At 65.7% G+C, this 54,872-nt stretch carries 57 protein-coding genes and 2 tRNA genes (1 of these 59 running past the window's edge); 23 read left to right on the forward strand and 36 right to left on the reverse strand.

Going from position 1 to position 54,872, the window contains the following annotated elements:
• Positions 1-140: 140 nt before the first annotated feature.
• The 5 genes from FHW83_RS25005 to FHW83_RS25025 all read right to left on the reverse strand — a co-directional run bounded on the left by FHW83_RS25005 (position 141) and on the right by FHW83_RS25025 (position 3,583).
• A tRNA-Ser gene (locus FHW83_RS25005) sits at positions 141-230 on the reverse strand.
• Between the two features lie 33 nt (positions 231-263).
• Positions 264-353 (reverse strand) — tRNA-Ser (locus FHW83_RS25010).
• A gap of 67 nt (positions 354-420) precedes the next feature.
• Positions 421-1,710, reverse strand: coding sequence for a serine--tRNA ligase (serS, locus tag FHW83_RS25015; protein ID WP_176649085.1), 1,290 nt, complete (start codon positions 1,708-1,710; stop codon positions 421-423).
• 91 nt (positions 1,711-1,801) lie between these two features.
• The gene (locus tag FHW83_RS25020) at positions 1,802-2,008 is read right to left on the reverse strand and encodes a hypothetical protein (protein ID WP_176649086.1); all 207 of its coding nucleotides are present in this window, start codon (positions 2,006-2,008) and stop codon (positions 1,802-1,804) included.
• A gap of 129 nt (positions 2,009-2,137) precedes the next feature.
• Positions 2,138-3,583, reverse strand: a complete 1,446-nt coding sequence (locus tag FHW83_RS25025) for a PLP-dependent aminotransferase family protein (protein ID WP_176649087.1) — start codon at positions 3,581-3,583, stop codon at positions 2,138-2,140.
• A 165-nt stretch (positions 3,584-3,748) separates the two neighbouring features.
• Between FHW83_RS25025 and FHW83_RS25030 the strand changes: the two genes are divergently transcribed.
• The gene (locus tag FHW83_RS25030; RefSeq protein WP_176649088.1) at positions 3,749-4,048 is read left to right on the forward strand and encodes a DUF2917 domain-containing protein; all 300 of its coding nucleotides are present in this window, start codon (positions 3,749-3,751) and stop codon (positions 4,046-4,048) included.
• A 66-nt stretch (positions 4,049-4,114) separates the two neighbouring features.
• On the forward strand, positions 4,115-4,534 hold the full coding sequence (locus FHW83_RS25035) for a hypothetical protein (RefSeq protein WP_176649089.1): 420 nt from the start codon (positions 4,115-4,117) through the stop codon (positions 4,532-4,534).
• 10 nt (positions 4,535-4,544) lie between these two features.
• On the opposite strand, the gene FHW83_RS25040 is transcribed toward FHW83_RS25035, so the two are convergent.
• The 5 genes from FHW83_RS25040 to FHW83_RS25060 form a co-directional block, all read right to left on the reverse strand.
• Positions 4,545-5,372 (reverse strand): alpha/beta fold hydrolase, encoded by an 828-nt coding sequence (locus tag FHW83_RS25040; protein ID WP_176649090.1) that lies wholly within the window; start codon positions 5,370-5,372, stop codon positions 4,545-4,547.
• A 53-nt stretch (positions 5,373-5,425) separates the two neighbouring features.
• Positions 5,426-6,730 carry a replication-associated recombination protein A gene (locus FHW83_RS25045; protein ID WP_176649091.1) on the reverse strand — a complete coding sequence of 435 codons (1,305 nt, stop codon included), beginning with the start codon at positions 6,728-6,730 and terminating at the stop codon, positions 5,426-5,428.
• A 113-nt stretch (positions 6,731-6,843) separates the two neighbouring features.
• On the reverse strand, positions 6,844-7,476 hold the full coding sequence (lolA, locus tag FHW83_RS25050) for an outer membrane lipoprotein chaperone LolA (RefSeq protein ID WP_176649092.1): 633 nt from the start codon (positions 7,474-7,476) through the stop codon (positions 6,844-6,846).
• Positions 7,477-7,485: 9 nt separating this feature from the next.
• Entirely contained in the window at positions 7,486-9,885 is a 2,400-nt protein-coding gene (locus tag FHW83_RS25055) for a DNA translocase FtsK (RefSeq protein WP_176649093.1), read from the reverse strand.
• Between the two features lie 28 nt (positions 9,886-9,913).
• Positions 9,914-10,099, reverse strand: a complete 186-nt coding sequence (locus FHW83_RS25060; RefSeq protein WP_176649094.1) for a hypothetical protein — start codon at positions 10,097-10,099, stop codon at positions 9,914-9,916.
• Here FHW83_RS25060 and trxB point away from each other — a divergent pair.
• The 4 genes from trxB (at position 10,098) to FHW83_RS31405 (ending at position 12,683) form a co-directional block, all read left to right on the forward strand.
• Positions 10,098-11,051 (forward strand): thioredoxin-disulfide reductase, encoded by a 954-nt coding sequence (gene trxB / locus FHW83_RS25065; protein WP_176649095.1) that lies wholly within the window; start codon positions 10,098-10,100, stop codon positions 11,049-11,051. The two genes, FHW83_RS25060 and trxB, sit on opposite strands and share 2 nt — an antisense overlap.
• Positions 11,052-11,056: 5 nt before the next feature.
• A complete protein-coding gene (locus tag FHW83_RS25070; protein ID WP_176649096.1) occupies positions 11,057-11,719 on the forward strand; it encodes a Smr/MutS family protein in 663 nt (220 codons plus the stop codon).
• Positions 11,720-11,784: 65 nt separating this feature from the next.
• Positions 11,785-12,420: a trimeric intracellular cation channel family protein gene (locus FHW83_RS25075; RefSeq protein WP_176649097.1), complete on the forward strand. Its 636-nt coding sequence runs from the start codon at positions 11,785-11,787 to the stop codon at positions 12,418-12,420.
• Positions 12,421-12,464: 44 nt separating this feature from the next.
• A complete protein-coding gene (locus tag FHW83_RS31405) occupies positions 12,465-12,683 on the forward strand; it encodes a Fic family protein (protein WP_373997267.1) in 219 nt (72 codons plus the stop codon).
• Positions 12,684-12,695: 12 nt separating this feature from the next.
• Here FHW83_RS31405 and FHW83_RS25080 read toward each other — a convergent pair whose 3' ends face one another.
• The 5 genes from FHW83_RS25080 to FHW83_RS25100 all read right to left on the reverse strand — a co-directional run bounded on the left by FHW83_RS25080 (position 12,696) and on the right by FHW83_RS25100 (position 20,697).
• The gene (locus tag FHW83_RS25080) at positions 12,696-14,123 is read right to left on the reverse strand and encodes a sulfatase (protein WP_229224356.1); all 1,428 of its coding nucleotides are present in this window, start codon (positions 14,121-14,123) and stop codon (positions 12,696-12,698) included.
• A gap of 14 nt (positions 14,124-14,137) precedes the next feature.
• On the reverse strand, positions 14,138-16,525 hold the full coding sequence (locus tag FHW83_RS25085; protein ID WP_176649098.1) for a TonB-dependent receptor: 2,388 nt from the start codon (positions 16,523-16,525) through the stop codon (positions 14,138-14,140).
• A 92-nt stretch (positions 16,526-16,617) separates the two neighbouring features.
• On the reverse strand, positions 16,618-18,045 hold the full coding sequence (locus FHW83_RS25090) for an aryl-sulfate sulfotransferase (RefSeq protein WP_176649099.1): 1,428 nt from the start codon (positions 18,043-18,045) through the stop codon (positions 16,618-16,620).
• Positions 18,046-18,203: 158 nt separating this feature from the next.
• Positions 18,204-18,542, reverse strand: a complete 339-nt coding sequence (locus FHW83_RS25095; RefSeq protein WP_019922031.1) for a P-II family nitrogen regulator — start codon at positions 18,540-18,542, stop codon at positions 18,204-18,206.
• Between the two features lie 100 nt (positions 18,543-18,642).
• Entirely contained in the window at positions 18,643-20,697 is a 2,055-nt protein-coding gene (locus FHW83_RS25100; RefSeq protein WP_176649100.1) for an NAD(+) synthase, read from the reverse strand.
• Positions 20,698-20,789: 92 nt separating this feature from the next.
• Between FHW83_RS25100 and FHW83_RS25105 the strand changes: the two genes are divergently transcribed.
• The gene (locus FHW83_RS25105; RefSeq protein WP_176649101.1) at positions 20,790-21,917 is read left to right on the forward strand and encodes a GNAT family N-acetyltransferase; all 1,128 of its coding nucleotides are present in this window, start codon (positions 20,790-20,792) and stop codon (positions 21,915-21,917) included.
• A 106-nt stretch (positions 21,918-22,023) separates the two neighbouring features.
• Entirely contained in the window at positions 22,024-22,617 is a 594-nt protein-coding gene (locus FHW83_RS25110; protein WP_176649102.1) for a Crp/Fnr family transcriptional regulator, read from the forward strand.
• Between the two features lie 139 nt (positions 22,618-22,756).
• Here FHW83_RS25110 and ppa read toward each other — a convergent pair whose 3' ends face one another.
• Positions 22,757-23,296: an inorganic diphosphatase gene (gene ppa, locus FHW83_RS25115; protein WP_176649103.1), complete on the reverse strand. Its 540-nt coding sequence runs from the start codon at positions 23,294-23,296 to the stop codon at positions 22,757-22,759.
• Positions 23,297-23,421: 125 nt separating this feature from the next.
• On the opposite strand from ppa, the gene FHW83_RS25120 reads away from it, so the two are divergent.
• Positions 23,422-24,483, forward strand: coding sequence for an MBL fold metallo-hydrolase (locus FHW83_RS25120; RefSeq protein WP_176649104.1), 1,062 nt, complete (start codon positions 23,422-23,424; stop codon positions 24,481-24,483).
• On the opposite strand, the gene FHW83_RS25125 is transcribed toward FHW83_RS25120, so the two are convergent.
• Genes FHW83_RS25125 through hemC form a run of 4 tightly spaced genes read right to left on the reverse strand, consistent with a single transcriptional unit; the run spans position 24,480 to position 28,642 of the window.
• Entirely contained in the window at positions 24,480-25,676 is a 1,197-nt protein-coding gene (locus FHW83_RS25125; protein WP_176649105.1) for a heme biosynthesis protein HemY, read from the reverse strand. The genes FHW83_RS25120 and FHW83_RS25125 overlap by 4 nt on opposite strands.
• A 2-nt stretch (positions 25,677-25,678) precedes the next feature.
• On the reverse strand, positions 25,679-26,848 hold the full coding sequence (locus FHW83_RS25130) for a uroporphyrinogen-III C-methyltransferase (protein WP_176649106.1): 1,170 nt from the start codon (positions 26,846-26,848) through the stop codon (positions 25,679-25,681).
• Positions 26,845-27,624: a uroporphyrinogen-III synthase gene (locus tag FHW83_RS25135; protein WP_176649107.1), complete on the reverse strand. Its 780-nt coding sequence runs from the start codon at positions 27,622-27,624 to the stop codon at positions 26,845-26,847. Before FHW83_RS25135 ends, FHW83_RS25130 begins: the two co-directional genes overlap by 4 nt.
• A gap of 7 nt (positions 27,625-27,631) precedes the next feature.
• Positions 27,632-28,642 (reverse strand): hydroxymethylbilane synthase, encoded by a 1,011-nt coding sequence (hemC, locus tag FHW83_RS25140; RefSeq protein WP_176649198.1) that lies wholly within the window; start codon positions 28,640-28,642, stop codon positions 27,632-27,634.
• Positions 28,643-28,804: 162 nt separating this feature from the next.
• Between hemC and ppc the strand changes: the two genes are divergently transcribed.
• Positions 28,805-31,615 (forward strand): phosphoenolpyruvate carboxylase, encoded by a 2,811-nt coding sequence (ppc, locus tag FHW83_RS25145; RefSeq protein WP_176649108.1) that lies wholly within the window; start codon positions 28,805-28,807, stop codon positions 31,613-31,615.
• 89 nt (positions 31,616-31,704) lie between these two features.
• Positions 31,705-32,712, forward strand: a complete 1,008-nt coding sequence (locus FHW83_RS25150) for a PAS domain-containing protein (protein ID WP_176649109.1) — start codon at positions 31,705-31,707, stop codon at positions 32,710-32,712.
• Here the strand turns inward: FHW83_RS25150 and FHW83_RS25155 are convergent.
• The 3 genes from FHW83_RS25155 to rpoD form a co-directional block, all read right to left on the reverse strand.
• On the reverse strand, positions 32,702-33,076 hold the full coding sequence (locus tag FHW83_RS25155; protein ID WP_176649110.1) for a GFA family protein: 375 nt from the start codon (positions 33,074-33,076) through the stop codon (positions 32,702-32,704). The two genes, FHW83_RS25150 and FHW83_RS25155, sit on opposite strands and share 11 nt — an antisense overlap.
• Before the next feature lie 39 nt (positions 33,077-33,115).
• Entirely contained in the window at positions 33,116-34,336 is a 1,221-nt protein-coding gene (locus FHW83_RS25160) for a glycosyl hydrolase family 8 (RefSeq protein WP_176649111.1), read from the reverse strand.
• Between the two features lie 93 nt (positions 34,337-34,429).
• Entirely contained in the window at positions 34,430-36,895 is a 2,466-nt protein-coding gene (rpoD, locus tag FHW83_RS25165; protein WP_176649112.1) for an RNA polymerase sigma factor RpoD, read from the reverse strand.
• Between the two features lie 406 nt (positions 36,896-37,301).
• Here rpoD and FHW83_RS25170 point away from each other — a divergent pair, with 406 nt between their 5' ends.
• The 4 genes from FHW83_RS25170 to FHW83_RS25185 all read left to right on the forward strand — a co-directional run bounded on the left by FHW83_RS25170 (position 37,302) and on the right by FHW83_RS25185 (position 40,468).
• Positions 37,302-37,781, forward strand: a complete 480-nt coding sequence (locus FHW83_RS25170; RefSeq protein ID WP_176649113.1) for a ProQ/FINO family protein — start codon at positions 37,302-37,304, stop codon at positions 37,779-37,781.
• Positions 37,782-37,854: 73 nt separating this feature from the next.
• Positions 37,855-38,439: a 3'-5' exonuclease gene (locus FHW83_RS25175; protein WP_176649199.1), complete on the forward strand. Its 585-nt coding sequence runs from the start codon at positions 37,855-37,857 to the stop codon at positions 38,437-38,439.
• 38 nt (positions 38,440-38,477) lie between these two features.
• Positions 38,478-39,194, forward strand: coding sequence for a c-type cytochrome (locus tag FHW83_RS25180; protein WP_176649114.1), 717 nt, complete (start codon positions 38,478-38,480; stop codon positions 39,192-39,194).
• Positions 39,191-40,468: a cytochrome c gene (locus FHW83_RS25185; RefSeq protein WP_176649115.1), complete on the forward strand. Its 1,278-nt coding sequence runs from the start codon at positions 39,191-39,193 to the stop codon at positions 40,466-40,468. The genes FHW83_RS25180 and FHW83_RS25185 overlap by 4 nt, the downstream gene beginning before the upstream one ends.
• 3 nt (positions 40,469-40,471) lie before the next feature.
• Here the strand turns inward: FHW83_RS25185 and FHW83_RS25190 are convergent, their stop codons facing one another.
• Positions 40,472-41,590, reverse strand: coding sequence for a type IV pilus twitching motility protein PilT (locus FHW83_RS25190; RefSeq protein ID WP_176649116.1), 1,119 nt, complete (start codon positions 41,588-41,590; stop codon positions 40,472-40,474).
• 65 nt (positions 41,591-41,655) lie between these two features.
• The gene (locus FHW83_RS25195; protein WP_176649117.1) at positions 41,656-42,300 is read right to left on the reverse strand and encodes an SAM-dependent methyltransferase; all 645 of its coding nucleotides are present in this window, start codon (positions 42,298-42,300) and stop codon (positions 41,656-41,658) included.
• Positions 42,301-42,438: 138 nt separating this feature from the next.
• On the opposite strand from FHW83_RS25195, the gene FHW83_RS25200 reads away from it, so the two are divergent.
• Together FHW83_RS25200 and FHW83_RS25205 are read left to right on the forward strand one after the other, a co-directional pair.
• The gene (locus FHW83_RS25200) at positions 42,439-43,215 is read left to right on the forward strand and encodes a head GIN domain-containing protein (protein WP_229224357.1); all 777 of its coding nucleotides are present in this window, start codon (positions 42,439-42,441) and stop codon (positions 43,213-43,215) included.
• A gap of 66 nt (positions 43,216-43,281) precedes the next feature.
• A complete protein-coding gene (locus FHW83_RS25205) occupies positions 43,282-44,727 on the forward strand; it encodes an NAD-dependent succinate-semialdehyde dehydrogenase (protein WP_176649118.1) in 1,446 nt (481 codons plus the stop codon).
• Positions 44,728-44,733: 6 nt separating this feature from the next.
• Here the strand turns inward: FHW83_RS25205 and FHW83_RS25210 are convergent, their stop codons facing one another.
• Positions 44,734-45,540: an Rpn family recombination-promoting nuclease/putative transposase gene (locus FHW83_RS25210; RefSeq protein WP_176649119.1), complete on the reverse strand. Its 807-nt coding sequence runs from the start codon at positions 45,538-45,540 to the stop codon at positions 44,734-44,736.
• An 8-nt stretch (positions 45,541-45,548) separates the two neighbouring features.
• Here FHW83_RS25210 and FHW83_RS31410 point away from each other — a divergent pair, with 8 nt between their 5' ends.
• The gene (locus tag FHW83_RS31410) at positions 45,549-45,626 is read left to right on the forward strand and encodes a hypothetical protein (RefSeq protein WP_176649201.1); all 78 of its coding nucleotides are present in this window, start codon (positions 45,549-45,551) and stop codon (positions 45,624-45,626) included.
• 13 nt (positions 45,627-45,639) lie between these two features.
• Positions 45,640-46,902: an amidohydrolase family protein gene (locus tag FHW83_RS25220; RefSeq protein ID WP_229224358.1), complete on the forward strand. Its 1,263-nt coding sequence runs from the start codon at positions 45,640-45,642 to the stop codon at positions 46,900-46,902.
• Here the strand turns inward: FHW83_RS25220 and FHW83_RS25225 are convergent, their stop codons facing one another.
• The 3 genes from FHW83_RS25225 to purU are packed head-to-tail and all read right to left on the reverse strand — an operon-like array spanning position 46,903 to position 48,540.
• Positions 46,903-47,097, reverse strand: coding sequence for a DUF1775 domain-containing protein (locus FHW83_RS25225; protein WP_176649120.1), 195 nt, complete (start codon positions 47,095-47,097; stop codon positions 46,903-46,905). It abuts the gene before it with no gap.
• Positions 47,098-47,116: 19 nt separating this feature from the next.
• On the reverse strand, positions 47,117-47,659 hold the full coding sequence (locus tag FHW83_RS25230; RefSeq protein WP_176649121.1) for a YaeQ family protein: 543 nt from the start codon (positions 47,657-47,659) through the stop codon (positions 47,117-47,119).
• An 11-nt stretch (positions 47,660-47,670) separates the two neighbouring features.
• Positions 47,671-48,540 (reverse strand): formyltetrahydrofolate deformylase, encoded by an 870-nt coding sequence (gene purU, locus FHW83_RS25235; protein WP_176649122.1) that lies wholly within the window; start codon positions 48,538-48,540, stop codon positions 47,671-47,673.
• Between the two features lie 121 nt (positions 48,541-48,661).
• Between purU and FHW83_RS25240 the strand changes: the two genes are divergently transcribed.
• The 3 genes from FHW83_RS25240 to FHW83_RS25250 all read left to right on the forward strand — a co-directional run bounded on the left by FHW83_RS25240 (position 48,662) and on the right by FHW83_RS25250 (position 50,422).
• Positions 48,662-49,681, forward strand: coding sequence for an NADP-dependent oxidoreductase (locus FHW83_RS25240; RefSeq protein ID WP_176649123.1), 1,020 nt, complete (start codon positions 48,662-48,664; stop codon positions 49,679-49,681).
• 66 nt (positions 49,682-49,747) lie between these two features.
• Positions 49,748-50,005, forward strand: coding sequence for a hypothetical protein (locus FHW83_RS25245; protein ID WP_176649124.1), 258 nt, complete (start codon positions 49,748-49,750; stop codon positions 50,003-50,005).
• A gap of 87 nt (positions 50,006-50,092) precedes the next feature.
• Entirely contained in the window at positions 50,093-50,422 is a 330-nt protein-coding gene (locus tag FHW83_RS25250; RefSeq protein WP_176649125.1) for a KGG domain-containing protein, read from the forward strand.
• Positions 50,423-50,426: 4 nt separating this feature from the next.
• Here the strand turns inward: FHW83_RS25250 and FHW83_RS25255 are convergent, their stop codons facing one another.
• From FHW83_RS25255 to modA, 4 genes are read right to left on the reverse strand one after another with little or no spacing between them, the layout of a single operon-like run.
• On the reverse strand, positions 50,427-51,218 hold the full coding sequence (locus tag FHW83_RS25255) for a TOBE domain-containing protein (protein WP_176649203.1): 792 nt from the start codon (positions 51,216-51,218) through the stop codon (positions 50,427-50,429).
• A 2-nt stretch (positions 51,219-51,220) separates the two neighbouring features.
• Entirely contained in the window at positions 51,221-51,898 is a 678-nt protein-coding gene (locus FHW83_RS25260; RefSeq protein WP_176649126.1) for an ABC transporter ATP-binding protein, read from the reverse strand.
• 2 nt (positions 51,899-51,900) lie between these two features.
• Complete coding sequence (modB, locus tag FHW83_RS25265; protein WP_176649204.1) at positions 51,901-52,572, reverse strand: molybdate ABC transporter permease subunit; 672 nt, start codon at positions 52,570-52,572, stop codon at positions 51,901-51,903.
• Between the two features lie 9 nt (positions 52,573-52,581).
• Complete coding sequence (gene modA / locus FHW83_RS25270) at positions 52,582-53,325, reverse strand: molybdate ABC transporter substrate-binding protein (RefSeq protein WP_176649127.1); 744 nt, start codon at positions 53,323-53,325, stop codon at positions 52,582-52,584.
• Between the two features lie 82 nt (positions 53,326-53,407).
• Between modA and FHW83_RS25275 the strand changes: the two genes are divergently transcribed.
• On the forward strand, positions 53,408-53,917 hold the full coding sequence (locus FHW83_RS25275; RefSeq protein WP_176649128.1) for a M48 family metallopeptidase: 510 nt from the start codon (positions 53,408-53,410) through the stop codon (positions 53,915-53,917).
• A gap of 1 nt (position 53,918) precedes the next feature.
• Here the strand turns inward: FHW83_RS25275 and FHW83_RS25280 are convergent, their stop codons facing one another.
• The 3 genes in view from FHW83_RS25280 to FHW83_RS25290 are tightly spaced (at most 34 nt apart) and all read right to left on the reverse strand, a layout consistent with a single transcriptional unit that may run on beyond the window.
• Positions 53,919-54,056 carry a hypothetical protein gene (locus FHW83_RS25280; protein WP_176649129.1) on the reverse strand — a complete coding sequence of 46 codons (138 nt, stop codon included), beginning with the start codon at positions 54,054-54,056 and terminating at the stop codon, positions 53,919-53,921.
• Between the two features lie 34 nt (positions 54,057-54,090).
• Positions 54,091-54,639, reverse strand: coding sequence for a TIGR00730 family Rossman fold protein (locus FHW83_RS25285; protein ID WP_373997268.1), 549 nt, complete (start codon positions 54,637-54,639; stop codon positions 54,091-54,093).
• A protein-coding gene (locus FHW83_RS25290) for a hypothetical protein (RefSeq protein ID WP_176649130.1) crosses the window boundary here: on the reverse strand, positions 54,632-54,872 show its 3' portion. The gene runs 548 nt beyond the window's last position; only the last 241 of its 789 coding nucleotides appear in the window; the start codon falls outside the window, past its right edge — the gene reads right to left on this strand; the stop codon is at positions 54,632-54,634. Before FHW83_RS25290 ends, FHW83_RS25285 begins: the two co-directional genes overlap by 8 nt.

Here is a 54,872-nt window from a genome sequence, read left to right on the forward strand (position 1 = left end):
CCAGGGTGTAGTCGCTCTGAGTCCGCTTTCGTCCAGTTCCCATCTCGCTCTCCTAAGAAAAGGCGGGAAATGACAACTTAAACCAGGACGGGTCAGGGGAAATAAAAAAGCCTCCCGAAGGAGGCTTTTCTACTGAATATTGGCGGAGAGGGTGGGATTCGAACCCACGGATGGGTTGCCCCATCGCTTGATTTCGAGTCAAGTACAATCGACCACTCTGCCACCTCTCCTGGTGACGCTAATTTTTCTCACATCCAAACAAATGGCGGAGAGGGTGGGATTCGAACCCACGGATGGGTTGCCCCATCGCTTGATTTCGAGTCAAGTACAATCGACCACTCTGCCACCTCTCCGTTTTCCCACCTGCTGCTGCGAGAAGGCAAGATTATAGCAGGTGCTTGGGAAAATGGAAGGACAAATTTATACTTTCAGATGCGTTTGTCCGCCCATGTACGGACGCAGCGCTTCCGGGATCTCCACCGAGCCATCGGCCTGCTGGTAATTTTCCAGCACGGCGACCAGCGTGCGACCCACGGCCAGACCGGAACCGTTCAGCGTGTGCAGCAGTTCCGGCTTGCCCTGGGCGTTGCGGAAACGCGCCTGCATGCGGCGTGCCTGGAACGCTTCGCAGTTCGACAGCGACGAAATCTCGCGGTAGGTGTTCTGCGCCGGCAACCACACTTCCAGATCGTAGGTCTTGCTGGCGCCGAAGCCCATGTCGCCGGTGCACAGCGACATCACGCGGTACGGCAGGCCCAGGCGCCGCAGGATGGTTTCGGCGTGGCCGACCATCTCTTCCAGCGCGGCATACGAGTTATCCGGATGCACCACCTGCACCATCTCGACCTTGTCGAACTGGTGCTGGCGGATCATGCCGCGCGTGTCGCGGCCGTAGCTGCCCGCCTCCGAGCGGAAGCACGGGGTGTGCGCGGTCATCTTCAGCGGCAGGGTTTCGGCGGCGACGATCTCGTCGCGCACGATGTTGGTCAGCGACACTTCCGAGGTCGGGATCAGGTAGAAGTTCTCGCCCTCGCCTTCCACGCCGCCTTTTTTCACCGAGAACAGGTCGGCTTCGAATTTCGGCAGCTGGCCGGTGCCGCGCAGCGAATCCGCGTTGACCATGTAGGGCGTGTAGCACTCGGTGTAGCCGTGCTCGTCGGTGTGGGTGTTCAGCATGAACTGCGCCAGCGCGCGGTGCAGGCGGGCGATGCCGCCCTTCATCACCGAGAAGCGCGAGCCGGTCAGCTTGGTCGCGGTGTCGAAGTCCAGGCCCAGCGGGGCGCCAACGTCGACGTGGTCCTTGATTTCAAAATCGAAGCTGCGCGGCGTGCCGACCTTGCGCACTTCCACGTTGCCGGTCTCGTCGTTGCCCACCGGGACCGACTCGTGAGGCAGATTCGGGATGGTTTGCAGGAACTCGGCAAGCTTGCCCTGCAGTTCGGCCAGTTTCACCTCGTTGGCTTTGAGCTCGTCGCCCAGGCCGGCCACCTCCGCCATCAGCGCGGTGGTGTCTTCGCCCTTGCCCTTCATCATGCCGATCAGCTTGGACTGCGAATTCCGCTTGCCCTGCAACTCTTCGGTGCGCGTCTGGATCGCCTTGCGTTCCGATTCGAGAGCGTTGAACGCTTCCACATCGAGCTGGAACTTGCGGGTGGCCAGGCGCGCGGCGACGGTGGCGATGTCTTTACGGAGAAGTTGGATATCAATCATGGGAACGAATGCCGTTTGTATCGAAAACGTCAATTGTACCAAGAGGATGCCACTTCCTTGCGAGTTTTGCGCAGCCCGCCGGCTGCCGCCATTACAGCGCGGCTTTTTCGGCGGCGGTCAGGCGCTTGGCGCTCACGGTGACGGTCGGCATGGCGGCGTCGGCCTTGGCAACCACCACCACTTTGTCGGCCGGCATGGCGAAGTCGGCGCGGTCGTCGGCGGCGGTGGCGAAGGTGGTGGCGCCGGCGATCACGGTGGCGGCGACGAAGATGATTTCCATGTGTTTGGCGATGCTCATGATGCTCTCCTTCAGGTGTCGGTTTGATTAAGTGCTGCGGTATGGTTGTACTGTACCTAAAGGCGTTCCGGCCCGCGATGGGGATGCGACGAAGCGCCGAAAACGGCGCCTGAAATGCAAAAGGAGGGATCAGGCGGCGCTGCGCAGCACGCCCGGGCGGTCGGCTTCGCGGTGCACCAGCTCGCCCAGCGTGGCGATCGCCGCCGCCACCTGCGGCGTCCACGGATTGCCGCAGTTGAGGCGCAGGTAGTTGCTGTACTTGCCCGAGGCCGAGAACAGCTGGCCCGGCATGAACGCCACGCCCTGCGCCGTGGCGCGCTGGTGCAGGGCCAGCGCGTCCACCTGCTCCGGCAGGCTGACCCACAGCACGAAGCCGCCCTGAGGCTCGGACACGCTGCATTGCTGCGGGAAGGCGTGGCAGATCGCGTCCGACATGCGGGCGATGCGCTGCGCCAGCGCCCGCCGCATCTTGCGCAGCTGGTTCTCGTAGGCGCTGCCGGTCAGGAAGTCGGCCAGCACGGCCTGGAAGAAGTGGCTGGTGGCGCCGCTCGACACCATTTTCAGCACCGCCACCTCCTGCGCGTAGCGGCCCGCCACCACGTAGCCCACACGGGCGCCGGGACTGACGGCTTTCGAGAATGACGAGCACAGCATGACGTTGCCGCTGGTATCGTAGGCCTTGACCGGCCACGGGCGCTCGGGCGTGAAGCAGAGGTCGCCGTAGACGTCGTCCTCGATGAGCGGGACGTTGTGCCTGGCCACCAGGGCGGCCAGGCGCTGCTTGTTCGCCTCCGGCATGATGCAGCCCAGCGGGTTGTTGGCGTTGGGGATCAGCAGCACCGCCTGCGCCAGGCCGGCGTTGAGCGCCAGCTCCAGAGCGTCGATCGACGGCCCGGTTTTCGGGTGGGTGGGAATTTCCAACGCCTTCATGCCCAGCGATTCGATCAGCTGCAGCAGCACGAAATAGGTGGCGGACTCGATGGCGATGGTGTCGCCCGGCCTGGCCACGGCGCGCAGACACAGGCTGATCGCTTCCGAGCAGGAGCCGGTCACCACGATCTCGTTGGTGTCGACGTGGCCCCAGTCCAGCGCGCGGCGCGTGATCTGGCGCACGAAATCCGGATGGTTGGTCTCGTAGCAGCTCACCGTGCTGAGCAGGCCGGCATCGCGCCTGGCGACCGCCGCCACGGTCTTTTGCATGCGCTTCATGGGCAGCAGCTCGTCCGGCGGCCAGGCCGAGCCCAGCTGGATGATGCCCGGATCCTCATTCGCCTTCAGCACCCGCATCAACAGGTTCTGGATGCCGACGAAGGCCGGCTCCTGCAGCTGCGTGGCCTCGTTCATCACCGCCATCATGCGCGGGCGGTGGCGCACGTAGTAGCCGGCTTGCGGACGCGCCTCGACCAGCCCGCGATCCTCCATCAGCCGCAGGGCCTGCAGCACGGTGCTGACCGACAGCCGCTTCTGCTGCGCCAGATGGCGGATCGATGGCAGGCGGTCGCCGGGCGCGAACACGCGGCTGGCGATCAGCCCGCCCAGTTCGTTCGCCAGTTGCTCGTAGAGGTTGATAGACATTCGACGATTGTGCCTCCACCCTGCCCGCCCGCGACAGGTACAGCGGCGTGAAATTTCGACCATAACAGTGTAGGTCAAGCGCCGCTGTGATGGTGACAATTTCGTTTTGCTGCATCTGTTATGGCCGCCCCGCGCCACGTAATCTGTGTGGCAAAGGAGGCAATCATGAAACCGCAACTCATCTCAGTGCAGCAAGGCCAGGCCGAGTACCGGCTGAGCGAAAACCATCCGCTGCGCATCGCCCACGCCGCCGGCCGCCGCATCGAATGCCTGGACGGCACGGCGTGGATCACCGCCTACAACGAGAAAACCGACTTCGTGCTGCGGCGCGGCCAGTCGTTCGAAGTGCCCAACGACGGCCTGATGCTGATCGAGGCGGTGGGCGCCAGCATGGTGCGGGTGCGCCTGCCGGCCGCCCGGCCCAGCCGTTTCCGCAGGGCTGTAGGATTTCTCCTACGCAACTAATCGTGCGCCACGCAATCCTTGAAGTTTGTACCATGCGCTCAACAGTACAGCCTTCAAGGAGAAGAAATGAAAACCAATACCCTGAAAATTGCAGCGGCGAGCGCCGTGATGTTGATTGCAACGGGCTGCTCGACCATGGGTGGCTCGTCGTGGCAAAAGGATGAACCGCCGCCACCGGCCAATCCCGACTTCGCCACCGAGATGAACAAGTTCAACGCGCAGTTCCCGAACGAAAAGGCGACCAAGTACGAGGAGATCTCGCTCAACTACAACAACGCCAAGAAGCTCGACGAGCGCGGCAACTGCCACGACCTTTCCAAGTACCCGGTCGTGATCGTGCTGACGCTGGACGCCACCGGCAAGGTCACCCGCACCACCACCGACGTCGAAGGCAAGAAGGCAGAGTGCTTCCGCCAGGCCTACGCCTCGGCGCAGCTGCCGCCGCCGCCGTTCGCACCGTACCAGAAGCCGATCCGCCTGCGTTAAGCGGCAAGCGTCAAGCGGCGTCTTCCTCTTCCGACGCCTCGTCGGCCGGTTTGTCCAGCCAATTGATGACGAGGTCGTTGAAGCGTTCCGGCGCGCGCACCATGGGCCAGTGGTCGGTTTCCATCGCCACCACCTTGCAGCCTTCCCTGGCGGCCAGGGTTTCGGTCCACTGCGGCGAATGGAACATGAAGGGCTTGTTGGTGCCGTAGATGTACAGCATCGGCACTTGCGGCGCGAACGGCACCAGCGAGTGGTACGAGCCGGACGCGCCGGCGGTCAGGATGTAGTACGGGTAATTCATGCGGGAACTGATGTACTCGCGCGGCGAGGGCACGCCCAGCATGCGCGCCGTGGCCTTGGTCATCACGTCGCCCAGCGGGCCGCCCATGGCCCAGGCCAGCGCCAGCGTGCTCTGGTAGCTGGCCACCATCATCTTCTGGCCGACCGAGCGCGAACGCGCCGTGGCCTTCGATTGCGCATCGCCGATATCGACGCCGATGATGGCCGACACCAGGCCCTTGTTGCGCATGTAGAACTCGTAGCCGAACACGCAGCCCCAGTCGTGCAGCATCAGGATCACCTTCTGCTTCTGACTCACGCTGTTCACAATGTGCAGCAGCACGCGCATCGTGGCGTCAAGCGAGTAAGAGCGGCGCGGCTGCCGGATATCGAAGCCCGGCAGGGTGAAGCGCACGCAGCGATAACGCTGCTTCAGCTCGGCCACCTGGGCGTCCCACAGGCGATAGGTGTCCGGCCAGCCGTGGATCATGACGATCGTCTCGGCGCCCTCGCCCTCGATAAAAATGTCGATTCCGTCGACCACCTTTGCCGGCTGCATGCTGCTCCCCTACCCCGCTGAAACGTGAAAGTTGCATCTTACAACATTCACGCTCAAGTTTTGCCGGCGTCCTCGTCGAGCTTGCGCAGGAAGGCCATCTTGTCGGCGATCTTGGTTTCCAGGCCGCGCGGCACCGGTTGATACCAGCCGGGCTCGCGCATGTCGTCCGGGAAATAGGTCTCGCCGGCCGCGTAGGCATGCGGTTCGTCGTGGGCGTAGCGGTAGGCGTGGCCGTAACCGAGTTCCTTCATCAGCTTGGTCGGCGCGTTGCGCAGGTGCACCGGCACCTCGCGCGACTTGTCCTTGCGCACGAAGGCCATGGCCTCGTTGAAGGCGTTGTAGCCGGCGTTGCTCTTGGCGGCGATGGCCAGGTAGATCACCGCCTGACCCAGCGCCAGCTCGCCCTCCGGCGAACCGAGGCGCTCGAAGGTGGTGGCGGCGTCGTTGGCGATCTGCATGGCGCGCGGGTCGGCCAGGCCGATGTCCTCCCACGCCATGCGCACGATGCGGCGCGACAGGTAACGCGCGTCGGCGCCGCCGTCCAGCATGCGGCACAGCCAGTACAGCGCCGCGTCCGGATTCGAGCCGCGCACCGATTTGTGCAGGGCCGAGATCTGGTCGTAGAAATTGTCGCCGCCCTTGTCGAAGCGGCGCGCGTTCAGGGTCAGCGCGTTCTGGATGAACTCGGCCGTGATCTTGTTGGTCTTGGCGGCGTTGGCGGCGGTGCCGGTCACTTCCAGCAGGTTGAGCAGGCGGCGGCCGTCGCCGTCGGCGTAGCCGATCAGGGTGTCGATGGCGGCCTCGTCGAACTCCAGATGGGTCAGCACCTTGGCGCGGGCACGCTCGACCATCTGGCGCAGCTCGCTCTCGTCGAACGACTTCAGCACGTAGACCTGGGCGCGCGACAGCAGCGCCGAGTTGACCTCGAACGACGGGTTCTCCGTGGTGGCGCCGATCAGCGTGACCAGCCCGGATTCGGCATACGGCAGCAAGGCATCCTGCTGCGATTTGTTGAAGCGGTGGATCTCGTCGACGAACAGGATGGTGTGCTTGCCCATGTCCAGATTGTGCTGGGCCTGCTCCATGGCGGCGCGGATATCCTTCACGCCCGAGAACACGGCGGACAGGGCGATGAACTCGCAGTCGTAGGCCTGGGCGGTCAGGCGCGCCAGCGTGGTCTTGCCGACGCCGGGCGGGCCCCACAGGATCATGGAGTGCGGCTGGCCGGACTCGAACGCCAGGCGCAGGGGCTTGCCCGGCCCCAGCAGGTGGCGCTGGCCGATCACATCGTCAAGCGTCTTGGGCCGCAGGGCTTCGGCCAGCGGCTGGCGCGGTTCGGTGGAAAATAAATCTGCCATGGCTTTGGAGGAAGCCGTCATTCCGGCGAAAGCCGGAATCCATGCTGCGCTTGCCGGGCAGCGTTCTATGGATTCCGGCCTGCGCCGGAATGACGGCGAGATAACTCAGAAGGTCAATTATTGAATACGTCCGCGCCCTTGGGCATGACGAATTTAAAACTCGCGGCATTCAGCGCCGGATTTTTTTCGATGCCCTTGAACGCCAGCACCGACAACTGGCCAAAGCTGTCCTTCAGCTCCATGCTCACCGGCACGCCGTCGCGCAGGCCGATGATGATTTGCTCGAACGAGGTGTCCTTGGCTTTCGGCACCGCCTTCAGCAGTTCCGCGCCATCCTTGGTGCCGGCCTCGCTCAGCGTGAAGTTCTTCTCCAGATCATTGCTGCCGAACAGAATGGCGGCCGGCGACGAACCCAGCGCATCGCCCAGCTTTTTCACGGTGACCTGGTTCAAGTCCTTGTCGAAGATGTACAGCTTGTCGCCATCGGCCTGCAGCACCTGCTCGTACGGCTTGACGTAAGTCCAGATGAACTTGCCGGGGCGCGCGAACACAAACGTGCCGGTGGCGGTGTTCGACGTTTTCGGCGCCTCGCCGTTGGTGTTCTTCACCTGGCGCTGGGTGAACTCGCCCTTGGCGGCCTTGGTGGACGCCACGAACGATTTGAACTGCTCCAGCGCGCTGGCATGGGCAACGCCTGCCAGCAACAGGCCGGCGGTCAAGGCCGCCAGCGATTTAAAACGCGTCATACATTTCCTTTATTCTGCACTGGCAGCCGGCACGAGGATGTCGCGGTTGCCGTTCGATTGCATGGCGGAGACCACGCCGCTATTTTCCATTTGTTCCAGCAGGCGCGCCGCGCGGTTGTAGCCGATGCGCAGATGGCGCTGCACCAGCGAGATCGAGGCGCGGCGGTTCTTCAGCACCACCTGCACCGCCTGGTCGTACATCGGATCGGCCTCGCCGCCGCCCTCGCCGGCCGCGGCGCCCTCGCCGCCGCCCTCGCCTTCCAGCGTGCCGCCCTCCAGGATGCCGTCGATATAGTCCGGCTCGCCGGTGGTCTTCAGGTGTTTCACCACGCGGTGCACCTCGTCGTCCGACACGAAGGCGCCGTGCACGCGGATCGGCAGGCCGGTGCCCGGCGGCATGTACAGCATGTCACCCATGCCCAGCAGCGTTTCCGCGCCCATCTGGTCCAGAATGGTGCGCGAGTCGATCTTGGACGACACCTGGAACGCGATCCGGGTCGGGATGTTGGCCTTGATCAGGCCGGTGATCACGTCCACAGATGGGCGCTGGGTCGCCAGAATCAAGTGCAGGCCGGCCGCCCGGGCTTTTTGCGCGATACGGGCGATCAGCTCCTCCACCTTCTTGCCGACCACCATCATCAGGTCGGCCAGCTCGTCGATGATGATGACGATGGTCGGCAGTTTTTCCAGCGGCTCCGGCGAATCCGGGGTCAGGCTGAACGGATTCGGGATGTGTTCCTCGCGCTTCCTGGCCTCGGCGATCTTGGCGTTGTAGCCGGCCAGGTTACGCACGCCCAGCTTGGACATCAGCTTGTAGCGGCGCTCCATCTCGTTGACCGCCCAGTTCAGCGCGTGGCCGGCCTGGCGCATGTCGGTCACCACCGGCGCCAGCAGGTGCGGGATGCCTTCGTACACCGACATCTCCAGCATCTTCGGATCGATCAGGATCATGCGCACGTCTTTCGGATCGGCCTTGTACAGCAGCGACAGGATGGTGGCGTTGATGCCCACCGACTTGCCGGAGCCGGTGGTGCCGGCCACCAGCAGGTGCGGCATCTTGGCCAGGTCGGCCACCACCGGCTTGCCGGCGATGTCCTTGCCCAGCGCCACGGTCAGCGGCGAGGCGTTGTCGTTGTAGACCTTGGAGCCGACGATCTCGCTCAGGCGCACGATCTGGCGCTTCGGATTCGGCAGCTCCAGCGCCATGTAGTTCTTGCCCGGGATGGTCTCGACCACACGGATCGAGGTCAGCGACAGCGAGCGCGCCAGGTCGCGCGCCAGGTTGACGATCTGGCTGCCCTTGACGCCGGTGGCCGGCTCGATCTCGTAGCGCGTCACCACCGGGCCCGGATAGGCCGCCACCACCTTGGCCTCCACGCCAAAGTCCGATAGTTTTTTCTCGATCAGGCGGCTGGTGAACTCCAGCGTCTCGATGGCGATGGTTTCCTGCGTTTCCGCCGCCTCATCCAGCAGCGAAAGCGCCGGCAGCGCCTCGTCGCCGCTGGCGCGCGGCAGGTCGGAGAACAGGCTGGCCTGGCGTTCCTTCTCGACACGCTCGGACTTCACCACCGTCACCACCTGCGGCTCGACCTTGATCGGCGGCGCCGCCACCGGATGCTTCTCGACGTGCTTGGCGCGCTCGTGCACCACCACCTCCTCGCGCTTGACGGCGGCCACCTCGCCCTGGCGGCGGTCCTCGCGGTACTGGTAGCGCTGCACGAACCAGTCGATGGCGTTCTCGATGCCGCCGCCGATGCGCTCGGCCACCGCCATCCACGACACGTGGAAGAACAGGCTGAAGCCCAGCCCGAACAGCAGCAACAGCAGCAGGGTGGCGCCGGTGAAGCCGAACGCCACGTGGGCCGAATGGCCGATCAGCTCGCCCAGCACGCCGCCCGAGCTGCGCGGCAGCTCGGCGTGGCTGGTCAGGGTGCGCAGGCGCAGGTATTCCAGCCCGACGCTGCCGATGAACAGCAGCACGAAGCCGATCGCGCGGATCAGGCCCTCCTGCGCGTGCTCCGGCTCCGGCTCGGTGGACAGCACGTATTTATGGGTCAGCCCGCGATAGCCCTTCCACACCACGCGCAGCAGGCAGAACGCCCACCACCAGGCGGAGATGCCGAAGATATACAGCAGCAGGTCGGACAGCCAGGCGCCGGCGCGGCCGCCGAGGTTGTGCACCTCGGGCACCAGCGTGCCGTGCGACCAGCCCGGATCCATCTTGTGATAACTGGCCAGGATCAGCACAAAATACGCGCCCAGCACGGCCAGCGCCAGCCAGCGCGCCTCCGACAGCAGCCGCACCAGCCGGTTCGGCAGCGGCTGGCGCTCGGTCGGCGTGCGCGTGTAGCCGGACGAAGCGGCCGGACTCACTTTTTGCGTGCGTTCCTGAACTTTTTTACTACTCATAGGTATTAAGGCAATGCAATGTTAGCGGTCAGGAAATATTCCGATAACGGTATTCTAAGGCATAAGGCAACATCCGGCCCCACGATTCATCCTGATTCCCTGCTTGCACTATAATCTTGTATTGCTTGCGTGATTGCAATAGCGGCAGACCTTGCCGCCCTTGCTGGCGCCCCCACATTCGGATTAATCCAACATTATTGAAGAAACCTGCCATGACCACTCCTAAACATGCCCGTGTATTGATCCTCGGCTCCGGCCCAGCCGGCTACAGCGCCGCCATCTACGCCGCGCGCGCCAACCTGAAGCCGATGCTGGTGACCGGCGTCGAGCAAGGCGGCCAGCTGATGACCACCACCGACGTGGAGAACTGGCCGGCCGACCCGATGGGCGTACAAGGCCCGGACCTGATGCAGCGTTTCCTGCAGCACGCCGAGCGCTTCAACACCGACATCGTGTTTGACCACATCCACACCGTCAAGTTGCAGGAAAAACCGATCCGTCTGATCGGCGACAGCCATGAGTACACCTGCGACACCCTGATCATCGCCACCGGCGCCTCGGCCCAGTACCTGGGCCTGCCGTCGGAACAAGCCTTCATGGGCAAGGGCGTGTCGGCCTGCGCCACCTGCGACGGCTTCTTCTACCGCGGCCAGCAGGTGGCCGTGGTGGGCGGCGGCAACACCGCCGTCGAGGAGGCACTGTACCTGTCGAACATCGCCACCAAGGTCACCCTGATCCACCGCCGCGACAAGTTCCGCGCCGAGGCCATCCTGATCGACCGCCTGAACGCCAAGGTCGCCGAGGGCAAGATCGAGATCAAGTACAACCACACCCTGCATGAAGTGGTGGGCGACGACGGCGGCGTGACCGGCGTCAAGATCCAGTCGACCGAGACCGGCGCCATCACCGACGTCAGCGTGCACGGCCTTTTCATCGCGATCGGCCACAAGCCAAACACCGGCATCTTCGAAGGCCAGCTGGAAATGCACAACGGCTACATCAAGACCAAGACCGGCACCGAGGGCATGGCCACCGCCACCAGCGTGCCGGGCGTGTTCGCCGCCGGCGACGTGCAGGACCACATCTACCGCCAGGCCATCACCAGCGCCGGCACCGGCTGCATGGCCGCGCTGGACGCGCAGCGCTACCTGGAAGGCCAGGAGTAAGCGCGATGAAAGACTTCGCGGACCTGAAATCCCTGGGCAAGCAGCTCCGGGAACAGGCTGAGGCGCGCGCCGTCGCCGAGAAGGAGCGCGCCAAACAGGAAAAGCAGCAGGCGGTGGAAGCCAATATCTTCCAGACCGCGCTCGGCGGCGTCCAGCGCATGCCGGCCTCGGACCGCTACGTGCCGCCCAGCGTGCCGAAATCGGTGGCGCCGGAGGCCGCGCCCAAGCGCCAGCTGACGCAGGCCGAGGATGACGCGCTGGTGCTGCGCGAATCGCTGTCCGACCTGTTTGAAGTCGATCATTACCTGGAGGACGATCCGGCGCTGAACTACGCGGCGCCGGGCGTCGGTCCGGACGTGATGAAGAAGATGCGCAAGGGCCATTGGCCGGTGCAGGACGAGCTGGACCTGCACGGCATGAACCGCGACCAGGCGCGCGACGCGCTGGGCGCCTTCCTGACCAAGGCACAGCAGCGCAACCAGCGCTGCGTGTGCGTGATCCACGGCCGCGGCTTCGGCTCGCGCGGCCAGGAGCCGGTGCTGAAGTCCATGGTGCGCAGCTGGCTGGTGCAAAAAGGCGTGGTGGCGTTCTGCCAGGCGCGCAACCATGAGGGCGGCGAAGGCGCGCTGATCGTGCTGCTGCGCGCCGCCTTGCAGCCCAGCCGTTAATCCCCTACCCGTCGGGCGGCGGCCATGTTAACCTATGGACATTGCCACCTTGTCCATAGAACTACATGAAGAGCGTCCCGATTCCGCATGTCTCCCTGATCACCGTCATTGAGGTGGTGGCGATACTGGTTGGCGCACTATCGGGCTTCGTGGAGGCGCGCCGCAAGCGCATGGACATCGTCGGCGTCTTCACCGTCGCCTTCATCACCGCGTTCGGCGGCGGCACGCTGCGCGACATCCTGCTCGACAAGCGGCCGTTGTTCTGGGTGGCGCACCAGGAATACGCGATCCTGATCTTCGTGCTGGCCCTGGTGGCGACGCCGCTGATGCGCACGGTGCGCCAGATCATCTCCGAACGAGTCATCGTGGTGGCGGACGCCATCGGCCTCGGCCTGTTCGCGGTGGCCGGCGTGGCGCAGGCGCAGGCCGCGCACATGCCGATCTTCATCGCCTCGATGATGGGCGTGATCACCGGCATCTTCGGCGGCGTGCTGCGCGACATCGTCTGCAACGAAGTGCCGATGGTGTTCCGCGACGGCAAACCGTACGCCATCTGCGCCTTCTTCGGCGCCTGGCTCTACATCGGCCTGCAATACACCGACGTCTCCGACGACTTCGCGCTGTGGACCAGCGCCGCCTTCATCACCATCATCCGGCTGGTGACCTGGAAGTTCGAACTGCACCTCCGCAGCCACCATTAAACCGCAACACCGCCGACCAAGTCACCGACCAAGTCAGCGAGGATGTGGCTCGACTGTTACGCGCAGCTGAGAATGGTGAGCAGCCGCGCAGCGTTTTACAAGCTGCGCTGGGCCTGCGGCATACGCCCCATTTTCGTCAAGCATATTTGTTGCCCGCGCTAGCTGCTGGCTACTTGGAGATGACCTTACCCAATCTGCCCAACAGCCGCCTGCAGCGCTATCGTCTCACTGCCAAGGGAAAACTATGGCTGCAAGTACATTGAACAGCAGTAGCATTAGTCAGGAACACTTCCGGAAGCTGGGACACCGTAGCGGTCCGCCTGCACCGGGCCGCTGACGCCGTGGGTGCGGACGTCGGCGGTGATGGGCAGCATCTGTTTGTCCCAGGTCTCCCACTGCGCCTTCAGCTGCGCGAACACTTCCGGATGACGCTTGGCCAGATTGGCGCGCTCGCGCTGGTCCTTCACCACGTCGAACAGGAATTCGTTCTTGCCGATCTTCAGGTATTTCCAGTTGCCGGAGCGGATCGCGCGCTGGGCGTTAGCCTTATAGCGCCACAGCAGCGTGCGCTCGTTGCTCCGCGCCTGGCCCAGCAGGATGGGTAGCAGGTTCTGGCCATCGCTCGGGAACTTCGGATCGGGCGCGCCGCCGGCGGCGGCAAGCAGCGTCGGCAGCCAGTCCATCGAGATCGCCACCTGATCGCTCACCTGCCCCGCCTTCACCTTGCCCGGCCAGCGCACGATGGCCGGCACGCGGATGCCGCCTTCCAGCAGCTCGGTCTTCTGGCCGGTCAGCGGCCAGGTTTTCGAGAAACGCTCGCCGCCGTTGTCGCTGGTGAAGATGACGATGGTGTTCTCCGCCAGGCCTTTTTTCTCCAGCGCCGCCAGCACGCGGCCGATCGAGGCGTCCAGCGATTCGACCATGCGGCCATACGTCGCCAAGTCACCGCCGTCGTAGTGGAAGATGTTGTCGATGTTGCGCGAGATTTCCTCGTCGCCCGGTCCCTCCCACGGCCAATGCGGCGCGGTGTAGTGCAGCGACAGCAGGAAGGGCTTGCCGGCCTGCTGCTTGTTGACGAAGTCCACCGCGCGCGCGCCGAGCAGGTCGGTGTAGTAGCCGATCTGATGCACCGGCACCTCGCCTTCGTACAAGTCTTCCTTCACGTTCGGGCCGACGCCCGGCTTGTGGGTGAAGTAATCGATGGCGCCGCCGTAGTTGCCGAAGAAGCTGTCGTAGCCGCTTTTCAGCGGGCCGAAGGTGGGCAGGTAGCCGAGGTGCCACTTGCCGATCAGCGCCGTGCCATAGCCCTGTTTCTTTAGCAGCGACGGCAGGGTCGGGTGCGATGGCGGCAGGCCGATGGTGTCGGACGCGCCGGCGATCGGCTCCTCCAGCCCGCCGCGCAGGCGGTACTGGTAGCGGCCGGTGATCAGCGCGAAGCGCGTGGCCGAGCACACCGCCGAGTTGGCGTAGGCCTGGGTGAAGCGGATGCCGTCGGCCGCCAGTCTGTCGAGGTGCGGCGTTTTGAAGTCGGTCTGGCCGTACACGCCAAGGTCGGCGTGGCCCAGGTCGTCGGCCAGGATGAAGATGATGTTCGGCTGCTCCTTGCCGGCCGCCAGCGCGTTCGGCAGGTAATTGGCCAGCGCCAGCGCCGGCAGCGACTGGAGGACGCGGCGGCGGGCGCCGTTGATCTGATGCTTGGTCATGCGGTGTCTCCTGTTTAGAAATCTGCGCGGGCGGTCAGGCCCAGCGTGCGCGGGGTGCCCAACACGGCGTTGTAGGCGCCAAAGCTGGTGTTCCACAAGCTGGTGTAGTACAGCTTGTCGAAGGCGTTCTTGGCCCACAACGACACGTCCCATTTGGCGCCGCCGGCCTTGAAGCGCGCGCCGGCCGACAGGTTGGTCAGGGCATACGCCGGAATCTTGGCATACTTCGATGCGTCCAGCGTGCCGAACACTTCGGTGCGGTACGAGGTGTTGGCGTTGAAGTAGCCTTCCACGCCGTCGGCCACGGCGTGCGCGAACTGCGCGTTCAGGCTGCTGGTCCAGCGCGGCGCGTTGACCAGCGCGGCGCGGCCGGACAGGTTGCAGGAGGTCGCCGTGATTTCAGGCGGGCATGGCGCGTTGGTGTACTTCAGGTATTTCACGTCGTTGAAGGCGGCGTTGGCCCCCAGCGTGAAGCCGCGCGCGACCAGGAAGGTGGTCTCCAGCTCGGCGCCACGGCTGCGCACGTCGCCGGCGTTGGTGATGTAGGAAGACTGCGTGGCTGGATCGTAGGCATTGTTCTGGTAGCCGCGCACGATGTTGGCGAACACGCTGGCGTTGACCTGGGCGCGGCGCTCCCAGAAGTTGCTCTTGATGCCGAGCTCGGCGTTGTTGGCCTTCTCGTTGTCGATCTTCAGCGAGGCGATGCCGGCCGCGCCCGGCACGGTCAGGTTGATGCCGCCCGACTTCTCGCCGTGCGACAGTGTTGCGTAGCCCAGCACGTCGGCGTCGATCTTGTAGGCCAGCGTCAGCAGGCCGGACGGGCTCAGGTTGTTCAGCGTGATCTCGCCCGAATTGAAGGCGCCGTAGCGGGCGTTGCGCGAGGCCAGCGCCGCACCGGTCACGGCCGCGCCGCCGGTCGGCGCGTAGCGGATTTCGAAGGCGCGCTTGTCCTCATAGGTGGCGCGCAGGCCGGCCGTCAAATCCCATTTCGGATCGATGTGCCAGATCGACTGGCCAAACAGCGCGTAGCTGTTGACGCGCAAGTGGCCGTCGGCAAAGCTGGTGAGGTTGGACCAGGCGCCGCTCGGCGTGCCGTTGAACTTGTCCGCCAGCGGACCGTTGAACGTGAAGTTGGTGTTGTCCAGATTCTGATAGTAGTAGTACGCGCCCACCACGGACTCGACCTCGCGCCCTTGCGGCGTGGCCAGACGCAGCTCTTGCGTGAACTGGCGGTGGCGCGCCAGCGCGCCGACGTTCAGGGTCACGGGCACATCGAGGCCATCGTCATTGCGCGGCGTGAAGTTCCAGAAACGGAAGGCACTGATCGACGTAAATTTGTAGTCGTTGTCCAGTTTCCAGTTGGCTTCCGCCGACAGGCCGCCCTGATGCACGCTGACGTGCGAGCCGCTGTCCAGATTCACCTGGCGGGCCGCCGGGTTGGTGATCGGATGCCCGCCAACGGCGGCGGCCTGCGTCAGCCAGCGGCCGCTCGGGCCGGCGCTGTAAAACACCATGGTGCCGTTGTTGGAATCCTCCTCGTTGTAGTCGGCGATCACGCGGGCGCTGAACTTGCTGTCCGGTTCCCACAGCAGTTGCGCGCGCACGCCCTGGCGGTCGCCGCCCTGCACGTCCTTGCCGTTGTAGATGTTCCTGATGTAGCCGCCCTCATGCGTTTTGTAGACCGACAGGCGGCCGGCCAGCGTGTCCGAGAACGCGCCGGAGATGCTGGCCTTGCCTTGCGCGTACTTGTCCTGGCCGGCCGAGACCGACGCCGTGTTCTCGCTGCGGAAGGTCGGCTGCTTGGTGGTGATGTTCAACACGCCGGCCGTGGTGTTCTTGCCGAACAGCGTGCCTTGCGGGCCGCGCAGCAGTTCCAGCTGTTGCACGTCCAGCGCGTCGAAGGCGGCCATGCCGGGCCGGGCCAGGTAGACGTTGTCCAGATACAGGCCGACGCTCCCCTCCAGCCCGTCGCTGGCGGTGTTGTTGCCGAGGCCGCGCACGGCGAAGCTCAGCTGGCGCGCGTGCACGAAGTTGACGGTGGTGCTGGGCAGCAGCTGCTGCAGATCCTGCACGCGGTAGACGCGGTTGTTCTCCAGCGATTTGTCGTCCAGCACGCTCATGCTGGTCGGCACGCTTTGCGAAGTCTCGTTGCGGCGGCGGGTGGACACGGTGACGCTGGCGATCACTTGCGCGACATCGGCGGCGACGGCGGCCGCGCCAGCGCCCTCTTGCGCGGCGTCGGCGATGGCTGCGCCCGGCGCCGCCGCGCTGGCCGAGACGGCGGTATCCGAGATGGCGGCCACGGCCAGCGCGGCCGCGTTTTGCGCTTGCGCCGCTGGCGCGCAGGCCAAGGCGAATCCATAAGCCGCGGCGATGGCGGCGGCGAGTTTTTTGTGTTGCATGTCAAGCTTTCATCTGAAAAATGGGCATGAGCGGCCCCGCGCGCCGGCATCCCCGCCGGCGCGTTGTCGTTTATAAGAAGAGTTGTAGACGCTTAGTTGGTAACTGCGTTGTTCGCTACGCGGAACTGTTGAAGTGCCGGCGGGGTCACCGCTTTTTCAGAGCGTGGCGTGCCTTCCGGCACCCAGTTGTACGGCACCGGTTGGGCGCGGTACAACCAATTGCTCAGCACTGGCTTGCCCGCGCCGGCCACCGGCGTCGGCGCGAAGTAAGGGCTGATGTATTCCCAGGCGATGTCGCCCTTGCTGGTGACCTGGAAGATGCGGCCGTTGGTGCCCTCGTCGATCAGGGTATTCCCGTTGGGCAGGCGGCGCGCGCTGCTGATGAAGGAGCTGTAGAAGCCCCAGTCAGGACCATTCGAATCGCCGCCGGTGTATTCCCACACGATCTGCTTCCTTATCGGGTCGATTTCCAGCACACGCGAACGCGGCTGCACGCCCGGACCGATGCGCGGATAACCGGCCTCGCCCTGGTTGTCGAACACCAGCAGATTGCCGGCGCCCGGCAGGCCCGGCTCGATCAGGTGCGCATCGTGCTGGCCGATGATCTGGTCCACCGGACGCGGCAGCACACGCGGGCCACGCACCTGCGCCGGATAATCCGGGCCGAGGTTCCAGACCACCTTGCCGCTCCGCTTGTCGATGATGACGATGAAGTTGGCCTCGCGCGAATCGATCAGGATGTTGTCCGGGTTGAAGCGCTGGTCGCCGGCATCGAACCACTTGTTCGGCCCGAGCACCGACATGTTATTGATGTGCAGGTAATCGAACGGCGCGTTCTTGCCGCGCGGCGAGAAACCCGCCTTCACCAGCTTGAGCGACGCCGGCGTAAAGCCGAATTCATTCAGGTGCTCGGACGCCACCCATTTCCAGACGATGTCGCCCTGCTTGTTGACCTCATAGATCACATCATCCAGCACCTGCGGCGCGGCGAAGCCTTTCACCGGATGCACCAGATTGGCCAGCACCAGGGTGTTGCCGTTCGGCAGACGGCGCCAGTCGTGATGCTGTTTGGCGCTGCCGCCGGGCACTTGCGCGTTGACCTTGCCTTCCACCGGCGCGGCGTAGGCGTCCTGCGCGCTACCGGCAGCGCCCCACTGCCACACCACGTTGCCGTTCCAGTCCAGCTCACCAATCGCCTGATTGCGCAAACCATTGCCCTCGTTGGAGGTGCCGGGCGCGCTGGCCAGCTGCACCAGCACATTGCCGCGCTGGCCGCCGGTCAGGGCCGGATCGAGCAGCACCGGCGGGAAGCCTTCGGCGTTCCAGCTGTGCACCTCGTTGCCGTTCATGTCGATCAAATGGGTTTTCTTGTCCTGCCCGCTGAAGATGACGTAGCTGTTGTACGCGGCGGCGGTGTCGTAGCGCGTGACGCCGGTCGGGTAGACACTGGGCGCCGCGCTCAAGTTGGCGGCGAGGGACAGCAGGGACAAGGCGGCGATTTTATAGGTATGGCGATGCATGACGCGGGCTCTCCGGAATAGACAATGCGTCTATATTACTAATCCACGCAGAAAGCCAGAACTAATATAACCAATCAAGAATATGCAAAAACTGCCTTAAACGCTGGCGGACAAAAAAATGCCGGCGAGGCCGGCATTCCGAATAAGGCTGAAACAACTTACACCGCGTCCGGGCCGGTCTCGCCGGTACGGATACGGATCACCTGTTCCACGTTCTGCACGAAGATCTTGCCGTCGCCGATCTTGCCGGTGCGCGCGGCCTTGATGATGGCGTCCACCACCTGCTCGGCCACGCCATCGTCGACCACCACCTCCACTTTGACTTTCGGCAGGAAGTCGACCACGTATTCGGCGCCGCGATACAGTTCGGTGTGGCCCTTCTGGCGGCCGAAGCCTTTGACTTCGGTGACGGTCAGGCCGGTGACGTTGACTTCGGCCAGTGCCTCACGCACCTCGTCCAGTTTGAACGGCTTGATCACAGCGGTAATCTGTTTCATGACTTCTCCTTATCTAAAAAATCCGGGCGCAGCTAACTGCAGGCGTTTGGGTCTATTGTAATCGACAGCCGCGCGCTGTCCACGCGCATAAGCTTATTCTTTACTCCTGCACCGGAATGGCGCGCAATTCCTCCATCCATACAACGCTTTGCGCGTCGCTCGGCGCACGCCAGTCGCCGCGCGGCGACAGCGAACCGCCGCTGCCCACCTTCGGCGCGTTCGGCACGCAGCTGCGCTTGAACTGGCTGGTGCGGAAGAAGCGGTCGAGGAAGATGCCGAGGTTCTTCTTGATCGCCTTCAGGTCGTACTGGTTGCGCGTGACGTGGTCGCCATCGGGCCAGCGGCCCTGCTCCTTGTCCTTCCACGCGGTGTGCGACAGGAAGGCCACCTTGGACGGATTGAAGCCGAAGCGCAGCACGTAGTACAGGTTGAAGTCCTGCAGCTCGTAGGGGCCGATGGTGCTTTCGGTGCGCTGCTCGGGCTGGCCGCCGGCCGTGCCCGGCACCAGCTCGGGGCTGATCTCGGTGCCCAGGATGTCCAGCAGCACCTGCGCATCATTGCGGCCGATCACGCCGGACTCCGCCACCCAGCGCACCAGGTGCGAGATCAGGGTCTTGGGCACGCTGGCGTTGACGTTGTAGTGCGACATGTGGTCGCCCACGCCGTAGGTGCACCAGCCCAGCGCCAGCTCGCTCAGGTCGCCGGTGCCGACCACCAGCGCGGCATTGTGGTTCGCCAGGCGGAACAGATGGTTGGTGCGCTCGCCGGCCTGCACGTTTTCAAACGTGACGTCGTACTGCGCCTGGCCTTCCGCGTACGGGTGGTTCAGGTCCTTCAGCATCTGCAGGCAGCTTGGACGGATATCGATTTCCTGCGCGCTGCAGCCGACCAGCTTCATCAAAGCATGCGCTTGCTTGAGCGTGCGCTCGCTGGTGGCGAAGCCCGGCATGGTGTAGGCCAGGATGTTGGTGCGTGGCAGCTTGAGCTTGTCCATCACGCGCGCGCACACCAGCAGCGCGTGCGTCGAGTCCAGGCCGCCGGAGATGCCGATCACCACTTTCTTCAAGCCGCTGTTGGTCAGGCGCTGCGCCAGCGCCTGCACCTGGATGTTGTAGACCTCGTTGCAGCGGTCGTCGCGGCGACGCGCGTCGGCCGGCACGTAGGGGAAGCGCTCGACGCAGCGCTTCAGCGCCAGCGGCTGCTCACGCTCGATTTCCAGGTGGAAGAACACGGTGCGGAACTTGCTCAGTTCGGCCGCGTGGCGCTGCACGGATTGGGCGAAGGTGTTCATGCGCATGCGCTCGCGCGACAGGCGCTCGAGGTCGATGTCGGCGAAGGTCAGGGTCGGCTCGTCGATGAAGCGCTTGGGCTCGGCCAGCAGTTCGCCGTTCTCGTAGATCACGCCCTGCCCGTCCCACGCCATGTCGGTGCTGGACTCGCCGCCGCCGGCCGAGGTGTACAGATAGGCGGCGATGCAGCGCGCCGATTGCTGGCCCACCAGCTGGTTGCGGTAATTGGCCTTGCCCACCAGCGCATTCGAGGCCGACAGGTTGACCAGCACCGTGGCGCCGGCCAGCGCCGCGTACGACGACGGTGGAATCGGCACCCACACGTCCTCGCAGATCTCGACGTGGAACTTGAACAGCGGCATGTCGCCCACTTCAAACAACAGGCCCGAGCCGAACTGCACGCGCTCGCCCAGCAGATCGATCTCGGTGGCCACGGCGTAATCGCCGCTGCTGAACTGGCGCGCCTCGTAGAACTCGCCGTAGTTCGGCAGATAGCTCTTCGGCACCACGCCTTGGATCTGGCCGTTGGCGATCACCACCGCGCAGTTGTACAGCTGGTGGTCGACGCGCAGCGGCGCGCCCACCACCAGCGCCATCTTCCATTGCAGCGAGGCGTCGAGGATGGCGGCCAGGCCGTCGAGCACGCCGTCCAGCAAGGCGCGCTGGTGGAACAGGTCGTCGCAGGTGTAGGCCGACAGGCCCAGCTCGGGAAACGCCACCAGCGCCGCGCCCTGGGCGGCGGCCTGTTCGGCCAGCAAAATGGTTTGTTCGGCGTTATAGACCGGATCGGCAATGCGGCACACCGGCGCGGCAATGGCCACGCGGGCGAAGTCATGGGTGTACAGATTGAAGAAATTCGAAGCCATGTCAGCTCTTTCGGGCATGCAAAATCAAATTATCGCACGGGCAAAGCGCGCCCGCATGCGCTAGACTGGCACAACTTTACCTGGGAGGCAGTGTGGCGGAAGCGGAGTTATCGATCATCGACTCGTTGGCGGACATCGATCCGGCGCAGTGGCAGGCGCTGGCCGGCGACAATCCCACGCTCAGCTACAGCTTCCTGCACGCGCTGCACGAAACCGAATGCGCGGCGCCGCGCACCGGCTGGTCGCCGCGCTACCTGGTGCTGCACCGGGATGGCGTGCTGCGGGCGGCCATGCCGCTTTACCTGAAGGACCACAGCCGCGGCGAGTACGTGTTCGACCACGCGTGGGCCGACGCCTTTCACCGCCACGGCATCCCGTACTATCCAAAGCTGCTGTCGGCGGTGCCGTTCACGCCCGTGACCGGCGGCCGCCTGCTGGCGCACAGCGCCGAGGACCGCGCGTTGCTGGCGCGCGCCGCGCTGCAGGTGGCGCGGGAGCTGGGCACGTCCTCGCTGCACATCCTGTTCCCGGACGAGGGGGACAAGCAGGCGCTGGCCGACGCCGGCTACATGCTGCGCGAGGGCGTGCAATTCCATTGGGAGAACCAGGACTACGCCGACTTCGACGCCTTCCTCGCCACCATGAAAATGGAGAAGCGCAAGAAGCTGCGCCAGGACCGCAGGCGCGTGCAGGAGGCCGGCATTCATTTCGAGCACCTGGCCGGCGCCGCGATCAGCGACGAGGTGCTGCGCTTCTTCCACCAGTGCTATATGTCGACGTACGAGGCGCACTTCTCGCGGCCGTATCTGTCGCTGGCCTTCTTCCAGCGCCTGCTGGCCGCGATGCCGGACAACCTGATGATCGTGCTGGCGAAGCGCGGCGAGGAGCCGGTGGCGGTGGCGCTGAACCTGGTGGGCGGCAACGTCATGTACGGGCGCTACTGGGGCACGCGCGAATTCGTCTCCGGCCTGCACTTCGAGACTTGCTACGTGCAGTCGATCGACTACTGCATCCGCCACGGCATCGCCCGCTTCGAGGGCGGCGCGCAGGGGGTCCACAAAATGTCGCGCGGACTGGTGCCGACGCCGACCTGGTCGGCGCACTGGGTGGCCGATCCGCGCTTCGCCGACGCCATCGCCGACTTTTTAGCGCAAGAAACCGCCGCGATGAACGACTATATCGACGAATTGGCCGAGCATATTCCGTTCAAAAATTCATAAGGGAAACCCGTATGGGGTTACAATAGGGCAGTTCCCTCAGTAACGTGGCAAAACCAGCATGAATGCAGATTTCATAAAACAGCGTAACCGTTTCAAATCCGCCACGATGAAGCGGATTGATGTCACCGAAGAGTCGTACAACAACGTCACCAACATCCTGGCCACCATCGCCAAACCGTTCCACGTGCGCAAAGGCGAATACCTGCAGCGCGCCGGCGTGCCGGCCACGCAGGTGCACTGGCTGGCCAGCGGCGTGGCGCGCAGCGGTTTCTTCAACCGCGAAGGCGTGGAAGTGACGCTGCGCTTCTACCGCGAGGGCGAATCGGCCACCACCCTGACCGACCTGATCAACGGCGAGAATGGCCAGCCGGCGGTGCAGTTCCTGATCGCGGAAACGCCGATCCACGGCTTCACGCTGGACTGGAAAACCGCGTCCGAGCTGCGCGCGCAGGATGAGGGCATGCAGCAATATCACCTGAACATCGCCATGCACGGGCTGCAGGCGCTGGCGCAGCGCGCCTACAGCAGCGGCGAGACTTCCGCGCAGGAGCGGCTGGCGGCGTTCCGCGAGGAGTACCCGGGGCTGGAGGCGCGCATCTCGCAGCGGGCGGTGGCGTCCTACCTCGGCATCACGCCGCAGTACATGTCGCGCCTGCGCCGCGAGGCCGAACAGGCGTCCGGCGCACCGCGCCAGCCGTAAAACTCCGGGGTCAGGTCCTCCATTTCTACACGAGCCCAGCAGTAGGCGAGCCTACTGCTGGGCTCGTGTAGAAATGGAGGACCTGACCCCGGAATGCGGAATGCGCCGCAGTGAGAAAAGGCCCCGAGGGGCCTTTGCATTATTTCGCTGCTTCTTTCTGGTAGTTGGCGACGCCAGCCAGGATTTCCTGCTTGGCTTCTTCCGGACCGTACCAGCCATCGATCTTGACCCATTTGCCTTTTTCGAGGTCTTTGTAGTGCTCGAAGAAGTGCTGGATCTGGCGCAGGCGCAGTTCGTTCAGGTCTTCCGGCTTCTGCCAGTGGCTGTAGATCGACAGCACCTTGTCGACCGGCACGGCCAGCACCTTGGCGTCTTCACCGGATTCGTCGGTCATTTTCAGCACGCCGATCGGACGGCAACGCACCACCACGCCTGGAATCAGCGGGAATGGGGTGATCACCAGCACGTCCACCGGGTCGCCATCCAGCGACAGGGTGTTCGGCACATAACCATAGTTGCATGGGTAGTGCATGGCGGTGCCCATGAAGCGGTCAACGAAGATCGCGCCCGATTCCTTGTCCACTTCGTATTTGATCGGATCAGCGTTCATCGGGATCTCGATGATGACGTTGAAATCGTTAGGCAGATCTTTGCCGGAAGACACTTTGTTCAAGCTCATGGATTTTCCTCTGTTTGCAGGGCTGTGTTTAACCGCGACATTATATCCAAGTACAGGCCGCTTGTGCGGCGCAACACGCTTGAACATTTGTTATGATGAGGCCTGTTCTTATTTGGAATATGAATATGATCTTCCGCCAACTGTTCGATCCCACCTCGTCCACCTACACTTATCTGCTGGGCGACGGCGGCGAAGCGGTGCTGATCGACCCGGTGTACGAGCAGGTGCCGCGCGACCTGGCGCTGCTGCAGGAGCTGGGTCTCAAGCTGCTGGCCACGCTCGACACCCACGTCCACGCCGACCATGTGACCGGCGCCTGGCGCCTGCATCAGCGTTGCGGCAGCGCGATCGCCGTGTCAGCGGCGGCCGGCGCCAGCGGCGCCGACCAGTCCTTGCGCCATGGCGACCGCGTCCCGTTCGGCGGCCGTCACCTGAGCGTGCGCGCGACGCCGGGCCACACCGGCGGCTGCCTGACCTTTGTGCTGGACGATGAGAGCATGGCCTTCACCGGTGACAGCCTGCTGATCCGCGGCTGCGGCCGCACCGATTTCCAGCAAGGCAGCCCGCAGCAGTTGTTCGCCTCGGTGCACGAGCAGATCCTGAGCCTGCCGCCGGCCTGTCTGCTCTACCCCGCGCACGACTATCGCGGCATCACCGTCACCAGCGTGGCCGAGGAGCGGCGCTACAATCCGCGCCTGGGCGGCGATGTGGACGTGGGCGATTTCACCGGCCACATGAACAACCTCAACCTGCCGCATCCCAAGCTGATCGCGGTGGCGGTGCCGGCCAATCTGCGCTGCGGCAAGCCGGAGGGCGACGCCCCGACCGACACGCCGGACTGGGCGCCGCTGACCCTGCGCTTCAGCGGCGTGTGGGAGATCGAGCCGATGGCCTTGCTGGAGCTGCTGGACAAGGTGCAGGTGGTGGACGTGCGCGAGGCGCCGGAATTCATCGACCGCCTCGGCCACCTGAATGGCGCCACGCTGGTGCCGCTGTCGCAGCTGACCGGACGCATGGACGAGTTCGACAAGGCGCGGCCGATCGTGGCCGTGTGCCGCTCCGGCGTGCGCTCGGCGCAGGCCAGCGTGCTGCTGGCCAAGGCCGGCTTCGGCAAGGTCGCCAACCTCGCCGGCGGCATGCTGCGCTGGAAAATCGAAGGCTATCCGGTGGAATCCGATCCCGTTTAGAGGATGGTGGCCAGCGCGCACTGGCGGTAGTGGTTGGCGGCCTCCTCTTCCTGCCCCAGCGCTTCGTGCATCTGCGCCAGCTTGAGGTGCGATTCGCGCACCATGCGTGAATCGGCGGCGTCCGACAACGCCTGCTCCAGGTAGCGCTGGGCCTTGCCCCACAGTTTCTGCTTCAGGCACAGGGAACCCAGGGTCAGCGCCAGTTCGGCGTCGGTCGGGCGGGCGTTGGCCCAGTTCTCGCAGTGCTCGATCTGCATCAGCAGCGCCTGCGAACCGGCCGGCGCGGCCGCTTCGCGGTAGGCGCGCACCACGCGCTCGTCCCAGTCGGCGTTCAAGGATTCCTCCGCCACCACGCGCGCCTCGTCGTGCAGGCCGCGCGCGTTCAGCGCGGTCGCCGCGCGGCACGCCACGTACGGCTTGACGCGGTCGCCGCTCGGCACGGTGGACCAGACCCGCAGCAGCGATTCGGCGTCATGACTGGGATCGGACAGCAGATCGTCATACGCCAGCTCGCGCAAACGCGACGACAAGGCCGGATGCAGCGCGCGGTGCTTGTCCAGCGAGCGCACCAGACGCAGCACTTCCGGCCAGTTCTTGGCCTGCTGCTGCGCCTTCAACGACATCTGCAAGGCATGGATGTGGCGCGTGCCGCTGGCGTTCAGTTCGCGCACCGCCTCCAGCGCCTGCTCCGGCTGGTGATCGTCGACCAGCAGCTCGGTCATGGTCATCAGGCGCGCGGTCTTCATGCTGTTGTCGCCCACCAGCTTGTTCAGCCACTGGTCGCGGCGCTGCGCCTGGCGCATGCGGTGCGCGGCGCGGGCGCCGATCAGCGCCGCCACGCCGGCGTTTTCCGGCAGCTCGGAGGCGCGCAGGGCCGCCTTCTCGGCGTGGCCGAAGCGGCCTTCGAACAGGGCCTTCAGCGCCTCGCGCAGGCCCTTGTTGCCGTCGCGCTCACGCTTGTGCTGGCGGTAGGCGGCGACCTTGCCCGGCATCTTGACGGTGGCGCGGAAGGCGCGGATCAGCACGTACAGGAAGGCGAACAGCGCCACTTCCAGCACCACGAAGAAGTTCAGCGACAGGTCGATGCGGTGCGGCGGATAGAACAGCACCACATTGCCCGGATTGAAGCGCGCCGTCACGGCGATGCCGATGGCGGCGGCCATCATGGCGACTAACCAGAGAAATAAACGCATGACTATGGCTTCGCTTTGTAGTTGCGCACAGCGTTCAGGCTGTCGGACAGGGTCGGCATCTCGATCGCCAGGTTGCTGCTCTGCACCTGGCGCAGCAGCGCCTGCACGGTCTGGGTGGAACGGGCGCGGGTGTCGAAGTATTTGACCAGCGCCTCCTGCGCCGCGATCAGGTCGGCGCGGAAGGCGCCCTCGTTACGCGACAGCAGCGCCATGCGCGCGTTCAGCAAACGCAGCTTGAGGTTCTCGCGCAGGAAGTAGGCCTGGGTCGGCGACAGCATCAGCGCGTCCGGCGTCTCCACATTGCGCACGCGGATCAGCTGGCGCACGTCGGTCCACATTTCGGTGCTCCAGCCGGTCCAGCCGTCCTGCAGCGCCTGCAGCCATGGGCTGGTGGCCTCCTCCACCTTGACCGGCTTGCCATCCTTGCCGTGCACCACCTTGGCGGCCCTGGCCTTCTTTTCCGGCGGCGCCGGCAGAGTCGGCTTCTCGTCCGCCAGCATCGGCAGCAGGTCGATCTGCGCGATGGCGTTGTCGAGGCGCAGCGCCACGCCGACCGAATCCACGCTCGGCAGCGCCTTCAGCTTGTCGGTGTCGCGCGCGATGGCGCGGCGGATGGTGATGAATTGCGGCTTGTCCGAACGCGACAGGCTGCGGTCGGCGTTTTGCAGCGCGATCAGCGCGCCCGGCACGTTGCCGGCCAGCTGCAGCTGCTGCGAGGCGGTCGACAGCACTTGCTCGATCTCGGTCAGCGCCCACTCGTCGCGGTTCTTGGACAGGTCCTGGTACAGCTGTTCCAGCGCCAGTTGCTGGCTTTGCGCCTCCTGCTGCTTGCTCTCCAGCAGGGCCACCTTGGCCTGCAGTTCCTTGGTGCTCTCCTGCACGTTGCGCACCAGGTTGCCGGTGTCGGCGTTCAAGGCATCGCCCTTTTGCAGGCGCAGCGCCATTTCCTCGCGCAGCTTGTTGACGCGCGCGTGCGACGACCAGGTCTGGCCGGCCAGCAGTATGGTCAGCACGACGATGCCCACCAACAGCATCTGCGGCTGTTGCAGGGTTTCGAGCAGGCTCGGTTCTGGCTGGGCCGGCGCGGCGGGGGCGTTGGCCGCGGGCGGCGGAGTCTCGGCGGCTTTCGCGGACGAGACCGCTGGATCGGGTAATGTAGGCAAATCGTTCATAGGCATGATTGTAACGCGGCCAGCAGGCGTTCGTCGCCTGATCCTGTGAGCGTCAGCTTGGAAAATCCTAAATTTTTTGCTGTTTCGGCAATTCGGGCATGGGGCACAATCAGATGCTGTTGTTGCATCGCTACAACGTTATTGTGCTGCATCGCGTCAGGGTGGCGCAAGTCCATTTCGGCCAGTAGCCCCATCAGGCCGCGCAGGGCTTCGGAGCTGGTGATGATCCAGTCGTTTTGCTGCGCCAGCAAACGGCGCAGCGTTGCCGTCAGCCCGGGCGTCAGCGCCGGCACCGAGCGCCGGTAGGCCGGCACGATGTCGACCAGGGCGCCGGCAGCGCGCAGGCCGTCGCCCATCAGTTCGCGCCCGCTCTCGCCGCGGATGATCAGCACCGGCTGGCCACGCAGGGCCGGCAGGTCGAGCGCTTGCAGCAGATGCTCGGAGTCGCTGTGGGCGCTGTCGGCCGGGCTGACGATGCGCGGCACGCCGTGCGCGGCCAGCGCGGCGCGGCTGCCCTCGCCCACCACGGCGGCGGTGACGTGGGCCGGCCACTGTGCGATATGGGCAAAGGCGGCGTCGACGGCGTTCGGCGAGACGAAGGCCACCAGCTGGTAGCGATCGAGCCGCGCCAGCGCCGCCTTCAGCGCGCTCTGGTCCGCCAGCGGGGCGATGTCCAGCAGCGGCAGGATTTCGACGGCGCGGCCCAGCGCGGCCACGCGCGCCGCCAGCGGCGCGGCTTGCGCCAGCGGACGGGTGATGACGACGGCGCCGGTCATCCTCGGATCAGGCGTCCGGCTTGGCGGCGTCGGCGGCCAGCGTGGCCGAGCGGGCGTCCGCTTCGGCCAGGGCCGCCTCGCTCAGGCAGGAGGCCAGGATGTCTTCCGCGTCCTGCGCGCGCAGCAGCTCGGCCGCCTGCGCGCCCAGCGCCTCGGCGTCGGCGGCGGCGCCGCGCACCTCGGCGCTGGCGATGCGCTGGCCGTCCGGCGTGGCGACCATCGCGCGCAGGTGCATGGCGGCGCCGTCCACCGTGGCGAACGCCGCCAGCGGCACCTGGCAGCTGCCGCCAAACACCTTGGAAACCTTACGCTCGGCCGTCACCGCCAGCGCGGTGGGCAGGTGGTTCAGCGGCGCCAGGATGGCCATCAGGTCGAGACCGTCATCGCGCTCGGCGATCTCGATCGCCATCGCCCCCTGCCCGGCGGCCGGCAGGCTGTCGGCCGGGTCGAGCAAGGCGCGGATGCGCTGCGGCAAGCCCAAACGCTTGAGGCCGGCGGCCGCCAGGATGATGGCGGCGTAATCGCCACGGTCCAGCTTGCCCAAACGTGTATCCAGATTACCACGCAGCGGTTTCACAATCAGCTGCGGGTAGCGCGCCGCGATCAGGGCCTGGCGGCGCAGGCTGCTGGTGCCCACGATGGCCCCGGCCGGCAGCTCGGCCAGCGAGGCGTAATCGTTGGAAACGAAGGCGTCGCGCGGATCCTCGCGCTCCAGCACGGCGGCCAGCGCATAACCGTCCGGCAACTCCATCGGCACATCCTTGAGCGAATGCACGGCCAGGTCGGCGCGGCCCTCGGCCATCGCCACTTCAAGTTCTTTAACAAACAGGCCTTTGCCCCCCACCTTGGACAGTGTGCGATCCAGAATTTGATCGCCGCGGGTCGTCATTCCAACAATTTTGACATCGCACTGAGGATATAATATTGCCAAGCGATCGCGCACGTGTTCGGCTTGCCACATGGCCAGCCGCGACTCGCGCGAGGCGATCACCAATCTGGACGGGGGATTCTGTACCACTTCGGATGTTTTCAAAACCAGTTCTTTCGCTGTAGCTGACGCTAACCGGCGCAAGCCAGTACCACGCGCGTGTTTAAGATCACAAATTTTAGCATGCTCACCTTCTCGCAGAACGGGGTCACAAGCCCATGCACCGACATTTATCTCTTTGTGGCTTAACACATGGCAAACCAATCTAGTGCAACGCAACTCACTGCTGAACAACCGGGCGTAGACAAGGACGCACCACTCAAAGAAGACATTCGCTTGCTAGGTCGCCTGCTCGGCGACGTACTGCGCGACCAGGAAGGCGAGGAAGTGTACGCCGTGGTCGAAACCATCCGGCAAACCGCCGTGCGCTTCCGCCGCGAGGCCGACGCCGGCGCCGCCAAGGAATTGGACGGCATGCTGAAAATCCTCACCAAGGAACAGACGATTTCCGTGGTGCGCGCGTTTTCCTACTTCTCGCACCTGGCCAATATCGCCGAGGACCAGCACCACATCCGCCGCCGCCGCGCCCACCTGCTGGCCGGCTCGAATCCCCAGCAAGGCAGCGTCAACTTCGCGCTGTGCAAGCTGAAGGAAGCCGGCGTCCAGCAAGAGACCGTCTCGACCTTCTTCAAGGAGGCCCTGATCTCGCCGGTGCTGACCGCCCACCCGACCGAGGTGCAGCGCAAGTCCATCCTCGATGCCGAGCACGACATCGCGCGCCTGCTGGCCGAGCGCGACCTGCCGCTGACGCCCAAGGAACGCGCCGCCAACCTGCACCTGCTGCGCGCCCGCATCGCCACCCTGTGGCAGACCCGCATGCTGCGCTACTCCAAGCTGACGGTGGCCGACGAGATTGAAAACGCCCTGTCCTACTACCGCATCACCTTCCTGCGCGAGCTGCCGGGGTTGTACGATGACATCGAGCAGGACATCGCCCACCACTACGGCGAGAGCGCCCAGATCACCGCCCCCTACGTGCAGATGGGCAGCTGGATCGGCGGCGACCGCGACGGCAATCCCAACGTCAACGGCAACACCATGTCGCACGCGCTGACGCGCCAGGCCACCACCATCCTCGACTTCTATCTGGAAGAGGCGCACACGCTGGGCGCCGAGCTGTCGATCTCGACCCTGATGATCGCCTGCTCGCCCGAGCTGCAGGCGCTGGCCGACCAGTCGCCGGACACCTCCGACCACCGCGCCGACGAGCCTTACCGCCGCGCCCTGATCGGCATCTACGCCCGCCTGGCCTCGACCGCGCGCGCGCTGGGCGCCACCAACATCCTGCGCAAGGAAGTGGGCCACGCCGAGCCCTACGCCGACGCCGCCGCCTTCTCGGCCGACCTGCAGGTGCTGATCGACTCGCTCAACGCCCACCACGGCGGCATGCTGGTGCAGCCGCGCCTGTCGACGCTGAAGCGCGCGGCCGACATCTTCGGCTTCCACCTGGCGTCGCTGGACATGCGCCAGTCGTCCGACATCCACGAGCGCGTGCTGGCCGAGCTGTTCGCCAAGTCCGGCGTGCAGGCCGACTACGCCGCGCTGGACGAGGACGCCAAGGTCAAGCTGCTGCTGAGCGAACTGGCGCAGCCGCGCCTGCTGAACTCGCCGTACGTGAGCTACTCGGCCGAGACCGTCTCCGAGCTGGGCGTGCTGCGCGCCGCGCGCGAGATCCGCGCCCGCTACGGCGCGCGCGCCATCCGCAACTACATCATCTCGCACACCGAGACCGTGTCCGACCTGCTGGAGGTGCTGCTGCTGCAGAAAGAGCTGGGCCTGCTGCGCATCGCCGAAAAAGAGCTGGACCTGATGGTGATCCCGCTGTTCGAGACCATCCCAGACCTGCAGCGCGCGGCCGGCATCATGGAGGCCGTGATGGCGATCCCGCTGGTGAAGGAGCTGATCGCCAAGCAGGGCCAGATCCAGGAGGTCATGCTGGGCTACTCGGACTCCAACAAGGACGGCGGCTTCCTCACCTCCAACTGGGAGCTGTACAAGGCCGAGACCCACCTGGTCAAGGTGTTCGAGAAGGCCGGCGTCAAGCTGCGCCTGTTCCACGGCCGCGGCGGCACGGTCGGCCGCGGCGGCGGTCCGTCGTACGAGGCCATCCTGGCGCAGCCGCACGGCACCGTCAATGGCCAGATCCGCCTGACCGAACAGGGCGAGATCATCGCCTCCAAGTTCTCCAACAAGGACATCGGCCGCCGCAACCTGGAGCTGCTGGTGGCCGCCACGCTGGAAGCCAGCCTGATGCCGCAGTCGGAAGACGAAGCGCACCAGCAACAGCTGCGCGGCTTCGAGGCCGTGATGGCCGAGATTTCGGACCGCGCCTACAAGGCTTACCGCAACCTGGTGTATGAAACCCCGGGCTTCACCGACTACTTCTTCGCCGCCACGCCGATCGCCGAGATCGCCGAGCTGAACCTCGGTTCGCGTCCGGCCTCGCGCAAGTCGACCAAGCGCATCGAGGACCTGCGCGCGATCCCATGGGGCTTCTCGTGGGGCCAGTGCCGCCTGCTGCTGCCGGGCTGGTACGGTTTCGCCAGCGCCATCGGCGGCTGGATCGCCGATGGCGACAAGGCCGAGCGCCTGGCGCAGCTGCAAGCGATGTTCCAGCACTGGCCGCTGTTCGCCACCCTGCTGTCCAACATGGACATGGTGCTGGCCAAGACCGACCTGGCGATCGCCTCGCGCTACGCAGAGCTGGTGCAGGACAAGGAGCTGCGCGAGCGCATCTTCAAGCGCATCACCGAGGAGCACGCCAACACGCTGGAGATCCTGCAAAGCATCACCGGCGCCACCGAGCGCCTGGCCGGCAACCCGCTGCTGGCGCGCTCGATCCAGAACCGCTTCGCCTACCTCGATCCGCTCAACCACCTGCAGGTTGAGCTGATCAAGCGCCACCGCGCGCTGTCGAGCGAAAGCAAGGCGGACGAACGGGTCCACCGCGGCATCCACCTGTCGATCAACGGTGTCGCGGCCGGCCTGCGCAACACCGGCTAAGCGCCAGTCCGCTCCCCCCGCAACGCCCCGCCCGCCGGGGCGTTGTTATTTTATTGGCAAAATAACCAGCATTGGTATTAGAATGGGTCATGGCCCATCCCTACGACCACCTCAACAGCGTTCTCGCGTCGATGCCGCAGGCGGTGTTCGTCAAGGACGCGCAATCGCGCATCGTGATGATGAACGCGGCTTGCGAGGCGCTATGGGGCGTGCGCTTTGAGGAGGTGGCGGGCACGGACTGCAGCGGCCGCGTGCCGCCCGAACAGCTGCGCGCCTACCACGCGTGCGACCGGCGCGCCTTCGACACCGGCCAGGTGGTGGTGGTGGAAGAGCCCTGCTCCCCCACCGGCCTGAATGAAACCCGCTGGCTGCTGACCCACAAGCGCGCGCTGTACGACCGCGCGGGCAAACCCCATCTGCTGATCGGCAGCTGCGCCGACATCACCGAGCGCAAGCGCAAGGAGGCGGCGCTCGAGGACGCGCTGCGGCGCACGCGCGAAATCACCGGCCACCAGTTCAGCGCCATGGAGGAGCACCGCCGCCGGCTGGCGCTGGACGCGCACGACAACCTGGCGCAAAACCTGGCCGCGCTCAAGCTGGACATCGTCATGCTGCACGCCCGCACCGGCGATCATCAGCCGCTGCTGCATGCGCGCGCGGCGCGGGCGCTCGATACGCTCAACGCCAGCATCAGCCAGGTGCGCGAGATCATCAACCAACTCCATCCCTCCACGCTGGAGCTGGGCTTGTCGGCGGCCATCGAGTGGCAATTGCAGCAGCTGGGAAAACGCCACGGGCTGGACTGCCGGCTGCTGGTGCGCGAGGACAGCGCGACGCTGAGCCCGCAGTACGCGTCGGCGTTATTCCATGTGGTGCGCGCGGGCCTGCATTACTTGTGCGCGTCCGCCAGCAGCGTGCTGGTCGAACTGAGCCTGCGGCGCGAGCGGCTCGCGATCACACTGCACAGCAACCGTCCCGATCCCACGCCCGGCGCCGAGGAGGCCTTGCCGCTGCAAGCCATGCGCGAGCGCCTGAGCGCCCTGGGCGGCGTGCTGCACATCCACCCGCGCAGCCTGCACATCAGCGTCACGACCTGAGCGGCAGCCAGGCGGGCTTGTTCTCGACAAACCATTCGCGCTCGACCTTGCCGGCATACTCGGGTTCCAGCGTGCCGAGCGTGATGGCGACGCGGTCCGGCGACGCGGTGCTGCGCCAGAACAAGGTGGAGCCGCACACGCGGCAGAAGTCGCGCCGGCCTTGCTCGGACGAGGCGTATTCGGTGATCAGGCCGTCGCCCTGCTCGATCACCAGGCCGGCGCTGGCGACATTGGCGTAACTGCCGGCCGCCGCGCCATGCTGTTTCTGGCACATGGTGCAATAACAGTGGCTGGCGTGCGAGACCGGCAACGCCGCCCGATAGCGCACGCCGCCGCATAAGCAGCTACCGTGTAGATCTTTCATCCGCCCTCCCCCTTGTTTGCATGTACCGCCGCCATACCCTTATTGATAGGCGACAAAGCGGCCGGACATGTGCAGCATGGCCATGAATTGCAGCAGGCCGTCATAGTAGCGCCACTTGCCCCTGGGTGGCGCCAGGTTCCAGAGGTCCGCCACGAAACGCGCGGGCGGCGGGCCGTCCAGCGCCAGCGTGGCGACGGCGTTGCAGGCGACCAGCCCGGCCGAGCCCGCGCTGTCCAGCACCGTGCCGTCAATGCTGTACTGCGCCGGATAGGGGCCGTCTCCCTGGCGCTGGAAAAAGCCCAGCAGGCGGGCGCTCAGTTCCGCCGCCTGCGGATTGCGGCCCCACCATGCCTGGTCGACCGACCAGTTCACCGCCGTGCGGAACGAGTCGAAGCGGAAATCGCCATGGCCCTCCTGCCGGCGCGGGCGTCCGTCGAACTCGGCGTACTCGGGCGTCAGCCCGGTCCGGGGATGGGCCGCCAGCCGGAAGTAGTTGCGGCTGGTTTCAGCCATCTTGCGCCAGCGCGCGCGGTCCGCCTCGCCGCCGCGCCGCGCCCACAGTTCGTAGAACGCCGGCAGATGGTAGGACGGGTCGCTGAACTCCGCCGCGGCGCCGATCGGCACGAACACCACCTGATGGGCGCTGGCCGAGAAGATGGCGCGCACGCCGGCGACCACGCCGCCGTTCATCTCCTCCTTGTGCAACATGGTGGCCAACAGCTCGTCGGCGCGGCGGCCGTAGTCGTATATGCCCTGGCCGTCGCCCCAGCGGGCCGAGGCCATCAGCAAGGCGGTGGCGACGTATTCCTCGCCGTCGGAAGCTGGCACGGCGTCGCCCGGACATCCCGGCGGACGGCACTGCCAGCGGAAGTAGCCACGGCGCGGCCCGTCCTGGTAGCGCATATGGGTCTGCATCCAGTTCCACAGCGCGTCGAACTCGGGCTTGCGGTTCATTTGCAGCGCGATCATCAGGCCGTAGGACATGCCCTCGCTGCGCACGTCGTCGTTGCCGATGTCCTTGATGTAGGCGGCCGGACCGTCCGCCGTGGGCGCGGCCGGATAATAGATGCGGCTGTCCGCGTCGCCCTCGAACAGCGAGCGCCAGTAGCCGTCGATTTTGGCGTCGATCATCGCGTCCGTCAGGTCCGGCCGCCATTCGCGGAACACGTTCCGGTACTGCCCGCTGACGGCGCTCGCCGCCTGCGCCACGCCCGCCGCGCACAACAGCAGCGCCAGCAGCCAGCCCCGATATCGCCTCATGTCTCCGCCCACGATTAGTTAAACCGATGAACTAATATTGTAGTGCAAAAAAAGGGAGGCGCGCGACCTCCCTTTCCTCATTCCCGTGCGGGATCAGTTTTGCGTCAGGAACGTTTTCAGCTTGTCCGAGCGCGATGGCTGGCGCAGCTTGCTCATCGCCTTGGCCTCGATCTGGCGGATGCGCTCGCGGGTCACGTCGAACTGCTTGCCCACCTCCTCCAGCGTGTGGTCGTTCGACATTTCCACGCCGTAGCGCATGCGCAGCACCTTGGCCTCGCGCGGGGTCAGCGAATCCAGCACCTCCTTGATGACGTTGCGCATCGAGGCGTGCAGCGCCGCGTCCAGCGGCGCCAGCGTGGTGTTGTCCTCGATGAAGTCGCCCAGCTGCGAATCGCCGTCCTCGCCCATCGGCGTCTCCATGGAAATCGGCTCCTTGGCGATCTTCATGATCTCGCGCACCTTGTTCTCCGGCATTTCCATCTTGACCGCCAGCGTGGCCAGGTCCGGCTCGCTGCCGGTTTCCTGCATGATCTGGCGCGAGATGCGGTTCATCTTGTTGATGGTCTCGATCATGTGCACCGGCACGCGGATGGTACGGGCCATGTCGGCGATCGAGCGGGTGATGGCCTGGCGGATCCACCAGGTGGCGTAGGTCGAGAACTTGTAGCCGCGACGGTATTCGAACTTGTCCACCGCCTTCAGCAGGCCGATGTTGCCCTCCTGGATCAGGTCGAGGAACTGCAGGCCGCGGTTGATGTACTTCTTGGCGATCGAGATCACCAGACGCAGGTTGGCCACGGTCATTTCGCGCTTGGCCTGGCGCGCGCGCTTCTCGCCGGCGGCCATCTGCTTGTTGATCTTGCGCAGGTCGGCCAGCGGCAGCGCCACGCGCGCCTGCAGGTCGATCATCTTGCGCTGCAGCTCCTTCACGGCCGGCACGTTGCGGCCCAGCACGGTGCTGTACGGGTAGCCGGCGTCGACCTCGCCATCCACCCAGTCCAGGTCGGTCTCATTGCCCGGGAACACCTTGATGAAGTGGGCGCGCGGCATGCCGCAGCGGTTCACGCACAGGTCCAGCACGGCGCGCTCGATCGAACGCACCTCCTCCATCTGGCCGCGCAGGGTGTCGCACAGCTTCTCGACCACCTTGGCGGTGAAGCGGATGCCCAGCAGTTCGGCCGAGATGGCCTCCTGCGCGGCGACGTAGGCCTTGGAGCCGTAGCCGCCCGAGGCCTTGCGCATCTTGTCGAACTGGGCCGAGATGAAGGCGAATTTGTCCAGCGCGGCGATCTTCAGCTGCGCCAGCTGCTCGGTCGAGTAGCCGGCGGCGCCGCCGCCGACGTCGCCGTCCTCCTCTTCGCCGTCATCGACCTCGTCGTCCTCGTCGTCGGCCGGGTTGTGCACGGCGGCCGGGGCCGGCGCGCTTTCGTTGGGGTCGACGAAGCCGTCGACCACGTCGTCCACCTTCAGCTCGTCGGTTTCGATCTTCTTGGCCAGCGCGATGATTTCCGCGATGGTGGTCGGACAGGCGGAGATCGCCTGTATCATGTCCTTCAGGCCTTCCTCGATGCGCTTGGCGATCTCGATCTCGCCCTCGCGCGTCAGCAGCGCCACGGCGCCCATCTCGCGCATGTACATGCGCACCGGGTCGGTGGTGCGGCCGAAATCGGAATCCACGGTCGACAGCGCGGTGGCGGCGGCGGCCTCGACCTCGTCGTCCGAGGTCACGGTGGCCACGTTATCGCTCAGCAGCAGCGCCTCAGCGTCCGGCGCGCGCTCGTAGATGGCGATGCCCATGTCGTTGAAGGTGGCGATGATGCCCTCGATCGCCTCCGGATCGATGATGTTTTCCGGCAACTGGTCGTTGATCTCGGCATAGGTCAGGAAGCCACGCTCCTTGCCCATGTTGATCAGGTTCTTGATCTGGGCGCGGCGTTTCTCCAGCTCCTCGGCCGAGGCTTTCGGATCCAGGCCCATCAGGTCGGCGCCGCCCTTGGCCTTGCGCTCGCGCGCCTTGGACACGGCTTTCAGCTCGGCGCGCTCGACCGCGTTCAGCGCGGCGATCTCGTCGTTCTCCGGCATGAATTCCGACGGCTTGCGGCCGCGGCGGCCCGGCACCTTCACGCCCGGCAGCTGGTAGCCGGAGGTGTCGATCGAGGCCAGCGTGGCGGCGTCGGTCACCTGGTTGACGGCCGGGGCGGCGGTGACGACGGCCGGCGCCGGCTCGGCCTTGGCCTTGACCAGCTTGGACTTCGGCGCCGCCTTGGCCACCGCGGCCGCGACGTCGCTGTCGCCCTCGGCGACGGCCACCGCGCTCTTGCGCGACGGCTTGGCGGCCTTGACCGGCTGGTCGGCCGCGTCCAGCTCCGGCGTCTCCACCAGCGCGGCGGCCTCGGCGGCGGCGCTCAGGCGGGTTTTCTTCTTGACTACCGTTACTTTGCTCGCTGCCTCTTCATTATCGATCACATAAGATAGAGTCGTCTTCGGCACCACCAGCGGAGCGGCGCTGGCGCGGGTAGGCTTCTTGACAGACAACGTTAAAGTTTTCGGTTTTGTCATTAAAAATCTCTCAATGCGTACTCGCCGGAAAATGACAAAAAAACCGCCCCGCGCCGACCGCGAACGGTGCGCCTGGGTGGAAATGTTGTAATTTAGCTGACGATTATCTGCGGAATAAAAAAAGCCCGCTTCCAGCCACGGGCTTGTTTCTCTTTTCAGGGAAGAATGAGAAGGGCAAATGAGAAGGGCTAGCGCCCTGTTTCAGACCATCCGAATCGCATCCTGTACCAAACTGAATCGCACCGTGTTGCGTTAGTGCGTCGAGCATTATACACGTTTTGGGCCGCAACAGCACACCGGCGCGCGCGCCTAAGCCCATCCTAAGCATGAGCATTTTGACACAGTGGTCGAAAAGGCACTGCATTCCCATGGCACGCATGATATGCTGACGGCTGTTGCTTAACCTATGAAGTCGATGAACACTAGCCTCACCCCACAGCCACCGGTCGCAGAGCCAGCTCCTGCTGCCTCCACCCCGGCGCCGGCGGCGCTTACCCCGCGCAGCCTGCTGAAACAATTGCAAACCCAATTCCCGGCCTTCCGCGACTTCCTGCCGCTGTCGATAGGTATCGACAAGCAGTTGCTGGCCGTCATGCCGGACCTGGACCGCAAGACCATGCGCACCGCGCTGGGCATCCACACCGGTTCGCTGCGCTACCTGAAAGTCATGGAAAAAGCCAAGGTGCGCCATGACCTCGACGGCAAGCCGGGCGCCGAGGTGACCGACACCCACCGCGCCCACGCCACCCAGGTGCTGCAGGAGCGTTACAAGAAGGAAGCCGAGCGCAAGAAGGCCGAGCGCGAGGCCAAGGCCGCCGAGGAGGCCGCGCGCGTGCGCGCCGACAAGCTGAACCAGCTGGCCGCGAAGTTCTCCAAGAAGGGCTGAGTTGGACAGCCCAGCCGTGGCGGCGGACGACGATCTGCCGCCCTACCTTGGCATCAGCCTGGCCGATGTGCGGATGGTGGTCACGCCCGAGCAGGCCGCCGCCGCGCGCGACGCGCTGCGCGCCTGCGACGCCATCGGCTTCGACACCGAGTCCAAGCCCACCTTCAACAAGGGCGAGACCTCGACCGGCCCGCACCTGATTCAATTCTCCACCGACAAGCAGGCCTACCTGCTGCAGATCGGCGCCAGCACCGAGCCGCACATCCGCGCCATGCTGCTGGCCATCCTGGAATCGCCGCTGCCGCTGAAGGTCGGCTTCGGCCTGTCGGACGACGTCAAGCGCCTGCACGCCAAGCTCGACATCCGCTGCGCCGGCATCGTCGACATGTCGGTGGTGCTGCGCGCTCCGGGCCAGCGCAACGACCTCGGCGCGAAAACGGCGGTGGCCAAGTTCTTCGGCCTCAAGCTGCAGAAGTCCAAGAAGATCTCCACCACCAACTGGGCGCTGCCGCGCCTGAACGAAAAGCAGATCCTGTACGCGGCCGACGACGCCCAGGTGGCCTTGCGCGTGTACCGCCACTGGATCGGGCTGGGCAACAAACTGCCGCCGCTGAAACCGTTCAAACTGCCGAAACCACCCAAAACCGGTATATCCTAGGCATGCGGCCGACCTGCGCCGCCTGAACCAGGAGGGGTATGCCGACGTTTGCCGCTTTCAGTATCGCCGCCGCGCTGGCCGCGGCGCCCGCCGCCGCGCCGGACACGCTGGAACAGCGCGTGGCCGCCTGCCTGGCCTGCCATAGCGTGAAGGAGCGCGGCGACGCCTACTTCCCGCGCATCGCCGGCAAGCCGGCCGGCTACCTTTACAACCAGCTGCGCAACTTCCGCGACGGCCGCCGCCATTATCCGATGATGACCTATATGGTGTCACCGCTGCCGGACGCCTACCTGCGCGAGATCGCCGACTATTTCGCCGCCCAGCATCCGCCCTACGCCCAGGCCGCCGCCGGCAGTGGCAGCAACGCCGGCGCCGCCCAGCTGGCGCGCGGTGAGGCGCTGGTGCGGCAGGGCGACGCGGCGAAAAAAATACCGGCCTGCGTGGCCTGCCATGGCGCCGCGCTGGCCGGTGTCGAGCCGGCCACGCCCGGCCTGCTCGGCCTGCCCAGCGACTATATCAACGCCCAGTTCGGCAACTGGAAAAACCGCACGCGCCGCGCCGCCGCGCCCGACTGCATGGCCGACATCGCCGCCCGCCTGAGCGAGGCCGACGTGGCCGCCGTCTCCGCCTGGCTGAGCAGGCAGCCGCCCGACGCCAACGCCCGCCCGGCCACCAGCCTGCCGGCGCCCCTGCCGCTGGCCTGCGGCAGCGTCCCCGCCAGCCCGGCGTCCGGCGCCGCCGGAGGCGCGCAATGAGGAAAACCGTTTATACCGTTATCGCGCTGTTGCTGGCCGCCGTGCTGGCCGCCGGCGCACTGCTGGCGCGACAGTTCCTGGGCGACGACGCCGGCCCGGCCGGCGCATCCACCGCCGCCACGCCGGCGCCGGCCGAACGCGTCGCGCGCGGCGCCTACCTGGCCCGGGCCGGCGACTGCATGGCCTGCCACACCACGCGCGGCGGCCAGCCCTACGCCGGCGGCCGCATGCTGCAAACGCCGTTCGGCGGCGTGATCTCGCCCAACATCACCGCCGACCGCGCCACCGGCATCGGCGCCTGGTCGGCGGACGACTTCTGGCGCGCCCTGCACCACGGCAAATCACGCGACGGCCGCCTGCTCTACCCGGCCTTCCCCTACCCCAACTACACCCGCGTCACGCGCGACGACGCCGACGCCCTGTACGCCTACCTGCAAACCGTGCCGGCCGTGCACCAGTCCAACCAGCCGCACCAGTTGCGCTTCCCGTTCAAGCTCCAGATCGCGCTGGCCGCCTGGCGCGCGCTGTACTTCAAGCCCGGGGCCTACGCCGCCGACGACAAGCAATCGGTGGAATGGAATCGCGGCGCCTACCTGGTGCAGGGCCTGGGCCATTGCAGCGCCTGCCACAGCGCGCGCAACCCGCTCGGCGCGCAGGAAGGCGAAAGCCTGTCGGGCGGCATGATTCCCGCGCTGGGCTGGTACGCGCCGTCGCTCAACGCGCGCGGCGACTGGCGGCGCGAGCACCTGATGGCGCTGCTGAAAACCGGCACCTCGCCGCGGGCCACCGTGTTCGGCCCCATGGCCGAGGTGGTGCAACAAAGCCTGCAACACCTGGATGACGGCGACATCAAGGCGATCGCGGTCTACCTGCAATCGCTGCCGGCCGACAAGCCGCCGCCCGCCTTCGAGCGCGACGGCGGAGCCGAGGCCGTGGCCTTCCTCGCGGCCGGCGCCAGGCTGTATGAGAAGCATTGCGTGGACTGCCACGGCGCCGACGGCGCCGGCATGGCGCCCGCGTATCCGCCGCTGGCCGGCAATCAGTCGCTGACCATGGACAGCGCGGTCAATCCGATCCGCATCGTGCTAAATGGCGGCTTCGCGCCGGGCACGGCCGGCAATCCGCGTCCGTATAGCATGCCGCCGTTCGGGCACGCGCTGAACGACACGGAAGTGGCGCAGGTGGTGTCCTATCTGCGCGGCGCCTGGGGCAACAACGCGCCGCCGGTCAACGGCACCGACGTCAACCGCTACCGCGCGATTCCGCTCGACTAGGCGCTACGGTTCGACGAAGCCGATGCGGTCGGTGGTGGCGTTGCGCGCGTCCTGCACCGAGATCTTGCCCTCGGCCAGCAGCGCGCGCAGCGAAGTGTTCATGGTGTGGCAGCCCTCGCCCGGCTTGTCCTCCATCCAGATGCGCAGGTTGGCGATCTGGCCGTCGGCGATCATCTCGGTCACCGCCGGGTTGTTGGTCAGGCACTCGGTGGCCAGGTAGTAGCGCTCGCCCTTGACGGCCGGCAGCAGCGCCTGGCACAGCACGCCGCGCAGCGCGTGCGCCAACGCCTGCGCCTGCGGCTCGGTGTTGCCCAGCAGGCGCAGCATCTTCTGCAGGCCCAGCTCGGTCGAGCGCGCGTGCAGCGAGGCCAGCACCAGCGGGCCGGCCTCGGCCAGCGCCAGCGCCTCCTGCGCCGTTTGCGCGTCGCGGATCTCGCCGATGCAGATCACGTCCGGGCGCTCGCGCAGCGCGTCCAGCGCGCCGAGGTAGAAGCTCTCGACGTCGCCGTCAAAGCCCACCTCGCGCTGGGTGATCACGCACTGGCGCTGCGGGATCAGGGTTTCCACCGGATCCTCAATCGTGATGATGTGGCCGGAGCGGTGCTTGTTGATCTCGTCCAGCATGGAGGCGATGGTGGTCGACTTGCCCTGGCAGGTGTCGCCGATGATCAGCACCAGGCCGCTGGTCAGGCGGGCGAAATTCTGCTCGTGCCTGCCCAGGCCGAGGTTGGCCAGCGGCAGCGGCTCCTTCGGGAAGCGCCGGATCACGCAGCCGAGCCGCTTGCGGCCCTGGAAGCTGAAGCAGTTGGCGCGGATGCGCGCCGTGTGCAGGTCCACCGCGCGGTCGAAGGCGCGGTCCTGGATGCGCTCGGCCCAGTTGGGCTCGACCACCTCGAAGAATTCCTGCAGTTCCTCGCGCGTGATGGGCGAATCGGTGACCGCCACCAGGCCCTTCGGCTGGCGCAGCATCAGGGGACTGTTTTGATGGATGAGGATATCGCTGAAAATCAGCTTGGAGTTCAGCAGGTGCAGGATCTGCTCGACGAGGGTGCCGAAGACCGGGTGGTCTTCGTTCTCGATGTAGCTGAGGGTGCGGATTTGCGACGACTGGTAGTGTTCCATCTCTGTTCAGGTCTCCGGTGGGTCCCGGACGATTATAAGAGAAAAACTTGCAGAGTCGAAACTTTTTAGCTGCGCAGCTTGGGGTATTTGAAGCCGGTGCGCAAATCCATGCTGTAGCGGCTGCCGTTCTCGGTCACCAGCACGTGGTCCGGCGGCTCCTCGCCGGCCAGCGCGCGGTAAAACACCGGCAAGCCCTCCGATTTGCGCACCAGTTCGTCGCAGCGCTCGTACACGTTCGAGCAGCCGGTATCGGCCAGCAGGGCTTGCACGATCGGCACCTTCCAGGCGTCCACGCCGGCCGACTGGAACTGGCAGATCAGATAGCCGGCCGTGCCGCCATAGCTGTCCACCAGCAGGCCCGGCAGGCCGTCGTCGTCGCCGCGGATCACCGGCACCAGATCGGTCGGGGCGGCCGCGCGCACGGCGGCCGCGCGCTTGGCGATGGCGGCGCGCACACGGCGCTTCATCATGGCGTGGTCGACCGGCTCGTCCTCCCTGAAGCTCCAGATGCGCGCGCGCACCTCGGACAGCGGATTCCAGGCCGCCCGCGCCAGGAACTGGCGCGCGGAGGTTTGCACGATGGCGGTGGCGCCGGGCTTGTTCTTTTCTTGCGGGCGGCCGTCGACGCGCTCGATGGCGGTGGCGTAAATCAGGAGATCGCCGGACAGCAGGCGTTTTTCCTTGCCCTGTTTGATGGTTATGGTCAGCATGGACGAATGATACCTCATGCGCGCTCCATTCCCGGCGCAGCGCATTCTGGACCGCGCAGGATGCAGTCCGTCGCAGCGCGGTTCCGCGCGCTGCGGCGAGCCCGTACCATGCCAGCCATGATAACCAAGGAGAGCATCATGACCACTCGTCGCATCGTTTCCGCCCTGTTGCTGTCGGCCGGCCTGCTGGCCGCGAGCGCCCCTGTCCTGCTGGCCCAGGCCGGCCCCCTGAGCTGGCTGGGCGGCGGCGAGCGGGTGCAGGGCAGCGGCAAGATCGTCAAGCAAAGCCGCGAGGTCGGCCACTTCCACGCCCTGTCGGTGGGCGTGAACGGCGACGTCGAGATCCGTCTCGGCAACACCGAGAGTGTCACGGTGGAAACCGACGACAATCTGCAGGCCCTGATCGAGACCGTGGTGGAAAACGGCGCCCTGCGCGTGCGCCCGGTCAAGAACAACCTCAAGCTGGACACCCGCAACATGAAGATCGTCGTGCAGGCGCGCACGCTGGACAAGCTGTCGATCGGCGGCTCCGGCAACGTCAGCGCCGACAAGCTGAGCGGCGAAAACCTCACCATCGACGTGGGCGGCTCCGGTTCCATCACCATCGGCCAGCTGGACAGCGAGTCGGCCGCCATCGCGCTGGGCGGCAGCGGCAGCCTGAAGGCGGCCGGCAACACCGAGCGCCTGCAGATCTCGATCGGCGGCTCGGGCCGGGTGCAGGCCGGCCAGCTGCAGGCGCGCGACGCCGTGGTGAGCATCGGCGGCTCCGGCCAGGCCACGGTCTGGGCCAGGAAATCGCTGAACCTGAGCGTGGCCGGTTCGGGCGACATCAACTACTACGGCGATCCGCAGATCAGCAAGAGCATCATGGGCTCGGGCAGCATCAGGCGCCTGGGGGCCGCGCCGCAAAACTGAGCCCGGCCATACGCGGTCGGCGATTTTCTGGCAAAGTAGCGGGTGTTAATGAACGGAGATTGCCCCATGACTACCACCAGCTACCCAGACACCCGCCTGCTGATCGCCAACGAATGGAGCGACGCCACCGGCGGCAAGACCATTCCGGTGCTGAACCCGGCCACCGGCAAGCCGATCGGCACGGTGGCGCACGCCAGCATCGCCGACCTCGATCGCGCGCTGGCCGCGGCGCAGCGCGGCTTCGACGCCTGGCGCAAGGTGCCGGCCCACGAGCGCGCCGCCATCATGCGCCGCGCCGCCAGCCTGCTGCGCGAGCGCGCCGACGAGATCGGCCGCCTGCTGACGCAGGAACAGGGCAAGCCGCTGGTGCAGGCGCGCGGCGAGGCGCTGGCCGGCGCCGACATCATCGACTGGTTCGCGGCCGAAGGCATGCGCGTGTATGGCCGTATCGTGCCGTCGCGCAATCCGGCGGCGCAGCAACTGGTGCTGAAGGAACCGGTCGGCCCGGTGGCGGCGTTCACGCCGTGGAACTTCCCGATCAACCAGGTGGTGCGCAAGCTGGCGGCGGCGCTGGCCACCGGCTGCTCCTTCCTGTGCAAGGCGCCGGAGGAGACCCCCGCCTCGCCGGCCGCGCTGTTCCAGTGCTTCGTGGACGCCGGCGTGCCGGCCGGCGCGGTCGGCCTGGTGTTCGGCAACCCGGCCGAGATTTCCAACTACCTGATTCCGCATCCGGTGATCCGCAAGGTGACCTTCACCGGCTCGACCCCGGTCGGCAAGCAGCTGGCCGCTTTGGCCGGCGCGCACATGAAGCGTGTGACCATGGAGCTGGGCGGCCATGCACCGGTGATCGTGGCCGATGACGCCGACGTGGCGCTGGCGGTGGAAGCGACCGGCGGCGCCAAGTTCCGCAACGCCGGCCAGGTGTGCATTTCGCCGACCCGCTTCCTGGTGCACAACAGCATCAAGGATGAATTCACGCGCGCGCTGGTGGCGCATGCCGAGCGCCTGCAACTGGGCAATGGCCTGGTCGAGGGCACGACACTGGGTCCGCTGGCCAACGAGCGCCGCGTGGCGGCCATGAGCAGCGTGGTGGCCGACGCGCGCGCCAAGGGCGCCAAGGTAGCCACCGGCGGCGAGCGCGTGGGCACGGAGGGCAACTTCTTCGCGCCGACCATCCTGGCCGACGTGCCGCTGGACGCCAGCGTGTTCAACGACGAGCCGTTCGGCCCGGTGGCGGCGATTCGCGGCTTCGATAGCCTGGACGAGGCGATCGCCGAGGCCAACCGTCTGCCGTTCGGCCTGGCGGGCTATGCCTTCACCCGCTCGATCAAGAACGCGCACCAGCTGATGCACAATGTGGAAGTGGGCATGCTGTGGTTGAACCAGCCGGCCACGCCGAGCGCCGAAATGCCGTTTGGCGGCATCAAGGATTCCGGCTACGGTTCGGAAGGCGGCCCGGAAGCGCTGGAAGCTTATCTCAACACCAAGGCGGTGTCGCTGCTGGGCGTGTAAGCCTGTTCAGCCCTCGGCAAACAATTGCCGGGGGCTGGCGCCAGCAAACAAGGACTTGATCCACGCGCGCAGCTGACCAACATCAGCCTGCGCGATCTTGCCAGCAGCCTCGACAGGCACGTCCCCGGCCAGCAAATCCCTCAAGACGCCCTGCAGCGCCAGCAACTCGCCTTGCTGCATGCCCTGTTGTACTCCCTCCTGCAATGCCTCCTCTTGAGGCTGCACCAGTCGCCGGATGAAGTCTTCCGTGATGAGTTCGTTGAAACGGGGTTGTCTTTTGGCGTTCATAACCAAGCCCTCCTCCCAATCAATGTTAGTGCTGCCCCCAGCGCCACGCAAGGTGAGCAGCAGCCAGCGCTGGAGGCTTGCGCGCGCGGGTGCCAGGTCCGGCAACATAAGGCGCGCCAACAGCATGTTGAGCGCGGCCGCCCTCTCAGTCTCGGTGCGTGAGCGCAGCAAGCAAAACAGTAGTGGCACGATATCTCCTCGCGCCCAGTCATGATGCGCCACCAGATCCTGATACAGCAAACCAATGTACACCTGCATGCGCAGCGCCATCCATTTGTCCGGCCGCGACTGGAACTCCAGCAGGATGTAGACATACACCCACTCGCCATCGATGCGCGCCCGCCACACCACGTCCTCATGGCGCGCCTTGCCTTCGTCGCTGGTGTAGCTGGCGTTGACGCGTTCGAACGCGCCCACCTCCAACTGCTGCGCCCAACCCGCTGGCAGAAAGCCAGCCACCAGATCGCGCACGATTTCCGGGTGGGAGAACAACTGCTTGTAGAGGGCGTCGGCGGGGGCGGTCATGAAAGAATATTCTAGCGTTCGCTGGCATTGCCGGGTACGCTAGGCGGCGAGCTTGGTTTGGCGCTCCTCAAACAGATACCAACTAAACGGGAGAATTACTTGAAAGCGATCACCTCGTCTATCCTGATGCTGGCCTGCGCCGCCGCTTGCGCGGCGGAGCCTGCCACCATCGCCGTCAAAGCCGCCCACATGGTTGACGTGCGCAACGGTACGCTGGTCGACAATGCCGTGGTGCTGATCAGCGGCGAGCGCATCACCGCCGCCGGCAGCAAGCTGGCCATCCCGGCCGGCGCCCAGGTCATCGACCTCGGCAACAAGACCCTGCTGCCGGGCCTGATCGACGCCCACACCCACATCACCGGCAATCCGGAAGACGCCGGTTACAGCCTGATCGCCAAGTCGGTGCCGCGCATCACGCTGAGCGGCGCGCGCAACGCGCTGGTCACGCTGCGCGCCGGCTTCACCACCATCCGCGACGTCGGCGCCGACGCCTACACCGACATCGGCCTGCGCGACGCCATCAACGACGGCGACGTGCCCGGCCCGCGCATGCTCGCCTCCGGCCCGCCACTGAGCATCACCGGCGGCCACTGCGACGAAACCATGCACGCGCCCGAATACAAGCTCACCGCGCTGGGCGTGGCCGACGGCCACGACGAGGCGCTGAAGGTCACGCGCCGCAACATCAAGTACGGCGCCGACGTCATCAAGATCTGCGCCACCGGCGGCGTGCTGTCGTTCGGCGACGACCCGCGCACCTCGCAATACACGCTGGACGAGCTGAAGGCCATCATCGGCGACGCCCATCGCCTCGGCCGCAAGACCGCCGCCCACGCCCACGGCGGCGACGGCATCAAGCTGTCGGTGCTGGCCGGCGTCGATTCGATCGAGCACGGCTCCTACATCGACGACGAAGGCATTCGGCTGATGAAGGAGTACAAGACCTACTTGGTGCCGACGCTGTACCTGGGCGACTGGCTGATCGAGAACGCCGAGGCCATCAAGCTGCCCAAGCCGCTGCTGGAGAAAGCCAAGGTGGTGCTGCCGACCGCGCGCGTCAACATCGGCAAGGCCATCAAGGCCGGCGTGCCGATCGCCTTCGGCACCGACGCCGCCGTCTACCCGCACGGCCTGAACGCGCGCGAGTTCGGCGTGCTGGTCAAGCTGGGCATGACGCCGGCGCAGGCGATCCGCACCGCCACCGTCAACGCGGCCGATCTGCTGGGCTGGAGCGACAAGGTGGGCAGCATCGAGGCCGGCAAGTACGCCGACCTCATCGCCGTGGACGGCGAGCCGCTGAAGGATGTGAAGACGCTGGAGCAGGTCCAGTGGGTGATGAAAGGCGGCGCCGTGGTGAAGTGATCAGTGCGCGTGGTTCGGCGTGCCCGCCGGCGGCGTGACGGTCAGGCCGGTGGTGGCCTGGCCGTCGCAACCGTGGCCGACGCGGAAGGCCAGCTTCTGATAGGTGCCCGGGTACGCCGTCGCCTGATCCAGCGTGACATGCGCCTGCGCGGCAGTGACGCCCAGCATGGCCAACAGGGTGAAGCACTTCTTCATCTCAGCCTTCCTTAAAAGATCAACGCTCGGACTTCAAGACCTCGCGCGCGATTTCCACCGTGGTGGTGCCGTCGGTCAGCCAGATCTGGCCGTCCTGGATGGTGCACTGCAGCTGCATGGTGCGCTGGGCCATCTTGCCCAGCTGTTCGGTGGCCGCGGCGTCGAGGTCGACCACGGTCAGGTTCTTGCAGCGCTCGACCTTGTTGGCCAGGCCCTTCCACCAGATGTGGCTGGTGGCCGCGTAGCTGTACACGTAGACGTGCTCGGAACGACCGCACGCCTTCAGGATCACCTTCTCGTCCGGCTGGCCGACCTGGATCGACAGCTCGATGGCGCCGGTCAGGTCCTTGTGCCACAGGTCCGGCTCGTCGACGTCGAACAGGCCCTTGGTGAACGTCAGCGCCTCGTTGGCGTGGATGGCGAAGGCGATCAGCCGCACCATCATGCGCTCGTCGGTCTCGGACGGATGGCGCGCCAGCGTCAGCTGGTGCGTCTCGTAGTAATTGCGGTCCATGTCCGCGATCGACAGTTCTGCTTTGTAAATTGTTGCTTTGAGGGCCATCTAAAAATCTCTTACTTGAATACGACGGTTTTCGCGCCGTTCTGCAGCACGCGGTGTTCGACGAACCACTTCACCGCGCGCGCCAGCACCACGCATTCGACGTCGCGGCCGATGGCGGACAGGGTCTCGGCGTCCATCGAGTGATCGACGCGCTCGACGTCCTGCTCGATGATCGGGCCCTCGTCCAGGTCGCCGGTGACGAAGTGCGCGGTCGCGCCGATCAGCTTGACGCCGCGGTGGTGCGCCTGCGCATACGGCTTGGCGCCCTTGAAGCTCGGCAGGAACGAGTGGTGAATATTGATCGCCTTGCCCTTGAGCGCCTCGCACAGGCCGGGCGACAGGATCTGCATGTAGCGCGCCAGCACCACCAGGTCGATCTTGTGGGTGTTGATCAGCTCGATGATCCTGGCCTCCTGCGCCAGCTTGTCCTCCAGCGGCGCGCCGGTAGCCAGCGGCAGGTGGTGGAACGGAATGTTGTAGCTGGCGGCCAGCTGGTAGAAGTCCATGTGGTTGGACACGATGGCCGGGATCTCCACCGGCAGCAGGCCGCTCTTGTAGCGGAACAGCAGGTCGTTGAGGCAATGGCCGATCTTCGACACCATCAGCATCACGCGCGGCTTGTAGTGGGCGTCGCGCAGCTCCCAGTCGAGCCGCATGTCGTCCGCCAGCAGGCCGAAGTCGGCGCGCAGCAGCTCGTCGTTGATGTTGCTGTCTTCCAGCGAGAAGTGCACGCGCATGAAGAACAGCTTCGATTCGCTGTCGCCGAACTGGGCCGAGTCGATGATGTTGCAGCCGTGGTCAGCCAGGAAGCCCGAAACGCGATGCACGATTCCGCGCTGGTCCAGGCAAGACAGTGTCAAAATGTATTCGGGATTGCTCATAAAACCGTGGTAGGTTGGACAAAAAGATATCTATTGTCGCATGCCTTGCCGCCGGCGACAAAAATAGCACGATCGTGCAATTTGAGATATAGTCATCCCACCCCACACAAGGAGGCTATACATGGAGACAAATCTGCAATTCCGCCTGGCCGCGCGGCCGGTCGGCATGGTCAAGGACAGCGACTGGCAACAGGCCGAGGAGCCGCTGCGCCCGCTGGCCGAGGGCGAGATCCGCGTCAAGGTGCTGTACCTGTCGCTCGATCCGGCCATGCGCGGCTGGATGAACGAAGGCAAATCCTACATCCGTCCGGTCGCCATCGGCGAGGTGATGCGCGCCGGCGGCGTCGGCGTCGTGGTCGAATCGAAGTCGCCCAGGTTTGCCGTCGGCGACCACGTGTCCGGCGGCACCGGTGTGCAGCGTTACTGGACCGGGGCGGCCGACGACAAGAGCGGCGCCTTCCACAAGATCGCCCCCGGACTGGCGCCACCGACCACCTGGCTGAACACCCTGGGCATGCCGGGCATGACCGCCTACTTCGGCCTGCTCGAGTCCGGCCAGCCAAAGGCCGGCGAGACCGTGGTGGTGTCGGGCGCGGCGGGCGCGGTCGGCCAGACCGTCGGCCAGGTCGCCAGGCAGCTGGGCTGTCGCGTGGTCGGCATCGCCGGCGGCAGGGACAAGTGCGATTTCGTGGTCAATCAGCTGGGCTTTGACGCCTGCATCGACTACAAGAACGACGCGGTCAAGGATGGCCTCAAGCAGCACTGCCCGCAGGGCGTGGACGTTTATTTCGACAACGTCGGCGGCGAAATCCTCGACACCGTGCTCACCCGCATCAACCTGCGCGCGCGCATCGTCATCTGCGGCGCCATCTCGCAGTACAACAACACCACGCCGGTGAAGGGGCCGTCGAACTACCTGTCGCTGCTGGTCAACCGCGCCCGCATGGAGGGCATCGTGGTGTTCGACTACGCCGACCGCTACCACCTGGGCGTGGCCGCGCTGGCGGGCTGGCTCAAGGAGGGCAAGATCCAGAGCAAGGAAGACGTGGTGCAGGGCCTGGAAAACTTCCCGCAAGCGCTGAACATGCTGTTTGAAGGGAAAAACTTCGGCAAATTGGTGCTGCAGGTGGCCACGCCGTAAAAACACGGGAACCTTCCGTTCGCCTCGGCGTCTATGCAAATACCGCCAACACGCCGAGGACCCATTATGTTCCCACAACTGCCTTCCCCCGCCTTCCGTCCCCACGTCGCAGTCCTGCTCGACTTCTACATCGACGTTTCCCTGCGCACGCTGCAAGCCATGCAGAAAATCAGCGAGCTGAACCTGCAGCTCGGGCGCGACCTGCTGGCCGACAGCGGCGTCAATATGCAGCAACTGATGTCCAGCAAGAACGCATCGCAATTCAACACCACCCTCGCCGCCCAGATGGCGCGCCACCAGCCGGGCAGCCAGCTGCGTCACTAAGTGGAACTTCCGTCAACGTTGAAGCTCTAACCACACAGAGCAGCGGGCCAGTCCCGCTGCCTTCTCTCAATCCAGACGGAGGTTTAAATGGCAAACAACTCAGCAAGCGACAAACCCAAGGGCACGGCCAAGCGCGGCTTCGCCGCCATGGACGAGGCCACCCAGCGCGCCATCGCCAGCAAGGGCGGGCAAGCCGCCCACCAAAAAGGCACGGCGCATGAATTCGATTCGGAGGAAGCGCGCCGCGCCGGCCAGAAAGGCGGCGAGGCCGTCAGCCGCGACCGCGAGCACATGGCCGCCATCGGCCGCAAGGGTGGCGAGAGCCGCCAGTCGGCCGCCCGCGCGGCGGCGGAAAAGAACGGCGCGCGCAGCGCCGCCGGCTCCGAGCAATCGTCAAAGGGGGGCAACAAGCAGTAGGCGCTTATGCCGGCGTGCCGATGATCACACTGGACGCCTTGAAGATGGCGCTGGCCTCGGCGCCGACCTCCAGCGCCAGCGCCTCGCCGCTATCGCGCGTGACGATGGCGGCAATCGCGCCGCCGCCCGGCAGTTCGATGCTGACTTCGGTGTTGACCGCGCCCGGCAGCACGCGGCTCACCTTGCCCGTCAAACGGTTGCGCGCCGAAAGCTTGACGCCACCCAGCTCGGTGGCGACGATGATGGAAGAGGCCTTGATCAGCGCGAACGCCTCCACACCCGGCCGCAGTCCCAGGCTCTGGCTGCTGTCGCGCGTGATGGTGGCCACGATGTGCTGACCGCCAACGATTTCCAGCACCACCTCGTCATTGACCGCGCCCTGCTTCAAGGCCAACACCTTGCCGCTGAACTGATTGCGCGCGCTGGTTTTCATCTTCATCCTTTGCAGCAGTAAAAAATCGTCGGCCAGCGCGTGCGACTGGCTGCTCAGGTGCGCGACGAACTCGCGGTGCGCGTCATCGACCTTGCGGAAGTTTTCCACCAGTTGCGCGCCGCGCCGCGTGAGCCGCGTGCCGCCGCCGCCCTTGCCGCCGGCCAGCCGTTCCACCAGCGGTTCGCCGGCCAGGTTGTTCATCGCCTCGATCGCATCCCAGGCGCCCTTGTAGCTCATGCCGACCGCCCTGGCCGCCGCCGTGATCGAACCTTCCGCCGCCACCGCCGCCAGCAGCGCCACGCGCTCCTGCCCGCCCAGCTTCTGGCCGTCGATGGTCAGCCACACATTGCCTTGCAATTCCATGGTCATGGCTGTTGCTCCTCCACGATGCGCCCGCCGTCCATGCGCAGCACATGCTCGCCAAACACCCGCACATCTTCGGGATCATGCGTGATGATCAGCATCGGAATGGCCAGCCGGCGCTGCAGGGTATCCAGCTCGGCGCGCATGCGCTCGCGCAGGCCGGGGTCGAGCGCGGCGAACGGCTCGTCCAGCAGCAGCGCCGACGGCCGCGGCGCCAGCGCGCGCGCCAGTGCCACGCGTTGCCGCTGGCCGCCCGACAGCTGATGCGGAAACTGGTGCGCCACCTGTTCCAGCTCGAACCTCCGCAGCCAGTAGCGTATCGCCTCCTCGTCCACCGAGGCGCGCGGATTGCGCCAACCGCGCCGCAAGCCGAAACCGACGTTCTGCCGCACGTTCAGATGGGGAAACAGCGCATAGTCCTGGAACAGGTAGGCCACATTGCGCTCGCGCGCCGGCAGGTTGACGCCGCCGGCGCCGTCATACAGGCAGCGGCCGGCAAGCGCGATGCGGCCGCGGTCCGGCGTCACCAGCCCCGCCAGCGCTTTCATCATCTGGCTCTTGCCGGCGCCGGACGGGCCATGCACCACCACGCGCCGGGCGGCCGAGGCAAAGCGCACCTCCAGCTGGAATTCGCGCTCGCCGGAGCGCAGGGTCTTGCTGATGTCGAGAGAGATTTCCATGGTCACACCAGCGGGTTGCGGTTGGGCGTCAGCTTGTTGGCCGCCACCAGCACGGCGATGCACACCAGCGAGGTGATGATCACCAGCAGGTTGGCGTGATCGTCCTGCCCGGCCTGCACCGCCTCGTACACGGCGATCGACAGCGTCTGCGTCTTGCCGGGGATGCTGCCGGCCACCATCAGGGTCGCGCCGAACTCGCCCATGGAGCGGGCGAAGGCCAGCAAGGCGCCGCCCAGCACGCCGCGCCACGCCAGCGGCAAGGTCACGCGCAGGAACACGGCCCACGGCGACAGGCCCAGCACCTGCGCGGCCTGCTCCAGTTGCGCGTCGATGCTTTCAAACGCGGCGCGCGCGCCCTTCAGCACCAGCGGGAACGCCACCACGGCCGCCGCGATCACCGCCGCCTGCCAGGTGAAGATCAGGTTGATGCCGAAATGCTGCTGCAGCCACGCGCCCAGCACGCCGTTGCGGCCGATGACCACCAGCAGATAATAGCCCAGCACGGTGGGCGGCATCACCATCGGCAGGGTCAGCAGCGCGTCCAGCAGTTCGCGGCCGGGGAAGCGCTTGCGCGCCAGCAGATAGCCGAGCGCCACGCCCAGCGCCAGGTCGATCAACGTGGCCCACAGCGCCACCTTCAGCGACAGCCGCAACGCCACCCAGGCTGGATCCAGGGCGTCCACTTATGGCCGACCGAAGCCGTGCCTGGCCAGGATGGCCTGCCCAGCCGGCGATTGCACATACTCGGCAAACTGGCGGCCGGCCGCCGCTTGCGGGCCGGCGGCGATGACGGCGATCGGATAGGCGACCGGCGTCGCGGTCGGCACGGCGGCCACCACGATGACCTTGTCTTTGACCACGGCGGCATCGGTGGCATAGACGAAACCGGCATCGACCTCGCCGCGCGCCACGTAATCGAGACACTGACGCACCGAGCCGCCGAGGATCAGCCTGGGTTCTACGGCGGCCCACAACCTGGCGTGCTCCAGCGCGGCCTTGGTGTAGCGGCCCACCGGCACACTGGCCGGATTGCCGATGGTCACGCGCGCCACGCCGGCCTGCGCCACGTCGGCCAAACTCCTCAGCGACACCTTGCCGCCTCGCGGCGCGATCAGCACCAGGCTGTTGCTGGCGAAATTGCGGCGAGTGCCGGCGGCCAGCAGCTTGAGGCCATCGGCCTTGTCCATGGCCTCCTGGTCGGCCGAGGCGAACACGTCCACCGGCGCGCCCTTGGCGATCTGCTGCACCAGCGGGTCGGAGGCGGCGAAGTTGAATTGCACCTTGTCGCCGGCGTGCGCCGTCTCGTAAGCCGCGCCGATTTCCTTGAAGGCGTTGGTCAGGCTGGCCGCCGCCGATACCGTGATCTCCGCCGCGCCCGCCGTACCGATCAGCGCCGTCAGCGCCATCGCAACCATCCTCTTCCCCATGCATCCTCCGCCACCGCAATAAACTCGATTATATAACGGTTGGCGTGGTAAAGTTGCGGTTCGCTATTTTTCACCGCCTCCCATGTCCCACCTGAAGTACCTCAGCGCCTACAACGAGCAGACCCAGCAGCAAGTCTCGCAGCTGATCGCCCAGAACCGCCTGGGCGAGATCCTGCTCAAGCGCTACAGCAAACCGCACGACCTGCGCACCGACCGCGCGCTGTACCAGTACGTGCAGGACTTGAAGACGGAATTCCTGCGCAACGCCGAGCCGATCAACAAAGTGGAGTACGACAGCAAGATCCACGTGATCAACCACGCGCTGGGGTTGCACACCTCGGTTTCACGGGTACAGGGCGGCAAGCTCAAGGCCAAGCATGAGATCCGGGTGGCGACCATGTTCAAGGAAGTGCCGCTGGAATTCCTGCGCATGATTGCGGTGCACGAACTCGCGCACATCAAGGAAAAGCAGCACGACAAGGCGTTCTACAAGCTGTGCACCTACATGGAGCCCAACTATCACCAGTATGAGTTCGACCTTCGTCTCTACCTGACCCAGCTGGAGACCGAAGGCCGAAAATTGTGGGCCTGAATTACCGCGCTGGCTTGCGGCGGCGCGCCCAGCCAACCTGCCAGGTCAGCGACGACAAGCCGCTGAACGCGGAATTGAAGTTAAAGGTGGTCCAGGTGCCGGTGTAGTTGAAAGTCTGCTGCACGGGCCAATTTGACATGCCTTGCGGAAATTGCGTGGCGCACGCCGCGACGCTACGCCATGCGGCGCAGCAGGGCCTCGCCGTCGTTCTCCACCATCATTAGCGCCGCGTGCTGCGGGCGCACCAGCTCCTGCTCGGTGGCATGACGGACGAAGCTGACCAGGCCATCGTAGTAGCCATCCACGTTCAGCAAGCCGATTGGCTTGGAGTGGATGCCCAGCTGCGCCCAGGTCAGCACCTCGAACAACTCTTCCAGCGTGCCGAGGCCGCCAGGCATGGCGATGAAGCCGTCCGAAAGCTGCGCCATCATGGCCTTGCGCTCGTGCATGTCCTTGACGATGAACTGGCGCGTCAGGCCGGTGTGCCCCACTTCGCGCTCGACCAGCGCGGTCGGGATCACGCCCGTGACTTCGCCGCCGAGGCGCAGCACCTCGTCGGCGATCACGCCCATCAGGCCCACCTTGCCGCCGCCGTAGACCAGCGACAGGTTGCGCTCCACCAGCGCCCGCGCCAACGCGCGCGCCTCCTCCGCAAAACGTGGCGAGGCGCCGGGATTGGCGCCGCAGTACACACAAATCGACTTGTTTTCGAACTTAGCCACCTAGTTTTTCCTCTTCCAGTTCTTTTTGCGCCGCCGCCTGATCCAGCCGCTCGGTGGCGTCGCGCACGTTACAGCAGGCGGCCTGCCGGTACAACTCCATGGCTTGCGCCATCCGGGTTTTCCTGTCCAACATCCGCAGCGCGCGCGCGTACTGGATGCGCACGATGGCCGAGTCCGGGTTCAGCCTGAGCGCCTCGTCAAACTGGCGGTAGGCCTCCTCCTTCTTGACGCCG

The sequence above is a fragment of the Duganella sp. SG902 genome, from assembly GCF_013376005.1.
Taxonomy (GTDB): Bacteria; Pseudomonadota; Gammaproteobacteria; order Burkholderiales; family Burkholderiaceae_D; genus Rugamonas.

Coding starts and splice junctions, on each gene's coding strand:
- FHW83_RS25035 (WP_176649089.1), top strand. CDS start 4,115: ATGAAAACCAATACCCTGAAAATTGCAGCGGCGAGCGCCGTGATGTTG.
- FHW83_RS25025 (WP_176649087.1), bottom strand. CDS start 3,583: ATGTCTATCAACCTCTACGAGCAACTGGCGAACGAACTGGGCGGGCTG.
- FHW83_RS25225 (WP_176649120.1), bottom strand. CDS start 47,097: ATGAAGAAGTGCTTCACCCTGTTGGCCATGCTGGGCGTCACTGCCGCG.
- FHW83_RS25240 (WP_176649123.1), top strand. CDS start 48,662: ATGGAGACAAATCTGCAATTCCGCCTGGCCGCGCGGCCGGTCGGCATG.
- serS (WP_176649085.1), bottom strand. CDS start 1,710: ATGATTGATATCCAACTTCTCCGTAAAGACATCGCCACCGTCGCCGCG.
- trxB (WP_176649095.1), top strand. CDS start 10,098: ATGACCACTCCTAAACATGCCCGTGTATTGATCCTCGGCTCCGGCCCA.
- FHW83_RS25195 (WP_176649117.1), bottom strand. CDS start 42,300: ATGCTGACCATAACCATCAAACAGGGCAAGGAAAAACGCCTGCTGTCC.
- FHW83_RS25230 (WP_176649121.1), bottom strand. CDS start 47,659: ATGGCCCTCAAAGCAACAATTTACAAAGCAGAACTGTCGATCGCGGAC.
- FHW83_RS25155 (WP_176649110.1), bottom strand. CDS start 33,076: ATGAAAGATCTACACGGTAGCTGCTTATGCGGCGGCGTGCGCTATCGG.
- FHW83_RS25070 (WP_176649096.1), top strand. CDS start 11,057: ATGAAAGACTTCGCGGACCTGAAATCCCTGGGCAAGCAGCTCCGGGAA.
- FHW83_RS25135 (WP_176649107.1), bottom strand. CDS start 27,624: ATGACCGGCGCCGTCGTCATCACCCGTCCGCTGGCGCAAGCCGCGCCG.
- FHW83_RS25080 (WP_229224356.1), bottom strand. CDS start 14,123: ATGACCAAGCATCAGATCAACGGCGCCCGCCGCCGCGTCCTCCAGTCG.
- FHW83_RS25190 (WP_176649116.1), bottom strand. CDS start 41,590: ATGGAACACTACCAGTCGTCGCAAATCCGCACCCTCAGCTACATCGAG.
- FHW83_RS25175 (WP_176649199.1), top strand. CDS start 37,855: ATGGTGGTCACGCCCGAGCAGGCCGCCGCCGCGCGCGACGCGCTGCGC.
- FHW83_RS25040 (WP_176649090.1), bottom strand. CDS start 5,372: ATGCAGCCGGCAAAGGTGGTCGACGGAATCGACATTTTTATCGAGGGC.
- FHW83_RS25055 (WP_176649093.1), bottom strand. CDS start 9,885: ATGAGTAGTAAAAAAGTTCAGGAACGCACGCAAAAAGTGAGTCCGGCC.
- FHW83_RS25030 (WP_176649088.1), top strand. CDS start 3,749: ATGAAACCGCAACTCATCTCAGTGCAGCAAGGCCAGGCCGAGTACCGG.
- ppa (WP_176649103.1), bottom strand. CDS start 23,296: ATGAGCTTGAACAAAGTGTCTTCCGGCAAAGATCTGCCTAACGATTTC.
- FHW83_RS25205 (WP_176649118.1), top strand. CDS start 43,282: ATGACTACCACCAGCTACCCAGACACCCGCCTGCTGATCGCCAACGAA.
- FHW83_RS25210 (WP_176649119.1), bottom strand. CDS start 45,540: ATGACCGCCCCCGCCGACGCCCTCTACAAGCAGTTGTTCTCCCACCCG.
- FHW83_RS25250 (WP_176649125.1), top strand. CDS start 50,093: ATGGCAAACAACTCAGCAAGCGACAAACCCAAGGGCACGGCCAAGCGC.
- FHW83_RS25075 (WP_176649097.1), top strand. CDS start 11,785: ATGAAGAGCGTCCCGATTCCGCATGTCTCCCTGATCACCGTCATTGAG.
- FHW83_RS25095 (WP_019922031.1), bottom strand. CDS start 18,542: ATGAAACAGATTACCGCTGTGATCAAGCCGTTCAAACTGGACGAGGTG.
- FHW83_RS25045 (WP_176649091.1), bottom strand. CDS start 6,730: ATGGCAGATTTATTTTCCACCGAACCGCGCCAGCCGCTGGCCGAAGCC.
- ppc (WP_176649108.1), top strand. CDS start 28,805: ATGGCAAACCAATCTAGTGCAACGCAACTCACTGCTGAACAACCGGGC.
- rpoD (WP_176649112.1), bottom strand. CDS start 36,895: ATGACAAAACCGAAAACTTTAACGTTGTCTGTCAAGAAGCCTACCCGC.
- FHW83_RS25150 (WP_176649109.1), top strand. CDS start 31,705: ATGGCCCATCCCTACGACCACCTCAACAGCGTTCTCGCGTCGATGCCG.
- FHW83_RS25020 (WP_176649086.1), bottom strand. CDS start 2,008: ATGAGCATCGCCAAACACATGGAAATCATCTTCGTCGCCGCCACCGTG.
- lolA (WP_176649092.1), bottom strand. CDS start 7,476: ATGACGCGTTTTAAATCGCTGGCGGCCTTGACCGCCGGCCTGTTGCTG.
- FHW83_RS25255 (WP_176649203.1), bottom strand. CDS start 51,218: ATGGAATTGCAAGGCAATGTGTGGCTGACCATCGACGGCCAGAAGCTG.
- FHW83_RS25200 (WP_229224357.1), top strand. CDS start 42,439: ATGACCACTCGTCGCATCGTTTCCGCCCTGTTGCTGTCGGCCGGCCTG.
- FHW83_RS25280 (WP_176649129.1), bottom strand. CDS start 54,056: ATGTCAAATTGGCCCGTGCAGCAGACTTTCAACTACACCGGCACCTGG.
- FHW83_RS25160 (WP_176649111.1), bottom strand. CDS start 34,336: ATGAGGCGATATCGGGGCTGGCTGCTGGCGCTGCTGTTGTGCGCGGCG.
- FHW83_RS25260 (WP_176649126.1), bottom strand. CDS start 51,898: ATGGAAATCTCTCTCGACATCAGCAAGACCCTGCGCTCCGGCGAGCGC.
- FHW83_RS25100 (WP_176649100.1), bottom strand. CDS start 20,697: ATGGCTTCGAATTTCTTCAATCTGTACACCCATGACTTCGCCCGCGTG.
- FHW83_RS25090 (WP_176649099.1), bottom strand. CDS start 18,045: ATGCATCGCCATACCTATAAAATCGCCGCCTTGTCCCTGCTGTCCCTC.
- FHW83_RS25125 (WP_176649105.1), bottom strand. CDS start 25,676: ATGCGTTTATTTCTCTGGTTAGTCGCCATGATGGCCGCCGCCATCGGC.
- FHW83_RS25275 (WP_176649128.1), top strand. CDS start 53,408: ATGTCCCACCTGAAGTACCTCAGCGCCTACAACGAGCAGACCCAGCAG.
- modA (WP_176649127.1), bottom strand. CDS start 53,325: ATGGGGAAGAGGATGGTTGCGATGGCGCTGACGGCGCTGATCGGTACG.
- FHW83_RS25170 (WP_176649113.1), top strand. CDS start 37,302: ATGAAGTCGATGAACACTAGCCTCACCCCACAGCCACCGGTCGCAGAG.
- FHW83_RS25245 (WP_176649124.1), top strand. CDS start 49,748: ATGTTCCCACAACTGCCTTCCCCCGCCTTCCGTCCCCACGTCGCAGTC.
- FHW83_RS25130 (WP_176649106.1), bottom strand. CDS start 26,848: ATGAACGATTTGCCTACATTACCCGATCCAGCGGTCTCGTCCGCGAAA.
- FHW83_RS25180 (WP_176649114.1), top strand. CDS start 38,478: ATGCCGACGTTTGCCGCTTTCAGTATCGCCGCCGCGCTGGCCGCGGCG.
- FHW83_RS25185 (WP_176649115.1), top strand. CDS start 39,191: ATGAGGAAAACCGTTTATACCGTTATCGCGCTGTTGCTGGCCGCCGTG.
- FHW83_RS25120 (WP_176649104.1), top strand. CDS start 23,422: ATGATCTTCCGCCAACTGTTCGATCCCACCTCGTCCACCTACACTTAT.
- FHW83_RS25060 (WP_176649094.1), bottom strand. CDS start 10,099: ATGGCAGGTTTCTTCAATAATGTTGGATTAATCCGAATGTGGGGGCGC.
- FHW83_RS25085 (WP_176649098.1), bottom strand. CDS start 16,525: ATGCAACACAAAAAACTCGCCGCCGCCATCGCCGCGGCTTATGGATTC.
- FHW83_RS25110 (WP_176649102.1), top strand. CDS start 22,024: ATGAAGCGGATTGATGTCACCGAAGAGTCGTACAACAACGTCACCAAC.
- purU (WP_176649122.1), bottom strand. CDS start 48,540: ATGAGCAATCCCGAATACATTTTGACACTGTCTTGCCTGGACCAGCGC.